This is a genomic window from Streptomyces sp. NBC_00988 (assembly GCF_045162645.1).
Taxonomy (GTDB): Bacteria; Actinomycetota; Actinomycetes; order Streptomycetales; family Streptomycetaceae; genus Streptomyces.
Genome location: NZ_CP108730.1, coordinates 5,100,029 through 5,154,684 on the forward strand (window position 1 = coordinate 5,100,029; position 54,656 = coordinate 5,154,684).

Here is a 54,656-nt window from a genome sequence, read left to right on the forward strand (position 1 = left end):
TCGATGTCGAGCAGGCCCACGAGATTCGCGGCGCCCGCACCGAGCACCCGCGCCGCCTCATCGACATCACCACGCGCTACGGCGGCCAGGCACAGGGCCTCGATACAGCCCCGGTTCCCGCAGTCGCAGGGCGGCCCGTCCAGCTGGATCACCTGATGCCCGAACTCCCCCGCCCCGGTCCGCGCCCCCCGGTGCACGCCCCCGCCGATCACCAGCCCTGCACCGAGCCCGGTCCCGAGATGCAGATAGGCGAACGCCCCGCCCTCCCCACCGACGGCCAGCCCTAGCGCGGCGGCGTTCGTGTCCTTGTCCACGACCACAGGCACCCCAAGCCGCCGAGCAAGCGCGTCCCGCAACGGAAACCCGTCCCACTCGGGGAACCCGGTGACCCGGTGCAGGATGCCGTGGGCGTGATCGAGGGGTCCGGGTAGGGCTACGCCGACGCCGAGGAGGTGGGCGGTGACGGGGGTGTGCTGCGCTGCGGATGCTGGGTGCGCGGGACGCGCGGGGTCGGCAGGACGCGTGGGGTCGGCGAGGCACGCGGCGTCAGCGAGGCGCGCGGATGCCAGGTTCACGGAACGCACCGGGTCAGCGGGACGCGCGGCATCAGCGACACGCGCAGGGTCAGCAAGGCTTCCGGAACCGGCGGGACGCCCGGACGTCGGGTTCGCGGGACGCGCGGCGTCAGCGAGGCGCGCAGGATCGGCGAGGTGCGCGGCGTCAGCGGAACGGGCAGGGTCGACGAGGCACCCGGAACCCGCAGGACGCCCGGAGTCGGCGACGCCGCGCTCGACACCCGCGCCCTCCGCACCGGCAGCCCCGGTACCGGCAGCCTCCGATCCAACATCGGCACCAACACCGGCACCCGCACTCAAACCCGCACCGCCCCACTCACCCCCTCCCCCCACCAACCCCTCAACCTCCCGAGCCACCGCCTCCACGACAACCCCGGCCCCCGCCCCCAGATCCAGCGAAGCCCCCCGCTCCCCCACCACCGCACCGGTGAGATCCACGAGCACCACCCGCAGCTCGTCCCGGTCCAGATGCACCCCCACCGCATGCCCGGCCTCCGGCACCAACCTCAGCACCGTGCGCGGTTTCCCGCCAGTGGACGCGCGCCGCCCCGCCTCCGCGACCAGGCCGGAGTCCCGCAACCGGGCGGTGATCTTGCTGACGGCCTGCGGGGTGAGCCCGGTACGGTCGGCGAGTTCGAGCCGGCTGATCCCGTCCGCGCCGGCCGTCCGCAGCAGGTCGAGGACCAGCGCGGCGTTGTGACTGCGCACGGCAAGCAGATTCGCCCCCACCGGACCGACCCCCGACCTGCCCCCTGCCGCGCTCGCCGAACCGATCCCCGCCCCGACCCTTGCCTCGCTCGCCGAACCGATCCCCACTCCGGCCCCGTCCGCACTCGCCGAACCGATCCCCGCCCCGACTCCAACCCCCGACCCAGCCTCAGCCCTCGCCCCCGCCGCCGTCCCGCCCCGCGCACTGTTGTCCACACCCCCATTGTCCCCACCACTTGCACTTTGGCAACAGCGTTGCGAAAGTGGAGGGCATGACTGGACGCACGACTCGCACACCCCTCCGCGTCGGCCTCGTCGGCTACGGCCTCGCCGGCTCCGTCTTCCACGCGCCGCTGATCGCCGCCACCGAGGGCCTCGCCCTCGACACGGTCGTCACCTCGAACCCGGAGCGGCAGGAACAGGCCCGCGCAGAGTTCCCGGACGTCCGCACGGCCGCGACCGCCGAGGAACTGTTCGCCCGCGCCGACGACCTGGACCTGATCGTCATCGCGTCCCCGAACAAGACGCACGTCGCCCTCGCGACCACCGCCCTCAAGGCCGGCCTCCCGGTCGTCGTGGACAAGCCGATCGCCGGCACGGCAGCCGAGGCCCGCGAGCTGGCGGCCCTCGCCGAGGAACACTCCCTCCTCCTCTCCGTCTTCCAGAACCGCCGCTGGGACAACGACTTCCTGACCCTCCGCAAGCTGCTGGCCGAGGGCGAGCTGGGCGACGTCTGGCGCTTCGAGTCGCGTTTCGAGCGCTGGCGCCCGCAGCCCAAGGGCGGCTGGCGCGAGTCCGGCGACCCGGCAGAGATCGGAGGTCTCCTCTACGACCTCGGCAGCCACGTCGTGGACCAGGCGCTGGCCCTCTTCGGCCCCGTCGCCTCCGTGTACGCCGAGTCGGACATCCGCCGCCCGGGCGCGGAGACGGACGACGACACGTTCTTCGCCCTGACCCACACGAACGGCGTCCGCTCACACCTGTACGTCTCCGCGACGACCGCTCAACTGGGCCCGCGTTTCCGGGTGTTGGGCTCCCAGGCGGGCTATGTGAAGTACGGCCTCGACCCCCAGGAGGCCGACCTGCGCGACGGCAAGCGCCCGGGCACCGAGAAGAACTGGGGCCAGGAACCCGAGTCCCTCTACGGCCGTGTCGGCGCCGGAGAGTCCCCGCTCACCGGCGGTGGCCGCCCCGAGCCGACCGTCCCCGGCGACTACCCCGCGTACTACACGGCCGTCGCCGCCGCCCTCCGTGACGGCGCCCCCAACCCGGTGACCGCCCTGGAGGCGGCCGCCACCCTCGACGTACTGGAAGCCGCGCGCCGCAGCGCCCGCGACGGAGTGACGGTGACCCTGTGACCCAGAACAAGCCCGCGATCACCCAGCGGATCGCCCCCGAGATCACCCCGACGGTGGAGGAACTCGAAGCACAGGAACGGCACTTGGTCTTCCAGCGCTTCACCTACGACGACGCGTGGGCACTGGGTTCGCTCCTCGTGGAACGGGCCCGCGAGAGCCAGGCCCCGGTCGCCATCGACATCCGGCGCGCCGGCCAGCAGCTCTTCCACGCGGCACTCCCGGGCTCCTCCCCCGACAACGACGCGTGGATCGACCGCAAGCGCAGGGTGGTCGAGCGCTTCGGCGCCGCCTCCTACCTGGTCGGCACCCGCTTCCGCGCCAAGGGCAGCACCTTCGAGGACTCCTCCCGCCTCGACCCGGACGAGTACGCGGCCCACGGCGGCTCGTTCCCCATCAGGGTCGAGGGCGTGGGCGTGATCGGCACGGTGACGGTGAGCGGGTTGCCGCAGTTGCAGGATCACCGGTTCGTGGTGGCGGCACTGGAGCAGTTCCTGGACGACGAACGACGGGATTGAACGACGGGATTAAGCGGGGCCCGACTCCGGTTGGCACTGTCCACAGGGCTCACAGGTCCAGGTCCGACAGCGGAGGGAACAGCAGCGATGAGCAGCGATACGCCGAAGAAGCTGAGGGAAACGGTCGGGCGGTACGGCATCTGGAGTGTGGGCCTGCGCACCGAGGATCCGGCCCGGCGGAGTGAACTCGCCGACGCGGCGGCCGAGTTGGAGCAACTCGGTTACGGCGCCGTCTGGTTGGGCGGCAGCAGCGCCGCGCAACACGCCGTACCGCTCGTCGAGGCGACCTCGACGCTCGCCGTCGGCACCAGCATCCAGAGCATCTGGCAGTACGACGCTGCCGAAAGCGCCGCGGGCTTCGCGGAGTTGGAGGCGGCCCACCCCGGCCGCTTCCTGCTCGGCCTCGGGGTGAGCCACGCCAAGCTGGCGGACCAGTACCGCCGCCCGTACTCGGCACTCGTGAGCTACCTGGACGCCCTGGACGCCGCCGGAGTCCCCGCCGACCGCCGCCTCCTGGCCGCCCTCGGCCCGAAGACCCTGGAGCTGGCCCGCGACCGCTCGGCCGGCTCGATCCCGTACCTGGTCACCCCCGACCACACGGCCAAGGCCCGCGCCATCCTCGGCGAAACCCCGCTGCTGGCCCCGGAGTTGAAGGTGGTCCTGGAAACGGACCCGACCCGGGCCCGCACCCTGGCCCGCGACTACCTGGCCATGTACCTGACCCTCCCCAACTACACCAACAACTTCCTCCGCAACGGCTTCACCGAGTCCGACCTCGCGGACGGCGGCAGCGACCGCTTGGTGGACGCGGTGTTCGCATGGGGCGACGACACCCGGATCCGCGCCCGCATCGACGACTTCGTGGCGGCAGGCGCGGACCACGTGGCCCTCCAGATCGTGGACGGCAACGCGCGCGAAGACCTCCCCCGAGAGGCATGGCGCAGGCTCGCCTCTCTACTGAAGTGAGTCTTCTTCAGGGGCGCGGGGCTGTATCGATTTGCGGCTCCACCGCGTGGGCGCGACCAGCCACAACGGCCGCGCACCCGCAGATCAACGAGCAGCCCCACCCCTCAGGCGTCCTTGAACTCCTGCCGCTGCTTGCCCAACCCCGCGATCTCCAGCTCAACGACATCCCCGGCCCGCAAGAACGGCTTCGGCTCAGGCTGCCCAAGAGCAACCCCCGCCGGCGTACCGGTATTGATGACATCCCCGGGGTACAAGGTCATGAACTGGCTGACATACCGCACCACTTCAGCCACCGGGAAGATCTGCTCGGCCGTCGTCCCGTCCTGCTTCAACTCCCCGTTCACCCACAGCCGCAGCGACAAGGCCTGCGGATCCGGAACCTCGTCCGCCGTCACCAGCCACGGCCCGAGCGGGTTGAACGTCTCGCAGTTCTTCCCCTTGTCCCAGGTCCCGCCCCGCTCGATCTGGAACTCCCGCTCGGACACGTCATGCGCGACCGCATACCCCGCGACATGCGCGAGCGCCTCCTCGTGGGACTCCAGATAACGGGCCGTACGCCCGATGACGACGGCGAGTTCGACCTCCCAGTCCGTCTTCACCGACCTGCGAGGGACCAGCACCGTGTCGTACGGCCCGACGACCGTGTCCGCCGCCTTGAAGAAGATGACCGGCTCGGCGGGCGGCTCGGCGCCGGTCTCGCGGGCGTGGTCGTGGTAGTTCAGCCCGATGCACACGACCTTGCCGATCCGTGCCAGCGGCGGCCCGACCCGCAGCCCGTCGGCGTCCAGCGCCGGCAGCTCCCCGGCGTCGGCCGCGGCCCGGATCCGGCCCAGCGCGGCGGTGTCGGCGAGCAGCGGCCCGTCGATGTCCGGGACGATGCCGGACAGGTCCCGCAGGGTCCCCTCGGCGTCGAGCAGCGCGGGCCGCTCCGCCCCCGCCGTACCGACTCGCAGCAGCTTCATGTTCACCATCTCCATCGATCGCGGACGGTCGACCGATGGGTGCAGCCATCGGAGGACTGGTCGATCCTCCAAGCTCACGGTCCAGTCCGCAATACCTGGTTCACGGACTGGACCGTAACCACGAGCCGTCAGGCTGCCGTCACGTGTAGAGAACCGCCCGTTCCACGGCGCTCCAGGCCGCGCTGGTCACCACGTACAGCGCGACGGCGAGCGGCACGACAGCGACGGTGATCAGCGTGCCGTAGGAGAGGAGGGGCAGCACCTTGCCGAGGGCGCCGGTGCCGGTGCCGGTCGGGGTGACGGCGGCCGCGCGCCGGGTGCGGACGTAGGTGAAGGTCGCGACCGCGGCGACGACGAGGAACAGCCCGACGTAGACGAGTCCGGCCGGTCCGAACATCCCGTCCCCGGCGAGCGCGTCGGCCCAGCGGCCGCCGAGCGGTGCGGCGAACAGCTGGTGGGAGAGCAGGCCGTCGCCGCCGCCGGAGAACAGGCGGTAGAGGAGGAAGAACGCCGGTAGTTGGAGCAGGCTCGGCAGGATCCCGGAGAGCGGGGACACTTTCTCCTCGGCGTGCAGTTCGAGTACGGCCTTCTGCAGCTTCTCGGGCTGCTTCGCGTACCGCTTCCGCAACTCGGCGACCCGCGGCTGGAGTTGGGCCCGCGCCTGCTGCCCGCGCGCCGCGGCCCGCGACAGGGGATGCACGAGGAGTCGTACGAGAGCGGTGAACAGGACGATCGCGGCGGCGGCCGCGGCCGTGCCGAACAACGGGTGGAGCAGGTCGGCGAGTTGGTCGACCAGGGCGGCGAAAACGGACATGGGTGAGCCCTCCGTGGGTCTCGTCGTGCCGGGAGTGGGCATGGCGACGGGACGACCCCGCGCGGAGGCAGGAAAAGGCTTCTGGGAATGCCTACGCGGTGGTCGTCCGGAGGGGGTGTCCGGGGGCTCGGGGGCGTGGGCGGCCCGAGGCGTCGGGGTCGCGCTGGGGCAGGAACGCCGTGCGGCGGGCGCGGTCGCGGATGGCCGTACGGACCCGGGTGGGCGGGACGGCGGGCGCGCTGCGCGCGGTGAGGAGGGCGCAGACGGCGAGGGCGGTACCGGTCGCGGCGAGCGCGACGGCGGCCGGCAGGCTGCCGGTGTCCACCAGCACGATCGGGAGCAGGAAGAGGAGCAGCAGGGCGCTCGCCCGGCGCTGGTTCATGGTCCGCCCCCTCCCTCAACTGCCGTTCTCGTACCGGTCGTTCCGGTCGTTATACCGGATCCGGCTCGATCGGCTGGAGCAGTCGCCTCGGTTTGAGGAGCGCCCGGCTGACCGGATCCGACGGGTCCTGATCGAGACCGGGACCCGGGTCCATGATGACATCCCCGACGGGGACGACGACGGCGCAGGTGGGGCACTCGCCGTAGGAGCCGAGTTCGGTGCCGCAGTCCGCGTGCCGGAAGTAGCGCAGCTGCGTCTCGGCGTACTGCTCGCGCTGCCACCGGCCGAGCGAGCGCAGCACCGGCCACAGGGCGATCCCGCGCTCGGTGATGACGTACTCGTCGCGCGGCGGTGACTCCTGGTAGCGGCGTTTTTCGAGGATGCCCTCGGCGGTGAGCGCCTGGAGGCGGGCGGCGAGGACCGCGCGCGGGGTGCCGAGGTGGACGAGGAAGTCGTTGTAGCGCCGTACGCCGTAGAGGGCGTCCCGGACGATGAGCAGCGTCCAGCGCTCCCCGACCACCTCCAGCGCCCGGGCCATCGAGCAGTCCTGTCCCGCGTAGTCCTTGCCTAGTGACATGCGGTCCACTGTAGCCACTTTCCGACAGTAAGTTCAATGAACGAACCTTAGGTGCTACGGTGCTCCACATGACTAGGTTCAGTGAACGAACCCTCGCCGGGGTTCCCGACACAGCCGCCAGGACCCCCGAGACATCCCGGGTCCCCGAGCCGAGCGTGCCGCATCCCCGCGCCACCCTCGCCCTGACCAGCGCGGCCACCGCCGTGGCGCTGATGACGTACACCGCGCCGATGGTCACGCTCCCCGACATCGCCGCCGCTCTGCACACCCCGCTCTCCGCCCAGGCCTGGCTCCTGAACGGCACCCCGCTGGGCCTCGCCGCGCTGCTCCTGGTCGCCGGCAGCCTCGCCGACGACTACGGCCGCCGCCGGATCTTCCTCGCCGGCACCTTCGCGCTGGGCATCACCACGGCCCTGTCCGCACTCACGTCCTCGACCTGGCTGTTCACGCTGACCCGGATCGCGCAGGGCGCGTCCAGCGCGGCCCTGCTGGCCAGCAGCCTGGGCCTGATCGTGCACGCCTTCCCGACCCCGCGCGGCCGCCTGCACGCGACCGGCGTGTGGGGCGCGTTCGTCAGCGGCGGCATAGCCGTCGGCCCGCTGGTCGCGGGCGCGATGCCGGACTGGCGGCTGATCTACGTCGTGCTCGGCGCGGCGGCGATGGTCGTGGCGGCCCTCGGCGTCCGTACGCTGTCCGAGTCCCGCGCGCCGCGCGGCGGACGCCCCGACCTCGCCGGGGCGGTCACCTTCGGTCTGGCCCTGGTCGCCCTCGTCGCCGCCCTCACCCTGGGCCGCGACGGCTGGCTGCGGGCGCCGGTGGGCCTGCTGGCGCTGGCGGCCGTGGTGCTCGTCGGCGTCTTCGCGCTGGTGGAGCGCCGGGTCGCGACCCCGATGATCGACCTGAGCCTGCTGCGCCACCGCCTCTTCCTGGCCTCCTCGGCGGGCGGCCTGTTCACGGGCTTCGCGGTGATCGGCCTGTTCAGCTTCCTGCCGGCGCTGCTGCAGCAGACGCTGGGCCTGTCCGCGATGGACACGGCCTGGCTGTTCCTCCTCTGGTCGGGCCTGTCCTTCACGGTCGCCCTCCAGGCCCGCCGCCTCGCCGGCCGCGTCTCGCCCCGGCACCAACTCGCCCTGGGTTTCCTGCTCCACGCGGCCGGCGTCCTGACGATGCTGGGGGCGCTGGACTCCGGTTCCTGGCTACGGCTGCTGCCGGGACTGGTGATCGCGGGCGTGGGCAGCGGCCTGCTGAACGCCGCGCTGCCCCTGCTGTCCGTGGAGTCCGTACCGGCGGCCCGGGCCGCGATGGGTTCCGGCGCGCAGCAGACGTTCCGGTACATCGGTTCCTGCGCGGGGGTCGCTCTGACGATCGCGATCGCCACGTCGGCGGGCGGCGGTCTCGCCCGCGGTGCGGACATCGCGATGGTGGTGTCGGCGGGGCTCGCCGTGGTGGCTGCGGTGAGCGTGGCGGTGTTGCGGGAGCGGGCGTGAACTCCCCTTGGGGGCACGGGTCTTATGGGGTTTCGCGTCCCGCCGGGGGCGGGCGTCTCACCGGAGTCGCGTGGAGGTGAGCGTGCCCCACACCACCATGCGGTACCTGGACGTGAACTCCGGGGTGCAGGTGGTGAGGGTGACGTAGTACCCGGGTCGGCTGTAGCCGTAGGCGGGCTTGACGGTCGAGCGCGGGACGGGCCGGATGACACCCGAGTCCGCGGCGGAGGTCTGCGGCAGGATCTTGTCGACCGTGTACGTGAAGACCGTCGTGCGCGTCTCGACCTGGACGGTGTCCTTGAGGCGCAGTCGCGGAAGATACCGGAACGGCTCGCCGTGCGTGTTGCGGTGCCCGGCGAGCGCGAAGTTCCCTGCCTGGCCCGGCTGTTGGGTGCCGGGGTAGTGGCCGACGTACCCCTTGTTGAGCACGTTCTGCTTGCTGACGCCTTCCGCGATGGGGACGCGGAGGTGGAGGCGGGGGATGGTGAGGATGGCGTAGGCCTGGGAGCGGTGGGGGGTGGCGGCGGAACCGGGGACCGTGGTCGAGCCATCGACCGAGGTGCTCCGGCGCGGTGAACTGCCGCCTGCCAGACCGGAGTTGGCCGACGGGGTGTCGCCACTCACCGCACCCGGTGTCGCCCATTGCCGTTCCAGGGCCTGTACTTGATGCTCGGCGCCCTGACGGGCCTCCCGGTTGGTCCACCACAGCTCGTGGACGACGAGGAGCAACAGGACGACCCCGGCGGTGACGAGGAACTCCCCACCGGTCCACAGGGCGCGTCGGCGCAGCGCACGGCGTCGACGGCTGCGGTGCTGCACGACGGGAACCCGCATGGGCCGCACGATAAGGGCCGGTTCCCGAACTCACCAGACTCATGGCCCGGTTGGCCGTATCGGCGGCTGTTCGATCCTTCGTACACGGGTTTTAGAAAGGGGTGTCACAACCCTCGACAACCTCACGCACCACACCCGATGCTTCCTGATGGCACGAGCCGGGGGGATGGCCGACGCCGGTGGGACGACCGGCGGTTGAGCGAATCGGGAGTAGAGATGATCCGACGCAGAACCCTGCTGGCCGCAGCGGGCGGTGGGCTCCTCGGCACCGCCCTGGCGACCGGCACCGCACGGGCCGACGCGACGATCGCGGTCAACCCGGCGACGACGTACGGCACGTGGGAGGGCTGGGGCACCTCGCTTGCCTGGTGGGCGAACGTCTTCGGCGCCCGGGACGACTTCGCCGACATCTTCTTCACCACCAAGTCGACGACGTACAACGGCACTTCGCTGCCGGGCCTGGGCCTGAACATCGCCCGTTACAACCTCGGCGCGTGCAGCTGGAACTCGGTGAACGGCGAGTCGATGGTGGCCTCCGCCAACATCCCCGCGTTCAAGCAGATCGAGGGCTACTGGCAGGACTGGAACAACGAGGACCCCACGTCCTCGGCCTGGGACTGGACGGCGGACGCGACCCAGCGGGCGATGCTGGTGAAGGCGACCTCGCGGGGCGCGACCACCGAACTCTTCGCCAACTCCCCCATGTGGTGGATGTGTTCGAACCACAACCCGTCGGGCGCGTCCGGCGGCGGCAACAACCTCCAGACCTGGAACTACCGCCAGCACGCCTCCCACCTCGCGTCCGTCGCCCTCTACGCGAAGAACAACTGGGGAGTGAACTTCGCGACGGTCGAGGCCTTCAACGAACCCTCGTCGAGCTGGTGGACGGCGACGGGTACGCAGGAAGGCTGCCACATGGACTCGACAGTCCAGGCGGCCGTACTCCCTTACGTCCGAAGCGAGTTGGACAGCCGCGGCCTGACGAGCACGAAGATCTCGGCGTCCGACGAGACGAGCTACGACCTCGCGCGCACGACCTGGAGCGCCTTCAGCTCGACGACGAAGGGGTACGTGAACCGCGTCAACGTCCACGGCTACCAGGGCTCGGGCGGCCGTAGAGACCTGCTCTACACGGACGTGGTGACGACGTCGGGCAAGGCCCTCTGGAACTCCGAGACCGGCGACAGCGACTCCACGGGCCTGACGATGGCCGGCAACCTTCTCTACGACTTCCGCTGGCTGCACCCCACCGCTTGGACCTACTGGCAGGTCATGGACCCGTCGTCCGGCTGGGCGATGATCGCGTACGACCAGAGCACGCTCGCGGCCGGCGCGGTGCAGACGAAGTACTACGTGATGGCCCAGTTCAGCCGCCACATCCGCCCCGGCATGACCATCCTGGACACGGGCGTGAGTTACGCGGCGGCGGGCTACGACGCGTCGGCGAAGCGGTTGGTGATCGTCGCCGCCAACACAGGCTCGTCGTCGACGAAGTTGACCTTCGACCTGTCCAAGTTCACGACGGTGGCGGGTGGTTCGAGCGGTCTGGTCCCGCGCTGGAACACGGTGACGGGTGGTGGAGGCGACCTGTACGCCTCCCACTCGGACACGTACGTGAGCGGCAAGACGGTGAGCGCGACGTTCGCGGCGGGGGCGGTGCAGACGCTGCAGATCGACGGGGTGGTGATCTGACCCCGGGCCTCCAACTCGGTTACGGCGGCGGCCGGTTCGGCCTGTTCGCCCTGGCGCTCGGCGGTTTCGGAATCGGCCTGACCGAGTTCGTGATCGCCGGGCTGCTCCCGCAGGTGAGCGGGAGCCTGAACGTGTCCACGGCCGCCGCGGGCTGGCTGATCTCCGGCTACGCGCTGACGGTCGCGGTGGGCGCGATAGCGGTGACGGCGGCGACGGCGGGGCTGCCCCAAAAGCCGGTCCTGGTGGGCTTGGTGGCGCTGTTCGTCGTAGGCAACCTGCTGTCGGCGCTGGCCCCGACGTACGGGGTGATGCTGCTGGGCCGAATCGTCGCGGCCCTCTGCCACGGCACGTTCTTCGGCATCGGCTCCCTCGTCGCCCGCCGCCTGGTCCCTCCCGAACGGGCCTCGCGGGCAGTGGCGTTGATGTTCACCGGCCTGACGGTGGCGAACGTGCTGGGCGTCCCGTTCGGCGCGCTCGTCGGCGAACGATGGGGCTGGCGGGCGACGTTCTGGGCGATCACGGTGATCGGGGCGGTTGCGCTGATCGCCATCGCCGCACTGGTACCGGCGTGGGCGGGAGGGATGGGAGAGACTGAGGGAAGGGCCGACCTTCGATCGCAACTGCACGCCTTCCGCTCCACCCAGGTATGGCTGACGCTGACGGCCACGGCCCTCGGCTACGGCGGCATGTTCGGCGCGTTCAGCTACCTCGCGTACACCTTCACGCGGGTCGCGGGTTTCTCGACGACTGACGTGGCCTGGCTGTTGGTGGTCTACGGCACGGGGCTGGTCGTCGGCAACATCGCGGGCGGGAGGGGTGCGGACCACAACCGGGACGTGACGCTGCTGGTGTCCCTGGCGGGCCTGGCGATCACGTTGACGTTGTTCGGGCTGCTGGCGAGCAGCCGCCCGGCCTCGGCGATCCTGGTGTTCCTGCTGGGTGTGTTCGGGTTCGCGACGGTGCCGGGGATGATCACGCGGGTGACGGACGCGGCAGGGGGTGTGCCGTTGGCGGCGAGCGCGAATGTGTCGGCTTCGAATGTGGGGAACGCGGTGGGGGCTTGGGCGGGGGGTCTGGTGATCAGTGCGGGGTTCGGTTATGCGGCTCCGTTGTTCGTGGGGGCGGGGATTGTGGCGGTCGGGTTGGGCGTCATGGGGGTTGCGGCGAGGGGTTCTGTGGGCGGCGGGAGAGGGACGGGGACGGGTGGGGAAACGGGAGGTGAAGGTCGTAGAGGCACAGGGGTCGTAGAAACGATGCGGCCGTAAAACTGGCGGAAACCGGGAAGCCACCCGGTGTTCCCCGCGGGGCGGTCCCCGCCGGCCCCCTCACCGCTCCCCCACGCCACTCTCACCTGCCGACCTGGGCATATCTCTCCCCTTGCCTCCATCTGTGTCGGCATCGGCAGTACCGTGTCGTTCATGCGCCCCGACACGCCCGCCGAGAACGTCGACCACTCCGCCGAAGCGGCCCGCCTCGAACGGACCGCCGCCCGCTACCCCGAGGACGCCGAAGCCCTGCTCCTCCAGGCCGCGGCCCACCTGGAACTGGCCGGCGACCGCCCCGCCGCCACCGCGCTCTACGACCGCCTGCTGTCATCGGCGGACGCCCTCGAAACCCCCCATCTGGTACGGGCCCTCAAGGCCTCGAACCTCTGGGAGTACGGCCACGAGGCCGAGGCCAGGGCCATCATCGACGGGGTGCGGACAGCGTCTCCCCGCGACCCCGCCCCCTGGGTGATCGTCGCGGAGTCCCTGGAGTCCCACGACGAGTTGGAGGCGGCGCAGGAGACGTTCACGGAGGGCGTGACCCTGCTCTTGACGGATGTCTCCGAACCCCCCTACTCCACCCACCCGTTGCTGTTCGGTCGACACCGGGTGCGGCGGATGCTGGGCGTGTCGCACGACGAGTGGGACACGCTGGCGGACACGTTGCATTCGGCCCACGCGTCCTCCTCGACCTCCTCGTCTCCCTCATCCTCCTCGTCGCCGGTATCCCTGGACGAGCTGCATGATCCGAAGCGGGTGTGGTCACTGGGGTCGGACAACCCGGCGGAGCTGGAGGCCGAGATCTCCCGGCTGCGAGCGGAGCTGGGCGCGTTCCGGGAGGCGTTGTCGCGGCCGTTCCCGGTGGCTGTACTGCATTGGCCCGAGGGAGAGTTGGCCGAGCTGGTGGGGGCGTACGAGTCCCTCGCGGTGGAGTACCCCTCGCACGAGGAGCACCTCGCGACGATAGAGGGGTCGCTGCGGGAGCTTGCGGCTAGCGGGACGCCGAACCTTGGGATCGTCACGGGGACGGTGCCTTCTTATGAGGCGTTCGCTGCGTCCGAGGGGGCTTCGCCGGGGGATGCGGACTTGTTGCCGCAGTATGCGACGACTCTCGCGGCGCGGGGGCGGGCTGTGGTTTGGCCGCCGCAGCGGGGGGCTTCTTGTTGGTGTGGGTCGGGAGAGGCGTATGGGGAGTGCCACGGGCAACCACGTTGATCCAACGGGCGCTCCGCGGCCGCCAAGCCCTATACCTCCTTGGCGGCCGTGCGGCGGGAGGAATCTCTACGATCCCTGGCCGCGGGTCTCTTGCTTCTCCCACCACTCACGGTGGTAGCGCAGGTAGTCCGGATGCACTCGATGCGAACGCTTGGCCTTGAGCTTCGGCAACATAGGCGTTCCGAAGATGGCTGCGCGCACGATGATCGACCAGTTCTCGTCCACAACAACAGCACCAACGTCCAGCCGGACATGGCAGTTGGGGCAGACACAGAGAATGTTCGGCTCCACATCGGGTCCGTTGTGAGGCCTACCCAAGGGCCTGATGTGCGCACCTTGGCTATGCGGCTCGCCATCCGGCCCGAGCAAGCGAAGGCCACAGAGTTGGCACTGCCCGTCGTACAGCTTCTTGACGCGACGTGACGTTGCAACGCTCCGCATGAGGCGCTGAATCTCCACGGTCCGCGCCTCCGGGTATCTCTCCTCGCCCGGCTCTTCAAGGACTTGCTCTACCGCTTCGAGCGCTTCGGCAACTCGACTCCCCAAGGCCGAGAGTGCTTGCTCCGAGTCAGGCAGTCGCTCCAGATCAAACTGGCAGATATCGATCTTGGAACCATCGGGAGCAGGCCACTGAGAAGTGGCCGTGCGAATGGCCGTAACCCTGAACAGGCCATCGAATCGATAGCCCTTGGGCGGCGAGTAACGCTTATCGCCCTCAAAGCCACGTATGACACGGATCGGGCGCTCGCGTTCATAGCTTCGCTTGAGGGCGGCATTGTCGTCGTACTCCCACGACTGACTACGCAGAAGTCGGCCAGTAGTGGAGTCCCGATCCTTCCCCTTCGACGCTCCCGTGTACCTCATGGACGTCCACTGATCGTCATCATCCACGTACCCACCGTTGAGAACGATGGCATCGGCGATCCACTGGCCATCCTTCTCATCCTTGAGGCGGGAGATGCCCCTCTGGTTGGCCTGATGAAGCTTGGCGCCCAGTACGTCGAGCCGGCTACCGAAGAGGTCCCCTACGACGACGCCATCGATGTTCCCGGACACCCGTTTGATTTCCACAGCCCATACTGGACCGACTTCGATCGGCCATGTCAAACCAGTAATCGATATTGATCATTTGCGATCTATGAACCGACCGCTCCCATGCCTCATGTGTCGGTGTCAGTGCCCTCTGTTAGACATGGGACATCTGTCAGAGCGAGCGGGGGATGCCGACGTGACCAAGCCAGGAGTGCCTTCGGAGCCCCCAGCAGGCCTCTACGAAGAGCTCATCACGCTGCGCTTCGAGCAGCAGTTGAAGGAGCTAGGCAGCCTCGGCTGGCATCCCGTGACCGATGCGGTGGGGCCGGAGTCAGTGCCACATGTACTGGCCCGGCATGTCGCTGGGACCGTGCGACGCGTGCTGCAAAGCCTTCCGAGCGTGGAGCGGGTACACGCGGCCAACCACATCCTGGAATCCATCAGTACTCTCGAAGGCGCCCAAGAGTGGGTGGACCTAGCCTCGATCTTTCGTGAGGGTCCGCTGACGGAGTTGGTGGACCCTTTCCCTTTCCGGAGCTGGTGGTGGGCAGGCCGGTGGCCCGGTTGTCGCGTCGGGTGGGCGCCGGGTTCCACTGCCCGGGATCGGGTGGTGCTGTCGTCGGAACGCTGGAGGTTGCTGGTCAGCCAGGGGTGGGCAGGAGCGTGAGTCGTTGGAGGGCGGCGGTGATCTCGCTGGTCCAGGGCCAGTGCTGGGTGAGGCGGAGAATCCTGCGTCGGCCAGTGGTGACGAGCTGAGCGGCCGCGGAGAAGAGGCGGAATCGCAGACGGCGGGGTTCCCAGAGCCGGGCCTTGCCGGTGAGAGCGAGCATGGGCATCCAGGCCAGCAGGTCGAGGGCGATCTGGACGATCTCGAGCCAGATCTTGTTCTGGGCTGCCCGGTGCAGGGGTAGGTTGCGAAGGCCGGTGGCCCGGGCGGCCCTGATGCGGTCCTCGGCCCGGGCCCGCAGCCGGTGACGGAGTTCAAGGGCGGCGATCGGCCGGTCAGGGGTGTTGGTCGCGAAGCATGTGATTCGCATGCCGTCCGCGTCCGTGATTCTCAACTGGGCGCCGGGATGGGGCCGTTCCTTTCGGACGATCAGCCGCATGCCCTTGGGCCAGCCGTCCAGGAGCTTGCCGGTGAGCTCGGCGACCCAGGCCCCGTCACGGGCCTCTCCGTTGGTCTCGACGGCCGGGGTCCAGGCTGAGGCGGGGATCTTCAGCACGTGTTCGTGGATCGCTTCGGTGACCGTCATGCCGACCGAGTAGGACAGCCATCGGCCTCGTTTCGCGAGCCAGGCGACGAAGTCGTGGGTGCCGCCCGCGGAGTCGGTGCGGATCAGGGTCTGGCACCCTCGCCGGTAGTGCTTGGGCAGCTGGGCCAGGGCGAGTTGGGCGGTGGTGATGTGGTCGGCGGCCGTGTTGGAGCCGGCGTTCCCGGGCCTGAGGAGGGCGGCGACGGGCTCTCCGGTTCCGCCCGGGCCGTGGTCGACGAAGGCCGTCAGGGGGTGGTGGCCGTAGGTCTTTTTCCACGTCGCGGCCGCCTCTTCCTTGTCGGAGTGGGCGATCACGAGGACGCCGTCGAGGTCGACGGTGACCTGTCCGTCGGCGTCCGGGGCGTTCTTGCCCGCCAACGACCAGGCACGATGGCGGACTTCGGAGCGTGCGGAGCGGATGGCCTGCAGGGCCTTCGCGCCGGAGGCGGCGAGGGTGTCGATCAGTCGGGAGATGGTGGGGTCGGAGGCGACCGGGCCGAAGACGGCCGGCTCACACCGCAGCATCGCGACGTCCGCGAGGCAGTCCCCGCCCAGTGCGACCGCCAAGGCGACGTCCAGGAGGGCCTTGCCGGGATCGTGGACGGCCCGCGGTTTGCGCCACGGAGCCAGAGCCTGGGATATGGCCTGGTCAAGACCGGTCTTGCGGACCGTTTCGACGAGCAGGACCGCCCCGGCCTGGGAGACGACCTGGCGGCCATCGTCCTGAACACGGACGCGGGGATAGGACCCGATAGAGTGCTTCACCTGGGAAGTGCCTCCGACGGTGGCAGGAACAAGGACCTAGACAATCCTCATTCTTGCTGGTCAGAGGCACTTTCTGCTTTCCTGACCGCCTGCCGGACAACCCGCTTCATGAAAGCGCGAGGCTAGTGGCTGACGGCCCTCGTCAACTCCTCGCGCTGACACGGCAGGAGGCACCCGGCGTCTTCGCCGTGCGCCCCGGCATCCCTCTCTCCGACACCGCCCTCATCACCAACGCACCCGAGGACCCAAGCCTCGGCTTCGAACTACGCGCCGAGCTCGCCACCGCCGACCACGTCGACCTGCTCTGCGCCTTCGTGAAGTGGCACGGGCTGCGCATCATCGAGCAGTCCCTTCAAGCGGCCCACAACCGTGGCGTGCCGATACGTGTCATCACGACGACCTACATCGGCGCCACCGAACGGCGCGCGCTGGACCGGTTGGTGCGGGAGTTCAACGCCGAGGTCAAGGTCAACTACGAGACCCGATCGACGCGACTGCACGCGAAGGCATGGCTGTTCCGTCGCAAGAGCGGCTACGACACTGCGTACGTCGGCAGTTCCAACCTCTCCAAGGCCGCCCTCCTCGACGGCTTGGAGTGGAACGTCCGGCTGTCCTCGATCGCCACGCCAGACGTCTTGCGTAAGTTCGAGGCGACCTTCGAGGCGTACTGGAACGATCTGTCCTTCGAAACGTACGACCCCGACGCCGATGGAGAACGACTCCAGGAAGCCTTGGCCATCGCGGGAGGCACCTCTTCAACAGCCGCTAAAGACCGCGGGATTACTCTGTCCGGCCTTGAGGTACGACCGTATCCGCATCAACGCGACATGTTGGAGCGGCTGGACGTCGAGCGGGACGTGCATGGCGTACACCGGAATCTGCTGGTCGCGGCGACAGGCACCGGCAAGACGGTGATGGCTGCACTCGACTACAGACAGCTGCGGAAGAAGCACGGCCGCGACTTGCGGCTGCTGTTCGTCGCGCACCGCAAGGAGATCCTGCAGCAGTCCCTGCGGACCTACCAAGACGTCTTGATGGACGCGAACTTCGGAGAGTCACTTCACAGCGGTGAGATCCCGGAGCGCTGGACGCATGTGTTCGCCAGCGTCCAGTCGCTGAACGCACGAACGCTCGACCGTCTCGCCCGTGATCACTTCGACGTGATCGTGATCGACGAGTTCCACCACGGGACCTCACCGACGTACCGGAAGATCCTGGACCATTTCCAGCCGGTCGAGTTGCTCGGGCTCACTGCGACGCCCGAGCGCATGGACGGCAAGAACATCCAGGACGAGTTCTTCGACGGTCGTATCGCCGCCGAGATGCGGCTCTGGGAAGCACTTGAGAACGAACTCCTCAGCCCTTTCCACTACTTCGGAATCACCGACACCACCGACTTGAGCACGGTGGAGTGGAAGCGTGGGGCGTATGACGCGGGCGCTTTGAGCAACGTGCTGACGGGGAACGTGGCACGAGCGCGGCTGGTCGTGAAGGCTGTAAGGGACAAGGTCACCGACCCTGGGACCATGCGGGCGCTGGGTTTCTGTGTCTCGGTTGCACACGCGCACTTCATGGCCGAGTCCTTCCGAACGGCCGGCCTCAACGCCGTTGCCCTGTCCGGGGAGTCATCCAGCCAAGAGCGCGCGCAGTCCCTGGCAGACCTCAGGTCGGGTGCAGTGCAGGTGATCTTCTCGGTCGACCTCTTCAACGAAGGGCTCGACATCCCTGACGTGGATACGTTGCTTCTTCTGCGCCCTACCTCCAGCGCCACCGTCTTCCTTCAGCAGCTCGGCCGCGGCCTTCGCCGCACCGAAGACAAGGCCGTGCTGACCGTGCTGGACTTCATTGGGCAGCACCGCAAGGAGTTCCGCTTCGAGAACCAGTTCCGCGCGCTCACGAACCTCACCCGCAAGCGGCTTCTGGACAACATCGAGCATGACTTCCCGCAGCTGCCGTCCGGCTGCCAGATCATCCTTGAGGAGAAGGCGAAGAAAACCATCATCGCCAACATCAAGGACCAGATCGGCGTCAACGTCACGGCGCTGGCACGTGAGGTCGCCGACTACGCCGAGCCGAGGCTGAGCCGGTACCTGCACGAAAGCGGTCGCGAGCTGAAGGAGCTCTACCGAGGCAACGGCAACTCCTGGACAGGCCTGCTGCGCCGCTCCGGACTTCTACAGGGTGAGCCGCCGGAAGGTGAAGCCGCCCTCCTCAAGCGCGTGTCCGCCTTTCTCCACGTAGACGACCCGCTACGGGTAGCCGCATACACGCGGATGCTGACGGACGACGCTCCCGCCTACGGCGAACTCGACGAGCAGGGTCAGGCCTACGCCCGCATGCTGTTCTTCCAGCTGTGGCCGCTTGGCGGCGCCACTCGCAAGGGCTTCGCGGACTACGACGCCGGATTCACAACTCTGTTTGAGCAGCACGTAGTTCGCAGTGAGCTGCGCCAGATGCTGGACTACAACCTCGCCCACACGGAACACGTCCCGATCCCGCTTCTGGGCGTGCGCGGACAGAGCGGCATTCCACTGACCGTGCATGCTTCGTACAGCCGCGAAGAAATCCTCCCTGCCCTTGGCCAGTCCTCCATTGGTGGCTTCATGCCGGGCGACTTCCGCGAGGGCGTGAAGTGGTGTGAGTCGATCAAGACCGACGCGCTCCTCATCACTCTGGAGAAGGACGAGAAGGACTTCTCCCCTCAAACTCGTTACCACGACTACGCGTTGAGCGAGACCCTCTTCCACTGGGAGTCCCAGAACCAGACGTCGGCAACGTCTCCCACCGGTCTGCGCTACCAGAACCACGTAGCCGAAGGCAGCCACGTCCTCCTCTTCGTGCGCCGCTACAAAAGCACGGATATCGGGGGCGCCCAACCATGGATGCTGCTCGGCCCTGCCGAGTTCGACGGCTCCACCGGGAGCAAGCCGATGGCGATCAAGTGGAAGTTGAAGCACACGCTCCCCGCGGATGTTTGGACGTACTCCGCGATTGCTGCCGGGTAACGCTGCCCAACTAGTCGCCCACGAGACCGAGTTCAGCCTCGAAACGCATCTGAGCTCGGTCCAGGGCTTCCTCCGGGTCATGTCCGTGCACCCGAAGCCAGTGCAGAAGATCGGAGATGGCATCGATAGCCGCCGCCTCCGTGGTTGCCGCCTCCAGCCGGCTTGCTCGACGGCTGCTACTGCTGTGCCCGTCGGGCGGGTGCAGACCAGTGGCGAACTCGCACCACGTCACCTTTCGATCGGCGAGGAGCTGAACACCCCAGCGGGCAGTGGTAGCCGTCACGAGAGCCATACCCCGCCCTGCTTCAGCATCATCGGTAGCGTCCACGAGCGTGGGTAGGGCACGCGTGTCGGGGTCATGGACTTCGATGCGCAGGCGGGTGCCGTTCATCGAGACAGCGAGGGTGGTCGGGGTACCTGGACCCACGTGAGTGATCACGTTGGAGACGAGCTCGCTGACACAGAGTTGGACCGCGCTGGTCAGTTCATGCAGGCCCCAGATCCTCAGATGGATCCGTAACACCCGCCGTAGAGCAGCCACTTCCTCAGGCTCGGCCAGAAACGGGAGTTCCCACGCCGTCCTCGGCGTGCACGTAGTGCAGTCCATGCCCCAACCCCTCCACCTGCACGGCAGGTTGCGATGCGTAACTACCTTCACACCAAGGGTTGCACTGGAACTCTCAAAATGGAACTCTCATTTTGTGCGAGAAGGAGCGCACATCAACATCGCGCGCCCCCGGCGCGCACTGTCTTGCCGCCAGACTCGAACAACCCGCACGATCTGATGGATCGACATGAAGGGCTGGAAGCATGCCAGTTGGACCCACCACACGAAGGCGCCAGCTGGGCGCCGACCTGCGCCGACTCCGCGAAGCCAAAGGCTTAACGCTGGAGGAAGCAGGTGCACGAGTCGGCATCTCAAAGGCAACACTGAGTCGCTACGAGACGAAGGAGGGAACGGTCAAGTGGCCGGCCGTTGACGCCCTTTGCCGCGAATACGGAGCCTCTGACGCAGAACGTCTCGCCCTCGTCGAACTGGCCAAGGGCGCGAAGATCCAAGGCTGGTGGCGATCGCTCGCCGACCCCATCCCTGAATCCATGAACCTCATGCTCACGCTTGAGGACGAGGTCGTACGCGAAGACCACTACGCGTGCATGTACATCCCTGGACTACTCCAAACTCGCGCCTACGCCGAGGCAGTTCACCGAGCCTCGGAGGTGCAGTGCCCGGAGCGCGAAGTGCAGCACATGGTCGACATCCGCATGAAGCGTCAGGAACTCCTTGACCGCGACGACCCACCGCGCATCTGGTGCGTGATCGATGAGGCGGCGCTCCGTCGCCAGGTCGGAGGCCGCGAGGTCATGCGAGAACAACTCGGGCACCTACTCGCCCTGGCCGAGCGCCCGCACGTCACCGTTCAAGTACTCCCCTTCTCAAAGGGCGCACACGCAGCGGCAGTTGGCAGCTTCGCCATCCTGCGAGGCCCGACTCCGGACCTGGACGTGGCGTACGTAGACCTGCTCAGCGGTGGCCTCTTCATGGAGAAGCCGCAGGAACTGGCGCGTTATAGGTTGGCGTTCGAGTACCTCAGCGCACAGGCACTCGATCTTGAGTCCTCCACGGACATCGTCCACCGCATAAGCAAGGAGTCCTGATGTCGGCGCCCTCGACGCACCAGTGGTTCAAGTCCTCGTACAGCGGGGGTAGTGGGACGGAGTGTGTCGAGTGCGCGCGTACGCAAGATGGGGCTCTGATACGGGACTCGAAGAACCAGGGCGGTTCTTCGCTCACTATCCGGAGACAAGCTTGGCGTGCATTCACGAACGCCTTGCAGGACAGGCGGATTTCGCAGCCCTGAGGGACCTGACGTCAAACCAGTCGGAGACACCAACCGACCGGTAGTCCTGGCTCGGGCCAACGCAACGCTTCCAGCCCCTCGACCAACTCCCACTCAGGCGTGCCGCCCCCACTGCCCCCGATGAACGACGTCCTCCACGCCCCGCCGCCGCTCCGCGACCCGACCACTCTGCTCAGGAACATCCTCAGCCCGGTACCCCACCGTGATCCCACCGATCGGGTCGTACTCCTCCGGCACCCCGAACTCCGCCCGGAACGGCTTCAGATGCTCCGGCATGATCCCGAAGAAGCAGGCGCCGAGCCCCTCGTCGACCGCGGTCAGGAGCATCAGCAGGGAGGCCATCCCCGTGTCGATGTACCAGTACGGCGCGGGCCAGCGTGCCTCGGCGCGGTCCTCCCAGCCCTTGTCGGGTTCGGCGTAGCGCGCCAGGTAAGCCGCCTTGTGGGCCAGGGGTACTACGACCAGCGGGGCGTCCTGCATGGTCGGGGTGTTCTCGACCCGGGTGGGGACGAACGGCCAGAAGCGGGCGCGGTCTGCCGGGTCGGTCAAGGCCAGGAACGCCCAGCCCTGGGAGAAGCCGGCCGAGGGGGCTCGTAGGGCGGAGGCCAGGATTCGCTCGGTCACCTCCGGGGTCAGGGGCTTGTCGGAGTAGTGACGGATCATGCGTCGTCGACGGACCACTTCGGAGAATTCCATGCCGGCAGATCCTGCCACCAACTCATCGTTCATTGGGGGCTGTTGCTCGGCTGGTTTCACCTCGGTCATCCAGTCCTGCATCGAGGGATCACGGCGTCCCGCTGACGCACTGGCCGAACCGTTGGACCGGCCCCATGACCTGATGTCCTGGCGCCCACATGCAGAGCCGATGCCTCGGCGCCCTCAAAAACATCAGGGCAACAAGATCAAGTACCCCACTACCGGAATATCTCCGTGGCGTCATAGACGCAGGTCGGCCAGCCGCCCTAGCGTCAAGCCCGAGGTAGGGAGTGGCCTTGCCTGGCGTGAAGGGGGAACGATGGCGCGTGAAGAACTGACCCGACTGACCGGCAACGGGAACGGGAACGGCGAGTGTGGGGGCGATGACTGCCCCAACGTCTACCGAACCGCGTCGGGGTCATTCGTGATCCAGGGGGATCCGTCGAGCGCGTTCGACCCGCCTGCAGGGGAAGCGCTCGTGGAGATCCCGGAGGCGGTTCTGAAGGAGGCTGTCCGTGCTCTTGGCTGGTGACGACTGGCGGCGGACGTTCGACGGCATGGAGCAGGAGGCGTGGCGCCTGGAGACTCTGCCCGTCTACCGCGTGCCGCAAGAGGAAGAGGCGATAAGCCGGTTCCTGGCCGGGGAGTCGGTCACCCGCGATACCACGCAGCCTTGGTTTGACCGGGTCAAGGCATACGTGGCCGGCGGTCGCAGTGTGGGGCGGGTACACATCGTGACTCAGCCCCTCTCGGACTATCTCCGCTTCGAGTTCGAGCACTACCGGCACAACGTCGAAGCCGGGGAGGCCGTCCGCATCCTTGACGTGACCAACCGCACCAACCCCCTGGCCGGAGTCCAGGACTTCTGGATGTTCGACCGTTCACAGATCGTGCTCATGCACTATGAGCAGGACGGGACTCAGATCAGCCGGGAGGTGTACGAGGGCGCGCCGGAGCCATTCCGGGAGTATCAGGGCATCGCCCTCGCGGAGTCGGTGCCCTTTGAGGAGTACGTGAAGGGCTTTGACTCTTGATCCACAGCAGCTGGGGCAATCCAAAGCAGACCTGGCTGAGACGCTGAGAACGCTACGCAAGCGAGCTGGACTGTCCCAAGTCCGGCTCGCCTCGCGTTGCAATGTGTCTCAATCCAAAATCAGCAAGATCGAAACGGCCGAGATCACACCTGGTCTGATCGACGTCGAACTCATCCTGCGGGCTCTCAATGCCCCCGAACAACTGGTTGCCGAAGTCACGGCACTTGCTCGTCTGGCAAACACCGAATGGCAACCCATCCGCTCGTCGTGGCGGCGCGGCCTGGAGAAGCGTCAGGCAGAGTTGGCCGGCCTGGAAGCTGAGGCCAAGGAACTCCGCTACTTCCTTCCCGCAATGATTACAGGCTTGTTGGCGACACCCGAGTACATTCGATCCAGCCTCGAATACTCGCCCGGAGATGTATCGAAGGCGGTGGCACGGAAGTTGGGGCGGCAGGCGGTGCTCTACGACACCGAGAAGCGCTTCACGTTCCTGCTCACAGAGCAGGCCGTCAGATGGGCAGTGCTTCCCCCAACCGCCATGGCCGTACAGATCGACCGCCTGGCTTCTCTGTCCCACCTGCCCAACATACGAATGGGTCTCATACCCATGGGCACGACCATAAGCCGTGGCCCTATGAACACGTTCACGGTCTACGACGAGAGGCTGGCCACGGTCGAGACATTCACGGGGCGAACCGTCTTCCGTGACTCCCGAGACATTGCCGAACATCTGGACGTGTTCAAGCAGTATGAGCAGAAGGCCCAGTTCGGGGAGCCAGCCAGAGCCTTCCTTCAGGAATGGGCAGATCTCTACCGTTGATCTTTAGTAGACAACGGGAATAAAGCTCGTCCACATCCGTTGACCGGTGGAAGATGATTGAGTCATAAGCCGGGGAGGATGAATGACGGGCGTGCATAAGCCTCAGGGTCACGGGATTTCGAATATCCCTACGGAACCTAGAGCGGTGCCAACATGCAGCGAGTGTCTGGCTATCTGCCTAGGTCGATGGAATGCCCGTTCCGGAGGCGATTACAGTGCGGTGTCTGACGCAAACGTGAATCTGCGTCGACACCAGGCAGAGGCGCACCCTTCGTGAGCACTGCAGAGAAATCCGGCCCCCGTGCTGACCCTCCATTGATGACTATGCGCATCTCTCGTGATTCCGGACGGAGTTGGGAACCCGAGCGAGCCGTCTTCGCAACGGACGACCTAGCCCCCTTGATCACCGCGGAATGGCCTCCGTGCAGGTGCCAGGGGTGCATGCGACGCAATGGCACGTCCACCTTCTGAAGCGCATGCCTCCAACCCATGAACTCCCGCCCCACAAGGGCGGCGGCGGTCAAGTGTGGCCGCGGCAGTTGAGCAGGAAGGTGCAGTGATGCTGGACGGAAGCGATCTGTACGAGCTGGCCATCGACGGGGCGTCCTTCGCGAAGGCATGTGGAGGACCCTGCACAGAAGGGTGCGTGACCCTTGCCCGGATCGGCAACAACGCCTGGGCCCTCGGCGACAGCAAGCGGCCAGGTGCAGAACCCCTGCGATTCACGACGGAGGAACTGGCCGTAGCCGGAATCGACCCGACGCGATTCGGATTGCCTGTCTGACCCTCCCCTCGCCAGCCGGCCCGGCCCGTTCGATCCCTGGGATCCGGGCCGGCTGGTCCCACCTGCTTCGAGCCCCAACGAGGATGAGCGGTGCACCATCACGGCTATCTGTGGGTCGGCCCGAAGGGGCGCTTCGACAATGAAGCCCTACGACGGCCACCGCATCCTGAGCCACCTCCTGCCGGAAGCAGGCAGGAGCTGATCCAGCGGTATCGCGAGGTGGCCGCGGAGTTCCCCGTCACAGATCTTCCACCTCTGGAAACGGCGTACTGGCTCGTCAAGCCGCGATCTCTGATTCACGGCACGTGGGTTGAGGCCAAGGGAGCGGCGGCCTGGATCGGGGAGCGGCTGGCTGAGTACGCGCCTCGGTTCGCCTGCGCGAGGGATCGCGACGCCGACGCTCTGTCACGCCTCGTCAACTCAGCCGCCGAAAGGCTGGATTCGAGCGCTGATGTATCGCTCGGCTTCTATCTCGAACGGCCCGCCTACCTGTCACTGGCGGTGGTGACGTGCACTCCGAATCATTCGATGCCTGAACTCGTGTGCCCTGTCCCCTCGTTTGAGGAACGGAAATGACCCAGTCGAGCAACGAGCGTGGCCTGGGCGACATCGATCTCGCCTCACCTTCGCCCATCACGACACCCTGCTCACCGGTCGAATTGCACTGTCTGATCCCTGAGCAACTGGGCTACTTCACACCGCCTTTGGAAGATTTGACGGTTAGGTTCTTCCACACACCCGACAGGAGAGACACCGTGACCAGTTCGACCCCATGGCAACAGCGCCTGTCCACCGGCACGGAAGACATCCAGGACGAGGTGATCGGCTGGTATCAGCAGACTCGGCACGGCAAGGCATACGTCCCCAACATGATCTGGGGCACGGTCCAGACCGAGGCCTACGCGACCGTGGTCCTGAGCCGCGTCGTCGACTTTCTCGGAGTTCCGGACGACGTACCGGCGGGGGTGGCCAAGCGTATGGAGCGGCAGCAGGTTCTGTACGACGGTGAGCACCGCTATGACGTGGTCCTCGGCGAGCAGGCCCTGTACACGAACGTTGGGGGCAGTCTGGTCATGTGCGAGCAGTTGGAGCGTCTCCTTCGCGAGATGGACCTCCCCTCGCTCGGCCTTGGAATCCTCCCTGCCGACGCCGAGTTCGGCATCGTCCCCATGCCCGGATTCAACATGGGTGAGGACCGCGCCCACTACGAACTCGTCTCCTGCGGCGTGGACATCACCGACGTCGATGAACTGGCCCTCCACCACAAGGCATTCGACGCCCTCAGCGGTGCGGCACGCTACGGAGACTCGGCAAGGAGCCTGATCAACAAGGCCCTTGCCTTCTGGAGTAACACCTGAGCATCAACGGCACTGGCACCACCGGCGCCGGCTAGTGGTCCGTCGAGGCCTGGTCGATACCAACTCCCAAGCCCCACTGGCCCGTTACGCACTTATTGCACAAGAGATCTTCACCATTTCCGAACTTAGTCCATATCATGCGGAGATCAACAGGCCTGGCCAAGGGGAGACTTGGGCGGGCCTCTCAGGTTCCTGTGGGGGTTTCATGCGTATACGCGTTGCGGCTGCCGTTGTCTCCGGTGCCGTCGTTCTGTCCGCGCTCGCTCTTCCGGTGGCCGCCCAGGCGGCGGAGAAGCGTACGGGTGCGGCGGTGAAGCTAAGTTCCTTCGCCTCGACGTCCGTTCAGCCCAGAGACTCCTTGGGCAACACCAAGTTCTCGCACGCCGTGATCAACAGCGGGAAGGACATCGTCCTCGGCACCACCGGCACGAAGTCCGTCACCGTCACGTACACCGCCACGGACGCCAGCGGTGTCGCCCTCACTGAGGCGTTCCTGTGGCAGGGGACCGACAGTTCGACCACGGACGGCATCACCGGTGGGCTGGGGACGGACGACGACCCCAACTGCACGGAGACGGCGACCCAGGGCACGTACACCTGCAAGGCCGTCTTCAACATTCACCCCGCCACCGATATGAAGGACAACGGCGTGGCCGGGACCTGGAAGCTGTTCCTGGGGGCCTGGGACCTGTACGCGAACGCCAGTTACAACGACGACGTCGCCACCGCCTCGATCAAGAAGGCCTCCACGCTGACCGCCAACGCCACGCCCGAGCCGGTCAAGAAGGGCAAGACCATCACGGTCACGGGCAAGCTGGCGCGCGCGAACTGGTCGACGGGCAAGTACGCGGGCTATGTGTCCCAGCCCGTGAAGCTGCAGTTCCGGAAGAAGAGCAGCAGCACCTACACCACCCTCAAGACGGTCAAGACCAACAGCACCGGCGTCCTGAAGACCACCACCAAGGCCACGGTCGACGGTTACTACCGCTACGTCTTCGCCGGCACCGCCACCACCGCCGCGGCGACAGCGCCCGGCGACTTCGTCGACGTACGGTAAGCGGCGGTTCGGCAGCACCACGACACATCAGCACCACACATCAGCACCACACGTCAGTACTCCGGTGCCGGGCCGCCTCCATCACGGCGCCCGGCACCCCCTCTCTTTTTCCGAACCGACCGGTCAGAGTTCCGGAGCCAGCAGCGTCAGTCGCAGCAGCGCCGCGACCGCCAGGCCCGCCGGAACCGCGTACCACCACCTGCGAACCCATCCCGCCTTGACGAACACCCGACTCAGCCCCGCTACAACCGCCGTGAGCGCCAGGGCAGTGCCCGCCGCGAAGTTCGAGTGGGCGACCGTCTCGCTGTCCCAGGGGCCCGAGGGGTCCGCCGCGTAGGCCAGGAGCGTCAGGTAGGCCGTCACCAGGTGGCCCAGGGTGAGGACGAGGGCGCAGAGCGCGGACGCGATGCGGGTGCGCGAGGGGCGGGGCGCCCGCACGTCCGCGTGAGGGGTCGAGGGGCGGACAGGGCTGGTCACTTCAGGGCCTCCTTGGCGTCGTCCAGCTTGCGGTCGAAACCGCGACCGTAGGCCTGGGCAGCGGGGTCCTCATAGTAGGGACCGCCGTTGTAGCGAGCGGCCAGCTCCTGCAGCTGGGCTCGGGTCATCCGGTCCGGCGGGACATCCGCGAAGCCGCTCTCCGCCTTGAGCTGGGCCAGGTACTCCGAGGAGATGAAGATGTTCCTGGCCGGGTCCTTGATCGAGTCCACCACGACGTCCCGCTGCATGTCGGTCAGGTGGTTCGGGTCGTAGCCGAGGACCTCGGCGGCACGGCGGACCTGGATGGACATGGGGCCCATCGAGGTGCGGTCGGGGTCCTCGCTGAAGGGGAGGACCTTGCGGCCCTCGTAGGCCAGGTCGTCGAGGACGCCCGGATCGCCCTCGACCTCCTGCCAGGCGATGCCGGCGACCATCTCGGGCGGCAGGCCCGCGTCCTGGGCGGCGGCCTTGATGACGGCGCTGTTGGCCGAGATGTACTGGCGGCGGCTCTCGTCGGAGTTCGACGGCAGCCAGTAGTTGTTGCCCTCGGCGCCCGGCAGTCCGTCGATGCGGGTCTGGATGCGTGACAGCGTCTCGTTGACCACGACGTTCCCGCCCATGGTGGGGATCGAGTCCACCTTCGGCCCGGCGCCCGGGAGTTGGGCGTACGGGTTGTCGCTCGCCTGGCGCGCCTCGGCCTGCAACGGGCCGAGGTTCCTGAGGAACTGACCCGGGTCCGCGATGGGGCTCTGGAAGTCGGGAAGGGAACGGTTGGCGGCCTTGATGTCCGCGACGCACGTCTCGCGCGCCTCCGACTCCACGCGCAGGGCGTCGCCGTAGTGGCCACTGGTCTGGTTGTAGTAGCGCTCGGCGTCCTCGCGGATCGCGTCGACGTCGACCGTCAGTTCCGCGAACCAGTCCATGACGCCCGTGGTGGCCCGGAGGTCCTCCCACTGCCTCATGGGCTCCGCTGCGCGGGCGGTCGGGGTGACGGCGGTGGCCTCCCGGGACATCACCTCGGACAGTTTGCCTTCGCTGGCTTTGCCGCTCTTGTAGTGGCTCTTGGCCGTGGTGACCGCGTCCGCATACGTCGTGAGGGCGTTCCCCACTCTGCGGAAGGCTTCCGACAGGGCGTCGGTGAGACCCTTGGCCTCGCTCAGCCGCTTCGCGTACAGCTCGCGGGCGTCGCTCCGCCAGTCAACCTTCACCGCCTTCCGGAAGGCGTCGTCGGTGGTGTCGATCAACTTGTGCAAACGCATGAACTCGGCGGCGCTACGGCCGATGAGCGCCGGGTTCGCGTCCTCCAGGAACTCGACGTCCTCGCGGTGGGCCACGGGATCACCGGTTCCCTGGTTCGGTGTAACGACCCGCCACCAGAACGGAGTTCAGCTGCCCGCGTACGTCACCGTCGTACTGCGTGTACGCGTTGTTCGCGGACTTCAGCCTGCCCGACAGTGCCGCCAGCAGGACGACCGCGTCCGTGTACTGGTCCTGGGCGAACCGGGCGAACGCCTCGACGTTCGAGGCCACGTCCGGGTGGGACCGGGGCACCCGGGCCATCGTGGCGTTCTCCCCGTCCATGCGTCCCTCGTACAGGACTCCCGCGATCTCGATGAGCAGATGCGAACTCCCGTCGACCGAGCCCGCGTTGACAGAGAACCCGTCCGCGCCACCGCCGGCCGGCCCGGTGGACGAACCGCCCGGATCGGCCGGCAACTGGTTCAACCGCATCCCCGCCGACGGCTGTTGCCGCGCCAGCGCGTCCGCTTTGAGCTGTGCCCATTCCTCGTCCCACGACATGATCCCCGTCCCCCGTTCAGCCGTGACATCGCGCGAGCACACACATCTCGCCCCTCCAAGTCTGCCACGAACAGGTCAAGGACGATCAAGAGTTGACCAAAAGAGGTCGGCGCCGGGTCGTGAAGTAAGAGATCTACGTGAACCGCCGAGGCCCCCTCCCGACACCCCCGCCCCTCTGTGTACCGTCCTCCCGTGTGTCGATCGGTGATCACTCAACTACCGTTCTACGCGCGAAGATTCACCGCAGTCAGTGACATCCGCAGCACCCGTAACGCCCGCGACACCCACCGCACCCGCACCCCTGTTCATTCCACCCCCACTGATGGAATCCCCCCACTCACGGAGGTTCACCGGATGCTCAGTCTTGGCAAGTCCATGACACTCGCCTACGCGTCACGCCGTAGGTTCACCACCGCCCTCACCGTCCTCGGCATGCTCGCCACGGGCGCTGCCGTGCAGGCGGCCACCGTCACGCCCGCGCACGCCGCCACCACGCACCGCGTGCTGTTCGACGACGGGCACGCCGAGGAGGCGGGCAACGCCGACTGGATCATCTCCACGAGCAAGCCCGACCCGCTGTCCCAGGACTCCTCCCCCTCCTCCGACAAGGACTGGACCGGGGCGCTCTCGTCGTGGGGCATCGCCCTGCAGAAGACCGGCGACTACAGCCTCAAGACCGCGACCAGCGCGCTCACTTACGGGGGTTCCTCGGCCACCGACCTGTCGAACTTCGACACGCTCGTGCTGCCCGAGCCGAACATCAAGTTCACGACCGCCGAGAAGACCGCCATCATGAACTTCGTGAAGGCGGGCGGCGGGCTGTTCATGATCTCCGACCACACCGGGTCCGACCGCAACAACGACGGCTACGACGCGGTCCAGATCCTCAACGACCTGATGACGAACAACAGCGTCGACTCGACCGACCCGTTCGGCCTCTCGATCGACTCGCTGAACATCAGCTCCGGCTACCCGGCCGCCATCAGCGACAGCAGCAACCCGGTGCTGCACGGCTCCTTCGGCACCGTCACCAAGAGCCTGATCGCCAACGGCACCACGGCCACGATCAAGCCGGCCGACAACTCCGCCGCCAAGGGGCTTCTGTACCGCAGCGGTTACTCCGGGAACACCGGCGCCTTCTTCGCCACCAGCACCTTCGGAAGCGGCAAGGTCGCGTTCTGGGGCGACAGTTCGCCGGTCGACGACGGCACCGGCCAGTCCGGCAACACGCTCTACGACGGCTGGAACGACACCGGTGCCACCAACGCCGCCCTCGCCCTCAACGCCACGGAGTGGCTCTCCTCGTGAGCCGTAGGTCGTAGGGCACAGAGTGGTGCGGACTCGGGGCGGGGTGCCCCAACCCCGGGTCCGCACACCCGGTCCGCACACCGGGATGGTCAAGCTCCGGATCGGATCGGACCGCTCCGGATCGGACCGGGGGACCTGACAGCCGTCGAAATGGGCCGCACGTTAGCCTCGGTGGCGACAGCAGGTCAGCTCGGTTCCATCCGTTCCGTCAGCTCCAGGAGGCACGTCATGGCCAAGGTCCCCAGCGTTCCCAGCGCGGTGATCGCCGCGAGCGGGCTCGTCGGTGGGTACGGCGTGGCCCGCTGGACCAGGAAGCGGCAGCTCGGCGGGGTCGTCCTCGCCGCTGCCGGGGCCACCGCCGCGCAGCAGTGGCGGCAACAGGCCGGCGGCAAGGCGGCCGGGGCCCTCACCGTCGCCTACGTCGCCGCGTTCGCCGGCTCCCACCCCCTGGCCAAGAAGGTCGGCGCCTGGCCCGCGGTCTTCGGGGTCGCCGGCGCCGTAGCCCTCGCATCCTGGGCGATCGCCGACCGGAACGCGTGACTCCGTCGGTCACCGGCGCATCCGACTCACCCGGCACCGGCGCGCCCTGCCCAACTGGGCGTCGGCGCGCCTGACTTGCTCGGCACCGGTGCGCCTGACTCATCCAGCCCAGCCCGCCGACTCACCCACCGACCGGCACACCTGAGCAACTGGGCGCCGGCGCAGCTGACTTACGCAACCCGGTACGCCCGCCCCACCCGGCGTCCGCGTAGCCGACTCGGCTCGGCAACCGGCGCACCGAGTCCATTCGGCGCCGTCCCGCCCCACCCCGCCCGGCGCGCCGACGCCCCCAACTCACCTGTCCGCAACGCCCCGTTGATGCCCAAGCACATTCACCACCCGCCCACCGGGATCCCGCACAAAGAACCGCCGTACCCCCCACGCCTCGTCCCGCAGCTCCCGTACGATCTCCGCGCCCGAGGCCACCACCTCGGCCCAGACCGCGTCGACGTCCTCGACCTCCACGCTCAGGTCGGGGACGACGGGGGCGGTGCGTTCCTCCGTGAGGAAGCTGATCTGGGCGGTGGGGTTGGAGGGGGAGGCCAGGGTCATGACCCAGCCTTGGTGCATGACTTCCTCGAAGCCCAGCAGGCCGTAGAAGTGTGCGTTCGTCGCCATCGAGTCCTCACCCCCTTCCGCCACTTGGAAGTCGGGGACGATCCTGCGGATGGTCATCGGGTACGGCTCCTCACGGTCGGTGGGCGGCGGCGCACAGCACACCGTCGGTCGAGTCCTCCGCGCCGCGCGGCCTGAAGCAGCGTCCCACCGTCGCCGCGACCAGCGCGCCCGCCGCGATCACCAGCGTCGCGAACGCCCATGCCAGCGGTTGTTCCGACTCGAAGGACAGGTACATCTGCACCGCGGGCGGCACCGCCACCAGCAGCAACGGCCAGGCCAGGTCGTCCCTGCGGCCGAAGTAGCCCGCCAGGAGCAGAAGGATCACCGCGAGCGCCAACCCGCCGCCACCGGGCGCCTCATCCGATGCCGGCACAGGTACCGGTACCGATCCCGACGGGACGCAGACGACGTACGCCGTCGTCGCGAGGACGGCGCCGAGTGTGCGGGTCAGCCACCGTTCCGGCCAGGGGCGCGTCCGCAGGGGGCTCAGCAGCTTCTCGGTCATACGTACGAGGGTCATCCGCGGGGCGGGGCCGCGACAGAGTACGAGTACTCAGATCCGGCGGGTCTGCCGGATCCACCGGACCCGGCACCCTTACACCGACCCCGCCGACCCCGCTGACCCCGCCGCACCGACCGAAGGCGACTTCACCGTCAACAGCGTGGCCACGTCCTCCAGCGACCGCCCCTCCGCCCGCCCGCCCCGCCAGCGCCGCCGCCACCAGCCCCGCCGCGATACCGGTGACCTGGCCGGAGCTGATCGGCAGCCCGCCGCCGCTCCCGGCCGGGGTGCCGGCACTCGCACTCGCACTGGCACTGGCCATCGAGGTCCCTCCTCGTCGAGCGAACCCCCTCCAGGTGCCCCCGGGAATCGGCCCCTACACCCGCGCCTGCACCCGCTCCTACACCCCCACCAGCCGTGTCACCGTATAGATCAACAACCCCACCAACGACCCCACCACCGTGCCATTGATCCGGATGAACTGCAGGTCACGCCCGATGTTCGCCTCGATCTTCCGGGTCGTGTGCTCGGCGTCCCAGCCCGCCACCGTGTCGGTGATCAGCGAGGTGATCTCCTTGCGGTACGTCGTCACGACGTACACCGCCGCGCCCTCGACCCAGCCGTCGACCTTCGCCTGGAGCTTCGGTTCTACGGCCATCCGCGCGCCCAGCGACAGCAGCGAGGCCCGCACCCGCAGCCGTAGCTCACTGCGCTCGTCCTCGGCGGCGGACACGATCATCGAGCGGACGGACGTCCACGCGCTGGCGATCAGGTCCTGGACCTCGCCGCGGCCGAGGACCTCGCCCTTGAGGCGCTCCACACGCGCGCGGGTCTCCGTGTCGGACTGGAGGTCGGCCGCGAAGTCGCCGAGGAAGCGGTCCAGGGCGCCGCGAGCCGGGTGGGAGGGCATGTCGCGCATCTCGGTGACGAAGCGGAGCAGCTCCTTGTAGACGCGCTCGCCGATGCGCTTGTCGACGAATCTCGGGGTCCAGCCGGGCGCGCCGCCCTCGACCGCGTCCATGACCTGCTCGTCGTGCAGGACGAGCCAGTCGTGCGCGCGGGCCACGATCAGGTCGACGACCCGCTTGTGACCGCCGTCGGCGACGATCTTCTCCAGCGTCTTCCCTATCCCGGGCGCGATCTCCTGGGCGTCGGCCCGGCGGGTGATCGCCTCGCCGACGATCGCCTGGACGTCGGAGTCCCGCAGGACGGTGAGGGCACCCCGGAGCGCTGCCGACAGCTCGGCCGTCACGCGGTCCGCGTGGTCCGGTACGGCGAGCCAGGCGCCGAGGCGGCTGCCGATGCCGACCGCGCGCAGGCGTTGCCGTACGACCTCCTCGGAGAGGAAGTTCTCGCCGACGAACTCGCCCAGGGAGACGCCCAGTTGGTCCTTCTTGGTGGGGATGATCGCGGTGTGCGGGATGGGCAGGCCCAGCGGGTGGCGGAAGAGGGCCGTGACCGCGAACCAGTCGGCCATCGCGCCGACCATGCCCGCCTCGGCCGCCGCGGCGACATAGCCCGTCCAGGGACCGGCGCCCGAGTGCGACGCCCATTTCGCGAGCACGTAGACGACGGCCACGAAGAGCAACAGGGCGAGCGCCGTCAGTTTCATCCGGCGGACGCCGCGCTGCCGCTCCTGGTCGGCCGCGCTGAAGGTGGTCATCGTGCGGCGGGACCCGTCACTCTCGGTCGCCGCCCCAGCCCTGGCTCCCGCCCCCGCTTCTGTCCGTTCCATCCGCTCCACCCGTTCGCCGGTACCGTACATATTGTCCCTTCCTGACCGACTCCCGGAACGGAACAGGAGTTCCCGTACTCACCCGATCGGGCAAAATGGCAGGACCCTGCCACTCACCCGAGGAGATCCGTACCCGTGACCAAGCGTCGTGACGGGGGTCTGGGGGTGTCCCCCACCAAGCAGCGTGCCCTGCTGGCCGCGATCATCACCTTGATCGTGGTCCTTTCCGCCTGCATATACGTCGGGGCCTCCGCCGGCGACGGAAGCCGGGGCGACGACGGGAAGAACTCCGCCGGCTCCCGCTCCGGCGGCAGCTCCGCCGCCCCCGCCTCCGCAGGCACCTGGGTGGGCGCCTGGGCCGCCGCCCCGGTGCGCGCCGAGACCGGCACGGAGGAGACCGGCATGGCGGGCCGCTCGGTACGCAACATCGTCCACACGAGCGCCGGTGGCGCGGGCGCCCGGATCACCCTCTCCAACCTCTACGGCCGGGCCCCCCTCAGCATCACGCACGCCTCGATCGCCGTCGCCGCCACCCGCAACAGCTCCGCGGCGGCCGCGGGCACCATGCGGCGGCTCACCTTCGGCGGCGCGACCTCGGTCACCATCCCGGCCGGGCGGCAGACCCTCAGCGACGCCGTGCGCCTCCAAGTCCCGGCGGGCGCCGACCTGTTGGTCACCACCTACTCCCCCACCGCGTCGGGACCGGTCACCTACCACCCGTACGCGCGGCAGATCTCCTATCTCGCCGACGGCGACCACGCCGAGGACGCGACCGGCACGCCGTACCTCGAACGCACCGCGATCTGGCGGTACTTGACCGCGGTGGACGTGCTGAGCGACCAGGCGAACGGGACGGTCGTCGCGTTCGGCGACTCGATCACCGACGGGTCCACCTCGACGGAGAGCGCCAACCGCCGCTGGCCGGACGCCTTTTCGCAGCGGCTGCACGCGGCCGTCGCGGCCGGGCGGGACGTGCCGCGCTACAGCGTCGTCAACGAGGGCATCAGCGGCAACCAGATACTGACGAGCCTCGCCGGCCGGCCCGCCGAGAACCAGAGCGGTCTCGTCCGCTTCGGCCGTGACGTGCTGGGCCGCCCGAACGTCAAGGTCGTCGTCATCGACCTCGGCGTCAACGACGTCCTGCACGGCGCCACCGCCGACCGGGTCCTCACCGGCCTGCGCACCCTGGTCCGCCAGGCCCACGCCCGCGGCATCAAGGTCATCGGCGCGACCCTGATGCCCTTCGGCGGCCACCCGCGCTACTCGGCGGGCCGGAACGCGGTACGCCAACAGGTCAACACGGCGATCAGGAGCGGCACGGTCTACGACGCCGTCGTCGACTTCGACAAGGCGCTCCGCGACCCGTACGACCCGCGCCGGTTCGCCTCCGAGTACGACTCGGGCGACCATCTCCACCCCAGCGACCGGGGCTACCGGAAGATGGCCGCCACGATCGACCTGGCGGACCTCAAGGGCGCGGTCCCCGCCCAGTTGTAAGTCCCAGTCGTAAGTCCCAGTCGTAAGTCCCCGTGGTGAGGCGGCGGCTCGGCGCCCTCCCGGAAACCTCAGGAACTCAGTCCCAGTCCCGGTGCCTGCGCTCCCGCCGGTCCCGGTGCCGCTCGCGGCGCTCCTCGTGCCGTTCCCTGCGCTCCTCGTGCCGGCGCCGGATCGCCTCGCGGTGCTCGTCCATGGCCTCGCGGTGGGCGTCGTGCAGGCCGGACAGGGCGTCGCGGTGGGAGCCGTAGAGCTGCTTGGCGGACGAGCCGCGCTCCAGTTTCTCCTGGCGCCGCTCCTCCTTGAGGCGCTGGCGTTCCGCGCGGGTCACCTTGCGTTCCACGCCGACGCCGCCCCAGAAGGCGAAGCCGGTGATGATCACGCGCGGGGCGCCCGGGTCGCCCGGAACGCCCTCCTGGCTGTGGTCGAAGCCGCCCATGATGCCGATGCCGCGGACGACGACCTCGACGCCCGGCGGCACGATGATCTGCGCGCCGCCCATGATCGCGACGCAGTTGATCTCGACCTCGCGGTCCGCGAAGTTCGCCTCGCGCAGGTCGATCTCGCCGCCGCCCCAGAAGGCGACGGCGGTGAACCGCTTCGGGACCGTCCAGCGTCCCTTGCGCTGGAACCCGGACATGATGGCCACGGCGGCGGTCGAGGACCCCTCGCCGCCGACGATCCGCCGGGCCCAACTCCCGCTGTCCACCGGCTCCTTGACCATGTTCACCGGCGGCGGGGTGACCCCGGCGACCGGCAGGTCCTGGGTGATGGGCGTGAGTTCGCCGTACGTCCGCGCCTTGTAGGTCGCCTCCAGACGCTCCTCGAACTCCTCCATGTCGAGGCGGCCTTCGGCGACGGCGTCGCGCAGAACCTCGGCGACCCGCTCACGGTCGGCGTCGGATGCGCGGAGTTCCGGGACTGCGTCGTCGGTCATACAGAGCAGCCTACGAGGTGACTCCGCGCAGGGCTACGAGGGACCGCGAGACCGCCTTCCCCTCCTGTCACATGGCCGCTTTCTCGGCCTGCTCCGCGTACATTTTCGCGATCACCGCCTCGATGTCCGGCTCCCGTACCGACAGGTCCACCATCGGGTACTCCGCCGCGATCCGCGCGACCAGCGGAGCCGCCGACTCCGACGCCGGGAAGGCCAGCCACTGCCGGGGGCCCTCCACCTTCACGACCCGCGCGTCCGGCACCTCGATCGGGGGCAACTCCCGTTCCAGGTCCACCACCAGCGTCCGCTCGCTCTCCCCGGCCTCGTGCAGCCCGGCGAGCGGACCGTCGTACATCAGGCGCCCGTGGTCGATGACCATCACGCGCGAGCAGAGCTGCTCGATGTCCTGGAGGTCGTGGGTGGTGAGGAGGACCGTGGTGCCCTGCTCGGCGTTCAAGTCCCGCAGGAACTCCCGGACTTTGGCCTTGGAGATGACGTCCAGGCCGATGGTCGGCTCGTCGAGGTAGAGCACCTCGGGGTCGTGCAGCAGGGCCGCCGCGATGTCGCCGCGCATCCGCTGGCCCAGGGAGAGCTGCCGTACGGGGACGTCCAACAGGGCGCCCAGTTCGAGGAGTTCGACACAGCGGTCGAGGTTCGCGGCGTAACGGGCGTCCGGGATGCGGTACATGCGGTGCATCAGCTTGTACGAGTCGATCAGCGGGAGGTCCCACCACAGGGTCGTCCGCTGGCCGAAGACCACGCCGATGCGGTGCGCGAGCCGGGTGCGCTCGCGGGACGGGTCGATGCCGGCGACCCGCAGCCGGCCCCCGGACGGGGTGAGGATGCCGGTCAGCATCTTGATGGTGGTCGACTTCCCGGCGCCGTTCGGACCGATGTAGCCGACCATCTCGCCGCGTGCCACGGTGAAGGAGATCGAGTCGACGGCCCGCACCTGCCGCCGCTCCCGCTTCATGAACCCGGTCTTCTTGCGCACGTCGAAGACCTTCTCGACGCGGTCGAGTTGGATGAAGTGCTCGTCTTGAATGCGGTGCTCGTCCACAGTCCTCAACTTCCCGTACTTCGGTACGACTTGAGCCCCGCCCGCCACGCCAGCCCGGCCAGCGCGCAGCAGGCGAGTGCCACCAGCGGCGACGCGAACTGCACGCCCGGCGGCAGATCCAGCGGGTACGGCCGCCCCAGCACATAGGAGGCGGGCACCCAGTTGACGAAGGCGAGCGGCAGCATGAAGGTCACGCCCCGCACGAAGTCCTTGCCGAACACCACCGGCGGATACGACAGCAGGGTGTTGCCGCCGTAGGTGAACGCGTTCTGCACCTCGGCCGCGTCCTGCGCCAGGATCTGGAAGGCCGCGCCCGCCACGAACAACGCCCCGAAGATCGCCGCCCCGCAGACCAGCATCACCGGCACCAACAGCAGCTTCCCGACAGTCCAGTCGACGTCGATGTGGAGCAGCGCGTACCCGAGCACCAGGCCGCCCTGGGTGATCCGGCCGAGGCGGCGCAGCGCGAACCGGTCGGCGCCGATCTGGGCCAGCACCGGCGCGGGGCGCACGAGGAGCGTGTCGAAGGAGCCGTCGCGGATGCGGGCGCCGAGCACGTCCATCGAGCCGAGGACGAGGTCGGAGATGCCGAACGCGGTCGCCGACAGGCCGTACAGGAAGGCGACTTCGGGCAGTGACCAGCCGCCCAGCGAGTGGACCTGCGAGAACATCAGCAGGATCGTGGCGAAGTCGAGGCCGGTCACCAGGAGGTTGCCGACCACGGTGATGACGAAGGACGTGCGATAGGCCATGCTCGACCGGATCCACATCCCGGCGATCATCCCGTAGGCACGCAACCCCTCGCGCCAGCGCGGGAGTTCACCGTCACCCGGGTACCGGAGGGTCGTCCCCTCACTCGTTCGGGTCGTCTCAGCCACCCTGCACCACCACTCTCCGCGTAGCCGCCGACTGCATCAGCCGCCCCGCCGCGAGCAGCGCCACCGCCCAGGCCGCCTGGAAGGCGTACGCGTGGAGCGGATCGGTCTTCCCCATCAGCACATCCGCGGGCAGCTGGATCTGCGCCGCCCACGGCAGCGCGCGGACGACGTCGCCGAGCGCGCCCGGGAACGCGTTCAGCGGGAGCACCATGCCCGAGCAGAAGATCCCCAGGATCATCATGGCCTGGTTGATGCCCGTGCCGTCCATCAGCCAGAACACGCTCAGGGCCGCGAGGTAGCGGATGCCGAAGCTGACGAGGATCGCGAGCAGCAGGGCCACCAGGAGGGCCGCCCAGGACAGGACGTCCGTGGGCAGCGCCATCGGGAAGAACAGCGCGCCGAAGGTGAACGGGATCACGCCCCGGCCCACCAGTTGGAACAGGGAGCGTCCGAAGTCGCTTGCCAGCCACCAGAGTTGGAGGTCGGCGGGCCGGTACAGGTCGACGGCGATGTCGCCCGTGCGGATCCGTTCCATCAGGTCCTTCTCGAACCCGCCGCCCTGGATCGCCAGCGTCGCGTACAGACACTGCCCCAGCCACACGTACGTCACCGCCTGCGCCTGGTCGTACCCCCCGAGATGCGGCCGCTGGTCCCACAGCGCCAGATACGTGTAGACGAGGACCACACCGAAGACCGTGTTGGTGAACACCCCGGCGAGCGTCGCCGCCCGGTACGTCGCGTACCGCCTGAAACCCCCCGCCGCGACGGCCGCGTACAACCGCCCAGCGCCCACAGAAACCACCCTCCACCACGTCTTGACACCGAAGCGCAGGAGCCTAGTCCGCAGGTGGTGACGCACGCCACGCATTTTCCGGGCAAGTGCGTGCCGATCGGCGGGAACGGAACGCATGGTGCGAGAGTCTTCGTCTGGGGGCGCAGAAGCGCACAAGGCCGTACAGGAACGTACGAGGCAGTGCGGGCCGGTACGACGCGAAACAGGAGTCCGTGCACGACATGAGCGACCAGCCGCAGCCGCAGCAGCCGAACCAGGGCTGGGCACCGAGAGAGCCGGAAGCGGCCGCCGCACCCGAGGCGCCCGGCGCGCCCGGCGGCGAGAAGCCCAAGAAGGCCAAGCGGCCCAAGCGCACCGGATGGCGGCGGGCGATCCCGACCTGGCGGATGACGCTCGGCGGGCTCGTCGTGCTCGTGGCGCTGCTGATCGGCGCGTTCTTCCTCGGCTACTCGCTGGTCAAGATCCCGCCCGCCAACGCCCTCGCGATGAAGCAGTCCAACGTGTACCTCTATGCGGACGGCTCCCAACTCGCCCGCGACGGCGAGGTCAACCGGGAGAACGTGGGCCTCGACCAGATCTCCGCGAACGCCCAGCACGCCGTACTGGCCGCCGAGGACCGGGACTTCTTCACCGAGTCCGCCGTCGACCCCAAGGCGATGGTCCGCGCCGCGTGGAACACCGCGACCGGCAAGGGCACCCAGTCCGGCTCGACGATCACCCAGCAGTACGTCAAGAACTACTACCTGGGCCAGGAGCAGACCGTCACCCGCAAGGTGAAGGAGTTCTTCATCTCGATCAAGCTGGACCGCGAGGAGTCCAAGTCCGAGATCCTGGAGGGCTACCTCAACACCAGCTACTTCGGCCGCAACGCCTACGGCATCCAGGCCGCCGCCCAGGCCTACTACGGCAAGGACGCCACCGAACTCGACGCCGGCCGCGGCGCCTACCTCGCCGCGCTGCTGAACGCGCCGAGCGAGTACGACGTCGTGGCGCATCCGGAGAACAAGGCCGCTGCGGTGGCCCGTTGGAACTACGTCCTCGACGGCATGGTCAAGAAGGGCTGGCTCACCCAGTCCGCGCGCACCGGCATGAAGTTCCCCATGCCGAAGGAGGCGACGGCCTCAACGAGCATGTCCGGACAGCGCGGTTACATCGTCGGCGCGATCAAGGACTACCTCACCACCAACAAGATCATCGACGCGGACACCCTCGAAGCCGGCGGCTACCGCATCACCACCACGCTCCAGAAGAGCAAGCAGGACGCCTTCGTGAAGGCCGTCAACGACCAAGTCATGTCCAAGCTCGACAAGAAGAGCCGTAAGGTCGACAACTACGTGCGCGCGGGCGGGGCTTCGGTCGATCCCAAGACCGGCAACATCGTCGCGATGTACGGCGGCGTCGACTACGTGAAGCAGTACACGAACGGCGCGACCCGCGGCGACTTCCAAGTGGGCTCCACCTTCAAGCCGTTCGTCCTCGCCTCGGCCATCCAGAACGACTCGCAGACCCAGGACGGCCAGACCATCACGCCCAACACCTACTACGACGGCACCAACAAGCGCCCCGTGGAAGGCTGGAACGGCGGCTCGTACGCCCCGGAGAACGAGGACGAGGTCTCCTACGGCGACATCACCGTCCGCACGGCGACCGACAAGTCCGTCAACTCGGTGTACGCGCAGATGGCAGTCGACGTAGGCCCGGACAAGGTGAAGCAGACGGCGATCGCCCTCGGCATCCCGTCCGACACCCCGGACCTGACCGCGACCCCGTCCATCGCGCTCGGCCCGTCCACCGCGAGCGTCCTCGACATGGCGGAGGCGTACGCCACGATCGCCAACCACGGTCAGCGGCACACGTACACGATGATCTCGAAGATCACCAAGGACGGCACGAACGACATCAAGCTGCCGTCCGACAAGACGACCCGCGCGGTGAGCCGCGAGTCCGCCGACACCACCACCTCGGTCCTGCAGAGCGTCGTCGACAACGGCACGGCCACCGCGGCCCAGGCCGCCGACCGCCCGGCGGCCGGCAAGACCGGCACGGCGGAGGAGGACACGGCGGCCTGGTTCGCGGGCTACACCCCCGACCTGGCGACGGTCGTCTCCGTCATGGGCCAGGACCCGACGACCGCCGCCCACAAGTCGCTCTACGGCGCGATGGGCCTCGAACGCGTCAACGGCGGCGGGGCGCCCGCGGAGATCTGGGCCCAGTACACCAAGTCCGCCCTCAAGGGCACCGAGGCGAGCGACTTCGACCTCCAGCTCCAGGACGGCGCCGAGACGGTAGCGCCCCCGAGCCTGCAGCCCAGCCAGCCGGCGACGACGGGCGACCAGGACAACGGCGGTACGACCACCACCGGCGGCCAGGGCGACCAGGGTCAGACGCAGGGCCAGACGAACGGCGGCACGACGACCACCGGCGGCGACACCACGACGACCGGCGGCACGACGGGCACCACGACGGACGGCACCACGACCACGGGCGGCACGACGACCGACGGCGGAACCACGACCACCGGCGGCACGACGGGCACGACCACGGACGGCACGACGACCGGCGGCACCACAGGAACCACGACCGACGGCACCACCGACGGCACGACGACCGGAGGAACGACCGCCGGCCCCCAGAGCACCGGCCGCAAGAAGGAGTGACCGGTCCTGCCGGCGCCTAGTGACCGGAGGTGGCCTTCAGCCCCACGACGGCGACCAGCAGCAGAGACACGAAGAAGATCCGGGCGGCGGTGACAGGCTCACCCAGCACCACCATGCCGAGCACCGCCGCCCCCGCCGCGCCGATCCCGACCCAGACGCCGTAGGCGGTACCGATGGGCAGCGACTTCGCGGCGTACGACAACAGCAGCATGCTGGCGACGATGCCGGCGCCGGTGAACACGCTGGGGACGAGCCGCGTGAAGCCGTCCGTGTACTTCATCCCGATCGACCAGCCGACTTCGAGCAGACCGGCGACGACGAGCAGAACCCACGCCATGACAGGCACCTCCGAGACGTACGTACTGAACGGGGGTGCGTCGTCTTTCCGTGTCGCTGTCCCGGTACGGCGCGTCTCGTCGGGTTCCTTTCCAACGTAGCAAAGAGACGGCAAAAGGGGCTGGTGACGATGGTCACCAGCCCCTTAGAGGCTTGCTGCTTACAACAGGTACGCGTCCTACAGATACAGGCCGGTCGAGTCCTCGGATCCCTCGAACCGGTCGGCGGCGACGGCGTGCAGGTCCCGCTCGCGCATGAGGACGTAGGCGACCCCGCGCACCTCGACCTCGGCGCGGTCCTCAGGGTCGTAGAGAACCCGGTCGCCGGGCTCCACGGTCCGCACGTTCTGTCCTACGGCGACGACGTCGGCCCAGGCCAGTCGGCGCCCCACGGCCGCCGTCGCGGGGATCAGGATCCCGCCACCCGAACGCCGCTCGCCCTCGCTCTTGTCCTGCCGCACGAGCACACGGTCGTGCAGCATCCGGATGGGCAGCTTGTCGTGCTGGGTGCTCTGCTCGTCTCTCTTGGCGCTCACGCCCACGAACCTACCTGCCCAGGACCCGTCCGTACGCGGCCGGGTGTCCCACGGTTTCAGCCCTTACGGCCACTGCGACGCCGGGACCCGAGGACGAACAGCCCCACCACGCCGACGGCGACGAGAGCGACGGGAACGATCCGCTCGACGCGCGGCGCGCCCTCTTCGTCCACGAACTGACCCTTGACGTCACTGACGACCCGGTTGACGCCGACGTACGCCCTGCCGAGGGTGTGATCGATGCTCGACGCGACCTTGGCCTTCGCGTCGCCCACGATGGTCTTCGGGTGCACCCGCACCCCGATCTCGTCGAGCGTGTCGGCGAGGACATCGCGGCGGTGCTTGATGTCCGCCTCGATCTGCGCCGGGGTTCTGGTGTCCGGCGTGTTCGACGTGTCCGTCACCGTACGGCCTCCGAAGTCTGCTGGTACTTGTGCCGGACAGTCTGTCAGCTCTCGCGCGGAGTGCACTGTCAGCACCCCCGGTTACGCTAGCGCGATGAGTGAACGACTCCAGCCCGGGGACGTTGCCCCCGCCTTCACGCTCCCCGACGCCGACGGCACCAAGGTGTCCCTCGCCGACCACAAGGGCCGCAAGGTCATCGTCTACTTCTACCCGGCGGCCCTGACCCCCGGCTGCACCAAGCAGGCCTGCGACTTCACGGACAACCTGGACCTGCTGACGGGCGCCGGCTACGACGTCATCGGCATCTCCCCCGACAAGCCGGAGAAGCTCGCCAAGTTCCGCGAGAAGGAGAACCTCAAGGTCACCCTCCTCGCGGACCCCGACAAGAAGGTCCTCGACGCCTACGCGGCCTTCGGCGAGAAGAAGAACTACGGCAAGACCTACATGGGCGTGATCCGCTCCACGATCATCGTGGACGAGTCCGGCAAGGTCGAACACGCGCTGTACAACGTGCGGGCGACGGGCCACGTGGCGAAGATCATCAAGGACCTGGGCGTCTGAGCCTCCAGGACTCTAGGCCTCTACCGCCTTTCCGTACCTGAACGAGATCCACACATCGGGAGGCAGGCCGACCCGCCCGGGCACCGGCCTGCGCTCCTCGCCCCACTCCCCCGGGGCGAGCTCCTCACCGACCCGCCGCCAGAACGCCACGGCCCCCGGATTGGCGTCCTGAAACGCGACCTCCCAGTCCCCCGGATACCGCGCGACGACATCCCGCACGGCCCGCATCCCGACCCCACCCCGCCGGACCCCGCGCACGACGAAGAAGCTGTTGAGGATCCGGGTGGGCGAGCCGATCCCCCGCACGAAGGCGAACCCGACGGGCCGCTCCCCGCTCCAGAAGAGGTACGGCGCCCAGTCCCCATCCCTGCCGTCGAACGCCGCGTCCATCCGCTCACTGCGGAACGTGCCGTCGGGATTGGGCAGTTGGAGCTGCCCTCCGACGGCGAACTCGGACAGGTCATGCCGAAACATCAGCCAGAGCCGCTCGACGGCGGGGCGGTCGGCGGGGGTGGCTGGTCGTACGAGTACATGTGGTACCGCCATGAAAGAGGTCATGAAAAAAGCCTCCCGGGCGGACAAGAGTCCGTTCCTGGAAGGCTTCAGAGAAGCACAGCATAGCCTTCGTTCAAGGCGGCAGGCGACTCCCGGTACGATGACAGACAGCTAGCGGCGGTGGTGCAATGGCGACACAGCAGACTTAGGATCTGTGGCCCTTGATCGGGCTTGAGGGTTCGAATCCCTTCCGCCGCACATGAACGGCCTGCGAATCAGAGAATTGGTTCGCAGGCCGTTTTCGTATCTCACTCAACCCAACAACTCCCGAACCACCGGCACCAACGCCCGGAACGCCTTCCCCCGATGGCTGATCGCGTTCTTCTCGTCCGCCGTGAGTTCCGCGCAGGTTCGTGTCTCGCCCTCCGGCTGGAGGATGGGGTCGTAGCCGAAGCCGTTCGTGCCGACCGGGGTGTGGCGGAGCAGCCCCCGCAGCTGGCCCTCGACCACCCGTTCCGTGCCGTCCGGCAGAGCAAGGGCCGCCGCGCAGGCGAAGTGGGCGCCCCTGTGTTCGTCCGCGATGTCCGAGAGCTGGGCCAGGAGGAGGTTCAAGTTGGCCTGGTCGTCGCCGTGTTGGCCGGACCAGCGGGCCGAGAAGATGCCGGGGGCGCCGTTCAGGACGTCCACGCACAGGCCCGAGTCGTCCGCCACCGCCGGGAGGCCCGTTGCCTGGGCCAGGGCGTGGGCCTTCAGGAGGGCGTTCTCCGCGAAGGTCACGCCCGTTTCCTTGACGTCGGGGATGTCGGGGTAGGACTCCGCGCCGACGAGGTCGTGGGGCAGGTCCGCGGCGGTGAGGATCGACCTCAGCTCGGTGATTTTGCCGGCGTTGCGGGTGGCGAGGATCAGGCGTGTCATGCCGGTCAGTATTCCAACCTCCGCCGTACGACTACGACGTGCAGACCTTCGTCAGCTCGCCCGCCGCGTCCGTGACCGGGCTGATGTCAGGCGTGTCGTCGCCGTTCTTGACCGCCGTACGGACGTTGTCCACGGCCTTGCTGAGGTTGTCCACCGCCTTGTTGACGTCCGCGTTGTCGGTCTTGTCGCCGATCTTGTCGAGGTCCTTCTCGATGGAGTTGAGGGACTGGTCGGTCTGGGTGGGGTCGTTGGCCGCGTTCTCCACCGCCTGCTGGAGGCCGGTGACGCTGTCGGCGATGGTGTCGGCGGTCTGGACGCAGTCGATGGCCTTGTCGACGGCGTCGCAGCCGGTGGCGAGGCCGGCGGTGAGGCCTATCGCCGCGACGGTGGCGGCTATGGCGATACGGCGGCGACTGCTGCGGCTTCGTCGGCTTGCGGCGGCCATGGTTCGGTGTCCTCCCCCTGGGTGGGCCTGGGCGGCCGTCCCCGTTTCCGTTCCGTATGCGTAGGGACGCGGGGGCGGGCCGCCGGGTTGACCCCGCAGCCCGCCTCTCTTGGTATGACCTTGGTGCGCCCTTTACCTGACCGTCCCAGCCTCTTACTTCTCCAGCGCGGCCTCAAGTGCCTTTCGCTGTACGGCGGTCAGCTCGTCGCAGCCGGCGACGGCGAGGTCGAGGAGGGCGTTGAGTTCGTCGCGCGCGAAGGGCTCCGCCTCGGCCGTGCCCTGGACCTCGACGAAGCGGCCGTCGCCGGTGCAGACGACGTTCATGTCGGTCTCGGCGCGGACGTCCTCCTCGTAGCAGAGGTCCAGGAGCGGGACTCCGCCCACGATGCCGACCGAGACCGCGGAGACCGTGCCGGTGAGCGGCTGGCGGCCGGCCTTGATGAGCTTCTTGCCCTGGGCCCAGGTCACCGCGTCCGCCAGCGCGACGTACGCGCCGGTGATGGCCGCCGTACGGGTGCCGCCGTCGGCCTGGAGGACGTCGCAGTCGAGGACGATGGTGTTCTCGCCGAGGGCCTTGTAGTCGATGACCGCGCGGAGCGAGCGGCCGATGAGGCGGCTGATCTCGTGGGTGCGGCCGCCGATCTTGCCGCGGACGGACTCGCGGTCGCCGCGGGTGTTGGTGGCGCGGGGCAGCATGGAGTACTCCGCGGTGACCCAGCCCTCGCCGCTGCCCTTGCGCCAGCGGGGGACGCCTTCGGTGACGGAGGCGGTGCAGAAGACCTTCGTGTCGCCGAAGGAGACGAGGACGGAGCCCTCGGCGTGCTTGCTCCAGCCACGTTCGATGGTGACGGGGCGGAGCTGTTCGGGGGTGCGGCCGTCGATTCGAGACATGGCGAAGAGCCTAGTCGTACATGAGGAAGGGGCTCCTCCCGCGGTGGGAAGAGCCCCTCAGCGCGTGACGCCGTAGGTGAAGTCGGGGTCGACGCTCGGGTCAAAGCCGGGGATGATCCCCGCGCTTCACATCATGTCTTCGATGTCCGCCGCGATCGGGTCCGCGTCCGTGCCGATGACGACCTGGACGGCCGTGCCCATCTTGACGACGCCGTGGGCGCCGGCGGCCTTCAGGGCGGCGTCGTCGACGAGGGCCGGGTCCTTGACCTCGGTGCGCAGGCGGGTGATGCAGCCCTCGACCTCTTCGATGTTGTCGATGCCGCCCAGCCCGGCAACGATCTTCTCAGCCTTGGTGGCCATGTTGTTCTCTCCCTGATCCGAACCGCTTTGTCGCAGTAACCCACAGTTGGCCCAGCTTCGCGAGCGGTCATGTCGTGCGTGCCGAATGATGGTGACGATCACGTCGCCAACTGGTCTACACCACATTACCGAGGGGCGTCCATGAGTGCCGACAGTGCCGCCGCCCGTCCTGGGCGGACCCTTTGGGGCAGCCTGTTCCAGGGGCTGCAGAAGATGGGCCGCAGTCTCCAACTCCCCATCGCCGTACTGCCGGCCGCCGGCATCCTCAACCGGCTCGGGCAGCCGGACGTGTTCGGGGACGACGGCCTGGGGTGGACCAATGTCTCGAAGGTGATGGCGGGCGCGGGCGGGGCGCTGCTCGACGGGCAGCTCGGGCTGCCGCTGCTGTTCTGTGTGGGTGTCTCGATCGGCATGGCGAAGAAGTCGGACGGGTCGACGGCGCTGGCCGGGCTCGTCGGCTTCCTCGTCTACTACAACGTGCTGCGCCAGTTCCCGAAGGACTGCACGGGCGGCACGAACGTGGTGCCCGGTATCGGGTGCCAGGCCGCCGATCACTCGGTCTCGGTGTTCACGTACCAGAATCCCGGAGTGTTCGGCGGGATCGTGCTGGGGCTGCTGACCGCGTTCTTCTGGGTGCGGTTCCACCGTACGAAGCTGGTGGACTGGCTCGGCTTCTTCAACGGGCGGCGGCTGGTGCCGATCATCATGTCGTTCGTGGCGATCGCGGTCGCGGCGGTGGCGCTGTGGGTCTGGCCGCCGATCGGCACCGGCCTTGAGCACTTCAGCGACTGGCTGAGCGCCCGGGGTGCGCTGGGCGCGGGGGTGTTCGGTCTCGCCAACCGGGCGCTGCTGGTCGTGGGGCTGCATCAGTTCCTGAACGTGCCCATCTGGTTCCAGTTCGGCAGCTACACGAAGCCGGACGGGACGGTGGTGCACGGTGACATCAACATGTTCCTGGCGGGCGACCCGCACGCGGGGCAGTTCACCTCGGGGTTCTTCCCGATCATGATGTTCGCGCTGCCGGCGGCGGCGCTCGCGATCGCACACTGCGCGAAGCCGAGCCGCCGCAAGGAGGTGAGCGGCCTGATGCTCTCGGTCGCGCTGACCTCCTTCGTCACCGGCATCACCGAGCCGATCGAGTACTCGTTCCTGTTCATCGCGCCCGTCCTCTACGCCGTCCACGCGGTGCTGACCGGTGTGTCGATGGCGGTGACCTGGGGGCTCGGGGTGCACGACGGGTTCAGCTTCTCGGCGGGGCTGATCGACTACGCGATCAACTGGAACCTGGCGACGAAACCGTGGGCGATCATTCCGATCGGGCTGTGCTTCGCGGCGGTGTACTACGTCGTCTTCCGTTTCGCGATCACGAAGTTCGACCTGAAGACGCCGGGGCGCGAGCCGGAGGACGAGCGCGAGGACGTCACCAAAGCCTGACGGCGTAAGGGAGTTGGGCCCTCGGACCATCGGTCCGGGGGCCTTTTGGCGTGCGGACGGCCGTGTACGTGGCGTAGCGATTCGGTCGCAGATTCAGCGGGTTCCTTTATGCGGACTTCATCTGCTACAACAGGTCTACACCACTGAGTGGTGTAGACCACCACCCGATGGAGGAAGTCCATGAGCACTGCCACCGCGCCAACGGCGGCACCCACGAAGAAGTGGGGATCCGGCCTGTTCCAGGGCCTGCAGAAGATCGGTCGCAGCCTACAGCTGCCGATCGCTGTGCTTCCGGCGGCGGGCATCCTGCTCCGGTTCGGTCAGGCCGACATCCACGACAAGCTGCACCTGCCGGACAAGGTGACGGCTGTCTTCGCCACCGCCGGTGGCGCGATCTTCGACAACCTGCCGCTCCTGTTCTGTATAGGTGTCGCGATCGGCTTCGCCAAGAAGTCCGACGGCTCCACCGCCCTCGCGGCGCTTGTCGGCTTCCTCGTCTACAGCAATGTGCTCAAGGCCTTCCCGGTCACCGACGCGCAGATCCTCAAGGGCGCGGACGTACCCGCGACCTACAACAACCCCGGTGTCCTCGGCGGCATCATCATGGGTCTGCTCTCCGCGGTGCTGTGGCAGAAGTTCCACCGGACCAAGCTGGTCGACTGGCTCGGCTTCTTCAACGGCCGCCGTCTCGTCCCGATCATCATGGCGTTCGTCGGCACGATCATGGGTGTCTTCTTCGGCCTGATCTGGAAGCCGATCGGCGAGGGCATCTCGAACTTCGGCGAGTGGATCACCGGTCTCGGCGCCTTCGGTGCCGGTCTGTTCGGTCTGATCAACCGCGGTCTGATCCCGGTCGGCATGCACCAGTTCGTCAACTCCGTGGCCTGGTTCCAGATCGGCGACTACAAGAACTCCGCCGGTACGGTCGTCCACGGCGACCTGACCCGCTTCTTCGCCGGTGACCCGACCGCCGGACAGTTCATGTCGGGCTTCTTCCCCATCATGATGTTCGGCCTCCCGGCCGCCGCGCTCGCCATGGCGCACACCGCCCGCCCCGAGCGCCGCAAGGCCGTGCTGGGCATGATGATCTCGCTCGCGCTGACCTCGTTCGTGACCGGCGTGACCGAGCCGATCGAGTTCTCGTTCATGTTCATCGCCCCGGTGCTGTACGCGATCCACGCGGTGCTGACCGCCCTGTCCATGGCGATCACCTGGGCGCTCGGCGTCCACGCGGGCTTCACCTTCTCCGCGGGCTTCATCGACTACGCGCTCAACTGGAACCTGGCCACCAAGCCCTGGCTGATCATCCCGATCGGTCTGGTCTTCGGAGCGATCTACTACTTCGTCTTCCGCTTCGCGATCATCAAGTGGAACCTCCCCACCCCGGGCCGCGAGCCCGAGGAGGAGGTCGAGGACCTCACGAAGGCGTGAGCCCGTCCAACGCCTGATGCCCGGCCCGGAGTTCGCTTCCGGGCCGGGCATCGTCGTAGGTCCGCCCGTTCAGACCGTGAGCACGATCTTCCCCCGCACCGACCTGTCCTCACTCCTGCGATGCGCCTCCGCCGCCTCGGTCAGCGGCAGGGTCAGACCGACGCGGGTCCTCTTCTTCCCGTCGGCGACATCGGCGAGGATCCGGCCCAGCAGCGCGCCGTCGGACCGCGCGCTGACCCGGCGTACGTCGACGCCGCGCTCCGGTGCGGGATCCGGCACGACCGCGATGACGACGAAGACACCGCCGTCGCGCACGGCGTGGATCAGGTCACCGCCGATACCGGCGGGGTCCACGACGACGTCGACCCCGCCGGGCACCGACTTCCGTACGGCGGCGGCGAGTTCGCCGGCGTCACGCGCCCGGCCGAGGACGATGTCGGCGCCGAGTTCCTCGACGTACTTCTCGTCGCCGTCCGACGCCACGGCGACGACCTTGGCGCCGCGGCCCGCCGCGTGCTGGACCGCCCATCCGCCGATGGCGCCGCTCGCCCCGGTGACCAGCACGGTCTGCCCGGCTTCGAGCCCGCCCAGGTCGAGGGCCTGCCACGCGGTCTCGGCGGTGATGGGCACGGACGCCGCCGTGATGTCGTCGACCCCGGCCGGGATCTCCGCGAGGTGGGCGGGGTCGATGGAGACGACCTCCGCGTACGTGCCCTCCTGGTCGACGAACCAGGGCGCGAGCCCGGCGACCCGGGTACCGGGGGCGAACGGTCCGTCGCCGTCGACGACCGTGCCCGCGAGGTCCGCGCCGAGGATGAACGGCGGTGCCAGGTCGGGCAGCACCTGGCGCAGCCATCCCGCGCGGGCCGCGAGGTCCGCCGGGTTCACGGAGGTCGCCGCCACCCGGACCCGGACCCGTCCGGCGCGCGGCGCGGGTTCGGGGATCTCGGTGACGGTGAGCACCTCGGGCCCGCCGAAGTCGTACTGCTGAATCGCCTTCATCACAGCCTCTTCCCTGCGAGATCCGGGTCCTCGCACGATCTGCTCAGACTTGCTTGCGGAAGCAATATTATGGCTATCAACTTGCCCCCGCAAGCAGTACGAGGAAAAGGGGGCGGTCACTCAGAAGCCGACGCCACCGAGCGCCTCCAGGAAGACCTTCGGGTTCCAGTACTCCCGGTAGTTGACGACGAGTCCGTCGCGGAAGGTCACGAAGGTCGCGTAACTCATGTTGTAGGGATTGCCGTTGGACACCACGCTGCCGACCACGCTCCACTCCGCGATCGCCACGTTCTCGTCGGCGGTCGGATAGACGCGCACCGAGGGGATCTCGCGGATGTCGATGAGGTCCGGGTAGCCGCGCAGGTAGTCGTAGAGCGCCTCGCGCCCCTCGATCCGGGCCGGCGATCCTTCCGGGGCGAACGGGAATTCGGCTACGACGTCCTCGGCGCACAGGTCCGTCCAGGCCTTCATGTCCTTGGCGAGGAAGGTGTCGAGGGTGCGCCGCAGCAGGTCGACGGCCGAGGGGGTGCCGCTCATCGTGTGCTCCTGTCATGGGTGGTGTCCGCCAGGAGTGGCGGACGCTCCGACACTAGCACTGTGTAAGCGACACAGCGACACTTATCTTCGGGTGGCGCCACAGACCACCCGTCGGGCGGTCACCATTCGAGCGGCATCGTGAAGTTCCCGAGGCGGGCGACCTCGTCGGCGATCTCCGCGATCGTGGTGTGGTCCAGCTCCGCCTCGAACGCCTCGCGCGCACGGGTCAGCGCGGGCTGGAGACCGCCCACGATGTTGCTGCCGACCGCGCAGTCCGGCGGCGGCGGACTGCGGTGCAGGGTGAACAGCCGGGTGTCCTCCACCGCCCGGTACACCTCCAGCAGCCCGATCTCCTCGGCCGGCCTGGCCAGCAACGCGCCGCCTCCCGCGCCGAGTTGGGACCTGGTGAGCCCGGCGGCGCTCAGCCGGGACAGCAGGCCGCGGATCACCACGGGGCTCGTGGCGGCCGAGTGTGCGAGGTCCTCGGAGCGCAGGGGTTTGTCGCCGCTGACCGCGAGGGCGACCAGGGCGTGGACGGCGACGACGAAGCGGCTGCTGGTGGGCATTGCGGTCCCTGGGCGTGTAAGGGCGACGGTTACACGTCCCACTATGCCGCAGCGATGACTTGCCGTGCGATCGTGGACTGATGCACAATTTGCTTGCTTGAGCAATGAATGCTCAGGATGCGAGGACTGCCCTCGACGCTGCGACGCAGGAGATGAGAACCATGGCTGATGTCCCGACGGCACGGGTCGCGGTGGTGACCGGCGGAGCCGGCGCGATCGGCGGTGCGATCGCCCGTGAACTCGCTCGGCTGGGCCACCGGGTCGTCGTCCTGGACCGGACCGGTGACGTCGGGTGCGATCTCGCCTCGGAGGCGGACGTACGGCGGGCCGCCGCCGAGATCCTGGAGCGGTACGGCCGGGTCGACGTGCTCGTCCACTCGGCCGCCGCGGTCGACCCGCAGGAGCTGGAGACCGTCGACCTCGCCACCTGGCGGCGGATCCAGTCCGTCAACGTCGAGTCGGTCCTGCTGCTCGCCCAGGCCTTCACGCCCGGGATGCGGGAGCGCGGGTTCGGCCGAATCGTACTGATCACCTCGGACACCGTCTGGAAGCCGCCGAGCCCCGACCTGCTCGGCTACATCACCAGCAAGGGGGCGCTCACCGCTTTCGGCCGCACGCTGGCCGCCGCGCTGGGCAGGGACGGAATCGCCGTGACGTCCGTGGCACCCGGGCTGACCCGCACCCCGTCGACCGCGTACCAGCCCGACGAGGCGTTCGACGCGGCCCTGGCCGGCCAGGCACTCCCCCGCCCCCTCGTCCCCGAGGACGTCGCGGCGACCGTGGGCTTCCTGGCCGGCGACGCCGCGGAGGCGCTGACCGGCCAGGTCCTGACGGTGGACGGCGGCAGCCTGCTGCGGTGAGCCCCCGGACACGGCGGGGCCCCCGGCACCTTTCGGTACCGGGGGCCCCGCGCACGTACGGCTAGATCTCGTACGACGCTCTCGGCGCCGCCAGTTCCACCGGGCCGTCGAAGACCTCGCGCGCGTCGGCCAGGTTGGCCTGGGGGTCCGTCCACGGGGGGATGTGGGTGAGGACCAGGCGGCGGACGCCGGCGCGGGTGGCCGTCTCGCCGGCCTCACGGCCGTTGAGGTGGAGGTCCGGGATGTTCTCCTTGCCGTGAGTGAACGCGGCCTCGCACAGGAACAGGTCGGTGTCCCGGGCGAGTTCGTCGAGGGACTCGCTGACACCCGTGTCGCCGGAGTACGTCAGGGACCGCCCGCCGTGCTCGACGCGGATGCCGTACGCCTCGACGGGGTGGCGGACCCGCTCGGTGTGCACGGTGAAGGGGCCGACGTCGAACGTGGACGGCTTCACCGTGTGGAAGTCGAAGACCTCGCTCATGGAGGAGGCGGTGGGGGTGTCGGCGTAGGCCGTGGTCAGACGGTGTTCGGTGCCTTCGGGGCCGTAGACCGGGATGGGGTCGCAGCGGCCGCCGTCGTGGCGGTAGTAGCGCGCGACGAAGTACGCGCACATGTCGATGCAGTGGTCGGCGTGCAGATGGCTGAGGAAGATCGCGTCGAGGTCGTAGAGACCGCAGTGGCGCTGCAGCTCGCCAAGGGCGCCGTTGCCCATGTCGAGGAGCAGCCGGAAGCCGTCGGCCTCTACGAGGTAGCTCGAACAGGCCGATTCCGCGGACGGGAACGACCCCGAGCAGCCGACGACGGTGAGCTTCATAAAGCAGAAACCTCCGCTGGCGGGTAACTTCTGGAGTTGGGTGACGGGGGTCGTGCGGTCCGTCGAGCGTAAGGCGCAAAAGGGCCGGTCGCTCCTCCGCCAAGGGCTGTTGTGGGGGAACTCACCTGTGGTGTCACCGGTTCGGCTGGAACCGGGGCGCATGGGGTCTGCAAGAGGGCGCGCGGCGTTGTTTGCGCGCCGGTACGGTCGTTCGCATGAACACGTACTGGTGGCTCGGGCTCGCGGCTGTGGTGTTGCTGGCGCTGGTCGCCACCCTCGTCGACGGGTGGGGGCGGGGGTCGTCCCGACGGGTTCGGGCGGATCGGCCTCGGCCCGCGGAGATCTGGTGGGCGAACGTGCCCTACGAGGACCAACCCGGGGCTGCGAAGGACCGGCCTTGTCTGGTGCTTGCGGTGCGGGGGCGGAAGGTCACCGTCGCGAAGATCACCAGCAAGTATCACGATGGGCGGGGCGGGGTGATTCCGTTGCCGCCGGGGGCCGTTGGGGATGCGCGGGGGCGGGCCAGCTATCTGGAGACCGACGAGTTGCGGAAGGTGCCGGTGTCCGGGTTCCGGCGGCGGGTCGGGGTGGTGGACCCGGTCCTGTGGGATCAGGTCCGTCACCTCACCGGCTGACGGTCGTACGTCGGGTGCGGGTGGGCGGGGGCTGGGCGCGCCCCGCGGCGGAGCCGCGAATCGACACAGCCCCGCGCCCCTGAAACCTCACCTCACGCCCAGAGTTGGCCCTGAAGCGTTGCGATCGCCTCTTCTGTCGTCGCCGCCGTGTACACGCCCGTCGACAGGTACTTCCAGCCGCCGTCCGCCACCACGAAGGCGATGTCGGCGGTCTCCCCCGCCGCTACGGCCTTCTTGCCGACGCCGATCGCCGCGTGGAGGGCCGCGCCGGAGGAGACACCGGCGAAGATGCCCTCCTGTTGGAGGAGTTCGCGGGTTCGGGTGACCGCGTCGGCCGAGCCGACCGAGAAGCGGGTGGTCAGGACCGAGGCGTCGTAGAGCTCGGGGACGAAGCCCTCGTCGAGGTTGCGGAGGCCGTAGACCAGGTCGTCGTAGCGGGGTTCCGCGGCGACGATCTTGACGTCCGGCTTGTGCTCGCGCAGGTAGCGGCCTACACCCATCAGCGTGCCCGTGGTGCCGAGGCCCGCCACGAAGTGGGTGATCGACGGGAGGTCGGTGAGGATCTCCGGGCCCGTCGTCGCGTAGTGGGCGCCCGCGTTGTCCGGGTTGCCGTACTGGTAGA

At 68.4% G+C, this 54,656-nt stretch carries 57 protein-coding genes, 1 tRNA gene, 4 pseudogenes and 1 riboswitch (2 of these 63 running past the window's edge); of the genes and pseudogenes, 28 read left to right on the forward strand and 34 right to left on the reverse strand.

Translation table 11 applies throughout. The features are described from left to right. On the reverse strand, nt 1–908 hold the 5' portion of the coding sequence (locus OG496_RS23165) for an ROK family protein (RefSeq protein ID WP_405976687.1). 208 nt of this gene lie to the left of the window's left edge; only the first 908 of its 1,116 coding nucleotides appear in the window; it begins with the start codon at nt 906–908; its stop codon lies beyond the left edge, outside the window. Nucleotides 909–1,178: 270 nt separating this feature from the next. Then, nucleotides 1,179–1,580: pseudogene (locus OG496_RS23170) on the reverse strand (hypothetical protein); the annotation flags it as partial. Between OG496_RS23170 and OG496_RS23175 the strand changes: the two are divergent. The 3 genes from OG496_RS23175 (at nt 1,556) to OG496_RS23185 (ending at nt 4,122) form a co-directional block, all read left to right on the forward strand. Next, entirely contained in the window at nt 1,556–2,641 is a 1,086-nt protein-coding gene (locus tag OG496_RS23175; protein WP_405972256.1) for a Gfo/Idh/MocA family oxidoreductase, read from the forward strand. The pseudogene OG496_RS23170 and the gene OG496_RS23175 sit on opposite strands and share 25 nt — an antisense overlap. After that, nucleotides 2,638–3,156 carry a heme-degrading domain-containing protein gene (locus OG496_RS23180; RefSeq protein WP_405972257.1) on the forward strand — a complete coding sequence of 173 codons (519 nt, stop codon included), beginning with the start codon at nt 2,638–2,640 and terminating at the stop codon, nt 3,154–3,156. The genes OG496_RS23175 and OG496_RS23180 overlap by 4 nt, the downstream gene beginning before the upstream one ends. An 87-nt stretch (nt 3,157–3,243) precedes the next feature. Then, entirely contained in the window at nt 3,244–4,122 is an 879-nt protein-coding gene (locus tag OG496_RS23185; RefSeq protein ID WP_405972258.1) for an LLM class F420-dependent oxidoreductase, read from the forward strand. A gap of 104 nt (nt 4,123–4,226) precedes the next feature. On the opposite strand, the gene OG496_RS23190 is transcribed toward OG496_RS23185, so the two are convergent. The 4 genes from OG496_RS23190 to OG496_RS23205 form a co-directional block, all read right to left on the reverse strand. Then, a complete protein-coding gene (locus OG496_RS23190; protein WP_399392018.1) occupies nt 4,227–5,084 on the reverse strand; it encodes a fumarylacetoacetate hydrolase family protein in 858 nt (285 codons plus the stop codon). 139 nt (nt 5,085–5,223) lie between these two features. Continuing rightward, nucleotides 5,224–5,898, reverse strand: a complete 675-nt coding sequence (locus OG496_RS23195; protein ID WP_405972259.1) for a YidC/Oxa1 family membrane protein insertase — start codon at nt 5,896–5,898, stop codon at nt 5,224–5,226. Nucleotides 5,899–5,989: 91 nt separating this feature from the next. Next, nucleotides 5,990–6,280 (reverse strand): DUF6412 domain-containing protein, encoded by a 291-nt coding sequence (locus tag OG496_RS23200; protein WP_405972260.1) that lies wholly within the window; start codon nt 6,278–6,280, stop codon nt 5,990–5,992. A gap of 49 nt (nt 6,281–6,329) precedes the next feature. After that, entirely contained in the window at nt 6,330–6,857 is a 528-nt protein-coding gene (locus OG496_RS23205) for a winged helix-turn-helix transcriptional regulator (protein WP_405972261.1), read from the reverse strand. A 68-nt stretch (nt 6,858–6,925) separates the two neighbouring features. Between OG496_RS23205 and OG496_RS23210 the strand changes: the two genes are divergently transcribed. Next, a complete protein-coding gene (locus OG496_RS23210) occupies nt 6,926–8,344 on the forward strand; it encodes an MFS transporter (RefSeq protein ID WP_405972262.1) in 1,419 nt (472 codons plus the stop codon). 57 nt (nt 8,345–8,401) lie between these two features. Here the strand turns inward: OG496_RS23210 and OG496_RS23215 are convergent, their stop codons facing one another. Then, nucleotides 8,402–9,178: a class E sortase gene (locus OG496_RS23215; RefSeq protein ID WP_405972263.1), complete on the reverse strand. Its 777-nt coding sequence runs from the start codon at nt 9,176–9,178 to the stop codon at nt 8,402–8,404. 216 nt (nt 9,179–9,394) lie between these two features. Here OG496_RS23215 and OG496_RS23220 point away from each other — a divergent pair, with 216 nt between their 5' ends. From OG496_RS23220 to OG496_RS23230, 3 genes are all read left to right on the forward strand, one after another. Further along, the gene (locus OG496_RS23220) at nt 9,395–10,870 is read left to right on the forward strand and encodes a beta-1,6-galactanase (protein WP_405972264.1); all 1,476 of its coding nucleotides are present in this window, start codon (nt 9,395–9,397) and stop codon (nt 10,868–10,870) included. Nucleotides 10,871–10,911: 41 nt separating this feature from the next. After that, nucleotides 10,912–12,135, forward strand: coding sequence for an MFS transporter (locus OG496_RS23225; RefSeq protein WP_405976688.1), 1,224 nt, complete (start codon nt 10,912–10,914; stop codon nt 12,133–12,135). Nucleotides 12,136–12,288: 153 nt separating this feature from the next. Next, a complete protein-coding gene (locus OG496_RS23230) occupies nt 12,289–13,350 on the forward strand; it encodes an SEC-C domain-containing protein (protein WP_405972265.1) in 1,062 nt (353 codons plus the stop codon). A 66-nt stretch (nt 13,351–13,416) separates the two neighbouring features. Here the strand turns inward: OG496_RS23230 and OG496_RS23235 are convergent, their stop codons facing one another. After that, nucleotides 13,417–14,421, reverse strand: coding sequence for a YDG/SRA domain-containing protein (locus OG496_RS23235; RefSeq protein ID WP_405972266.1), 1,005 nt, complete (start codon nt 14,419–14,421; stop codon nt 13,417–13,419). A gap of 121 nt (nt 14,422–14,542) precedes the next feature. Between OG496_RS23235 and OG496_RS23240 the strand changes: the two are divergent. Further along, a pseudogene (locus tag OG496_RS23240) lies at nt 14,543–14,884 on the forward strand (hypothetical protein); the annotation flags it as partial. A 139-nt stretch (nt 14,885–15,023) separates the two neighbouring features. On the opposite strand, the gene OG496_RS23245 reads toward OG496_RS23240, so the two are convergent. Beyond that, the gene (locus OG496_RS23245) at nt 15,024–16,400 is read right to left on the reverse strand and encodes an IS1380 family transposase (RefSeq protein ID WP_405971750.1); all 1,377 of its coding nucleotides are present in this window, start codon (nt 16,398–16,400) and stop codon (nt 15,024–15,026) included. 122 nt (nt 16,401–16,522) lie between these two features. Between OG496_RS23245 and OG496_RS23250 the strand changes: the two are divergent. Next, nucleotides 16,523–19,405: pseudogene (locus OG496_RS23250) on the forward strand (DUF3427 domain-containing protein); the annotation flags it as partial. Nucleotides 19,406–19,415: 10 nt separating this feature from the next. On the opposite strand, the gene OG496_RS23255 reads toward OG496_RS23250, so the two are convergent. Continuing rightward, entirely contained in the window at nt 19,416–20,012 is a 597-nt protein-coding gene (locus OG496_RS23255; protein WP_405972267.1) for an ATP-binding protein, read from the reverse strand. A 203-nt stretch (nt 20,013–20,215) separates the two neighbouring features. Between OG496_RS23255 and OG496_RS23260 the strand changes: the two genes are divergently transcribed. Both OG496_RS23260 and OG496_RS23265 read left to right on the forward strand, forming a co-directional pair. After that, the gene (locus OG496_RS23260) at nt 20,216–21,061 is read left to right on the forward strand and encodes a helix-turn-helix domain-containing protein (RefSeq protein WP_405972268.1); all 846 of its coding nucleotides are present in this window, start codon (nt 20,216–20,218) and stop codon (nt 21,059–21,061) included. Continuing rightward, nucleotides 21,061–21,264, forward strand: a complete 204-nt coding sequence (locus OG496_RS23265; RefSeq protein ID WP_405972269.1) for a DUF397 domain-containing protein — start codon at nt 21,061–21,063, stop codon at nt 21,262–21,264. Before OG496_RS23260 ends, OG496_RS23265 begins: the two co-directional genes overlap by 1 nt. A 93-nt stretch (nt 21,265–21,357) precedes the next feature. Here OG496_RS23265 and OG496_RS23270 read toward each other — a convergent pair whose 3' ends face one another. Further along, the gene (locus tag OG496_RS23270) at nt 21,358–21,960 is read right to left on the reverse strand and encodes a nitroreductase family protein (protein ID WP_405972270.1); all 603 of its coding nucleotides are present in this window, start codon (nt 21,958–21,960) and stop codon (nt 21,358–21,360) included. A gap of 319 nt (nt 21,961–22,279) precedes the next feature. Here OG496_RS23270 and OG496_RS23275 point away from each other — a divergent pair, with 319 nt between their 5' ends. The 7 genes from OG496_RS23275 to OG496_RS23305 all read left to right on the forward strand — a co-directional run bounded on the left by OG496_RS23275 (nt 22,280) and on the right by OG496_RS23305 (nt 27,013). Beyond that, nucleotides 22,280–22,492, forward strand: coding sequence for a hypothetical protein (locus OG496_RS23275; RefSeq protein WP_405972271.1), 213 nt, complete (start codon nt 22,280–22,282; stop codon nt 22,490–22,492). Then, entirely contained in the window at nt 22,476–22,994 is a 519-nt protein-coding gene (locus OG496_RS23280) for a DUF6879 family protein (RefSeq protein WP_405972272.1), read from the forward strand. Before OG496_RS23275 ends, OG496_RS23280 begins: the two co-directional genes overlap by 17 nt. After that, nucleotides 22,984–23,814, forward strand: a complete 831-nt coding sequence (locus tag OG496_RS23285) for a helix-turn-helix domain-containing protein (RefSeq protein WP_405972273.1) — start codon at nt 22,984–22,986, stop codon at nt 23,812–23,814. Before OG496_RS23280 ends, OG496_RS23285 begins: the two co-directional genes overlap by 11 nt. Before the next feature lie 559 nt (nt 23,815–24,373). Continuing rightward, nucleotides 24,374–24,598 carry a DUF397 domain-containing protein gene (locus OG496_RS23290; RefSeq protein ID WP_405972274.1) on the forward strand — a complete coding sequence of 75 codons (225 nt, stop codon included), beginning with the start codon at nt 24,374–24,376 and terminating at the stop codon, nt 24,596–24,598. Between the two features lie 90 nt (nt 24,599–24,688). Continuing rightward, entirely contained in the window at nt 24,689–25,174 is a 486-nt protein-coding gene (locus OG496_RS23295) for a hypothetical protein (protein ID WP_399392052.1), read from the forward strand. Nucleotides 25,175–25,353: 179 nt separating this feature from the next. Continuing rightward, entirely contained in the window at nt 25,354–25,956 is a 603-nt protein-coding gene (locus OG496_RS23300; protein ID WP_405972275.1) for a DUF5753 domain-containing protein, read from the forward strand. A gap of 205 nt (nt 25,957–26,161) precedes the next feature. Further along, nucleotides 26,162–27,013: a hypothetical protein gene (locus OG496_RS23305; RefSeq protein ID WP_405972276.1), complete on the forward strand. Its 852-nt coding sequence runs from the start codon at nt 26,162–26,164 to the stop codon at nt 27,011–27,013. A gap of 123 nt (nt 27,014–27,136) precedes the next feature. On the opposite strand, the gene OG496_RS23310 is transcribed toward OG496_RS23305, so the two are convergent. Genes OG496_RS23310 through OG496_RS23320 form a run of 3 tightly spaced genes read right to left on the reverse strand, consistent with a single transcriptional unit; the run spans nt 27,137 to nt 29,290 of the window. Next, a complete protein-coding gene (locus OG496_RS23310; RefSeq protein WP_405972277.1) occupies nt 27,137–27,490 on the reverse strand; it encodes a hypothetical protein in 354 nt (117 codons plus the stop codon). Continuing rightward, nucleotides 27,487–28,824: a hypothetical protein gene (locus OG496_RS23315; protein ID WP_405972278.1), complete on the reverse strand. Its 1,338-nt coding sequence runs from the start codon at nt 28,822–28,824 to the stop codon at nt 27,487–27,489. Before OG496_RS23315 ends, OG496_RS23310 begins: the two co-directional genes overlap by 4 nt. Nucleotides 28,825–28,828: 4 nt before the next feature. Continuing rightward, entirely contained in the window at nt 28,829–29,290 is a 462-nt protein-coding gene (locus OG496_RS23320; RefSeq protein WP_405972279.1) for a hypothetical protein, read from the reverse strand. Between the two features lie 375 nt (nt 29,291–29,665). Between OG496_RS23320 and OG496_RS23325 the strand changes: the two are divergent. Then, nucleotides 29,666–30,592, forward strand: a pseudogene (locus OG496_RS23325) (hydrolase); the annotation flags it as partial. Between the two features lie 234 nt (nt 30,593–30,826). After that, nucleotides 30,827–31,138 (forward strand): hypothetical protein, encoded by a 312-nt coding sequence (locus OG496_RS23330; RefSeq protein WP_405972280.1) that lies wholly within the window; start codon nt 30,827–30,829, stop codon nt 31,136–31,138. A 294-nt stretch (nt 31,139–31,432) separates the two neighbouring features. On the opposite strand, the gene OG496_RS23335 is transcribed toward OG496_RS23330, so the two are convergent. From OG496_RS23335 to OG496_RS23345, 3 genes are all read right to left on the reverse strand, one after another. Beyond that, complete coding sequence (locus OG496_RS23335) at nt 31,433–31,813, reverse strand: VOC family protein (RefSeq protein ID WP_405972281.1); 381 nt, start codon at nt 31,811–31,813, stop codon at nt 31,433–31,435. Nucleotides 31,814–31,826: 13 nt separating this feature from the next. After that, nucleotides 31,827–32,261 carry a hypothetical protein gene (locus tag OG496_RS23340; protein ID WP_405972282.1) on the reverse strand — a complete coding sequence of 145 codons (435 nt, stop codon included), beginning with the start codon at nt 32,259–32,261 and terminating at the stop codon, nt 31,827–31,829. 397 nt (nt 32,262–32,658) lie between these two features. Further along, a complete protein-coding gene (locus OG496_RS23345; protein ID WP_405972283.1) occupies nt 32,659–34,023 on the reverse strand; it encodes a DUF445 domain-containing protein in 1,365 nt (454 codons plus the stop codon). 105 nt (nt 34,024–34,128) lie between these two features. Here OG496_RS23345 and OG496_RS23350 point away from each other — a divergent pair, with 105 nt between their 5' ends. After that, nucleotides 34,129–35,490 (forward strand): SGNH/GDSL hydrolase family protein, encoded by a 1,362-nt coding sequence (locus tag OG496_RS23350; RefSeq protein ID WP_405972284.1) that lies wholly within the window; start codon nt 34,129–34,131, stop codon nt 35,488–35,490. A gap of 76 nt (nt 35,491–35,566) precedes the next feature. On the opposite strand, the gene OG496_RS23355 is transcribed toward OG496_RS23350, so the two are convergent. The 4 genes from OG496_RS23355 to OG496_RS23370 form a co-directional block, all read right to left on the reverse strand. After that, nucleotides 35,567–36,424, reverse strand: coding sequence for a DUF1707 domain-containing protein (locus tag OG496_RS23355; protein ID WP_405972285.1), 858 nt, complete (start codon nt 36,422–36,424; stop codon nt 35,567–35,569). 67 nt (nt 36,425–36,491) lie between these two features. After that, complete coding sequence (locus OG496_RS23360) at nt 36,492–37,484, reverse strand: ATP-binding cassette domain-containing protein (protein WP_399392072.1); 993 nt, start codon at nt 37,482–37,484, stop codon at nt 36,492–36,494. A 5-nt stretch (nt 37,485–37,489) separates the two neighbouring features. Beyond that, nucleotides 37,490–38,266, reverse strand: coding sequence for an ABC transporter permease (locus tag OG496_RS23365; protein ID WP_405976689.1), 777 nt, complete (start codon nt 38,264–38,266; stop codon nt 37,490–37,492). 88 nt (nt 38,267–38,354) lie between these two features. Further along, a complete protein-coding gene (locus OG496_RS23370; protein ID WP_366490542.1) occupies nt 38,355–39,155 on the reverse strand; it encodes an ABC-2 family transporter protein in 801 nt (266 codons plus the stop codon). 221 nt (nt 39,156–39,376) lie between these two features. Here OG496_RS23370 and OG496_RS23375 point away from each other — a divergent pair, with 221 nt between their 5' ends. Further along, nucleotides 39,377–41,812 carry a transglycosylase domain-containing protein gene (locus tag OG496_RS23375; RefSeq protein WP_405972286.1) on the forward strand — a complete coding sequence of 812 codons (2,436 nt, stop codon included), beginning with the start codon at nt 39,377–39,379 and terminating at the stop codon, nt 41,810–41,812. Nucleotides 41,813–41,828: 16 nt separating this feature from the next. On the opposite strand, the gene OG496_RS23380 is transcribed toward OG496_RS23375, so the two are convergent. The 3 genes from OG496_RS23380 to OG496_RS23390 all read right to left on the reverse strand — a co-directional run bounded on the left by OG496_RS23380 (nt 41,829) and on the right by OG496_RS23390 (nt 43,087). After that, nucleotides 41,829–42,149: a DMT family transporter gene (locus tag OG496_RS23380; protein WP_405948283.1), complete on the reverse strand. Its 321-nt coding sequence runs from the start codon at nt 42,147–42,149 to the stop codon at nt 41,829–41,831. 34 nt (nt 42,150–42,183) lie between these two features. Then, nucleotides 42,184–42,260, reverse strand: a riboswitch (guanidine-III (ykkC-III) riboswitch). Nucleotides 42,261–42,326: 66 nt separating this feature from the next. Next, nucleotides 42,327–42,683 carry a co-chaperone GroES gene (locus tag OG496_RS23385; RefSeq protein WP_026150372.1) on the reverse strand — a complete coding sequence of 119 codons (357 nt, stop codon included), beginning with the start codon at nt 42,681–42,683 and terminating at the stop codon, nt 42,327–42,329. Between the two features lie 56 nt (nt 42,684–42,739). Further along, entirely contained in the window at nt 42,740–43,087 is a 348-nt protein-coding gene (locus tag OG496_RS23390; protein WP_366490539.1) for a DUF3618 domain-containing protein, read from the reverse strand. A gap of 94 nt (nt 43,088–43,181) precedes the next feature. Here OG496_RS23390 and bcp point away from each other — a divergent pair, with 94 nt between their 5' ends. Continuing rightward, nucleotides 43,182–43,649, forward strand: coding sequence for a thioredoxin-dependent thiol peroxidase (gene bcp / locus OG496_RS23395; RefSeq protein ID WP_405972287.1), 468 nt, complete (start codon nt 43,182–43,184; stop codon nt 43,647–43,649). A 12-nt stretch (nt 43,650–43,661) separates the two neighbouring features. Here the strand turns inward: bcp and OG496_RS23400 are convergent, their stop codons facing one another. Further along, nucleotides 43,662–44,195 (reverse strand): GNAT family N-acetyltransferase, encoded by a 534-nt coding sequence (locus OG496_RS23400; RefSeq protein ID WP_405972288.1) that lies wholly within the window; start codon nt 44,193–44,195, stop codon nt 43,662–43,664. 123 nt (nt 44,196–44,318) lie between these two features. On the opposite strand from OG496_RS23400, the gene OG496_RS23405 reads away from it, so the two are divergent. Beyond that, nucleotides 44,319–44,402, forward strand: a tRNA-Leu gene (locus OG496_RS23405). Between the two features lie 54 nt (nt 44,403–44,456). Here the strand turns inward: OG496_RS23405 and rdgB are convergent. The 4 genes from rdgB to OG496_RS23425 all read right to left on the reverse strand — a co-directional run bounded on the left by rdgB (nt 44,457) and on the right by OG496_RS23425 (nt 46,881). Beyond that, nucleotides 44,457–45,059 carry an RdgB/HAM1 family non-canonical purine NTP pyrophosphatase gene (gene rdgB / locus OG496_RS23410; protein WP_405972289.1) on the reverse strand — a complete coding sequence of 201 codons (603 nt, stop codon included), beginning with the start codon at nt 45,057–45,059 and terminating at the stop codon, nt 44,457–44,459. Between the two features lie 31 nt (nt 45,060–45,090). Continuing rightward, on the reverse strand, nt 45,091–45,504 hold the full coding sequence (locus OG496_RS23415; protein ID WP_366490535.1) for a hypothetical protein: 414 nt from the start codon (nt 45,502–45,504) through the stop codon (nt 45,091–45,093). A gap of 153 nt (nt 45,505–45,657) precedes the next feature. Beyond that, nucleotides 45,658–46,395: a ribonuclease PH gene (gene rph / locus OG496_RS23420; RefSeq protein WP_019056710.1), complete on the reverse strand. Its 738-nt coding sequence runs from the start codon at nt 46,393–46,395 to the stop codon at nt 45,658–45,660. Nucleotides 46,396–46,521: 126 nt separating this feature from the next. Next, nucleotides 46,522–46,881 (reverse strand): PTS glucose/sucrose transporter subunit IIB, encoded by a 360-nt coding sequence (locus OG496_RS23425; RefSeq protein WP_318016591.1) that lies wholly within the window; start codon nt 46,879–46,881, stop codon nt 46,522–46,524. A 15-nt stretch (nt 46,882–46,896) separates the two neighbouring features. Between OG496_RS23425 and OG496_RS23430 the strand changes: the two genes are divergently transcribed. Together OG496_RS23430 and OG496_RS23435 are read left to right on the forward strand one after the other, a co-directional pair. Further along, entirely contained in the window at nt 46,897–48,189 is a 1,293-nt protein-coding gene (locus OG496_RS23430; RefSeq protein WP_366490534.1) for a PTS transporter subunit EIIC, read from the forward strand. A 180-nt stretch (nt 48,190–48,369) separates the two neighbouring features. Beyond that, nucleotides 48,370–49,620 (forward strand): PTS transporter subunit EIIC, encoded by a 1,251-nt coding sequence (locus OG496_RS23435; protein ID WP_405972290.1) that lies wholly within the window; start codon nt 48,370–48,372, stop codon nt 49,618–49,620. A 69-nt stretch (nt 49,621–49,689) separates the two neighbouring features. Here the strand turns inward: OG496_RS23435 and OG496_RS23440 are convergent, their stop codons facing one another. The 3 genes from OG496_RS23440 to OG496_RS23450 all read right to left on the reverse strand — a co-directional run bounded on the left by OG496_RS23440 (nt 49,690) and on the right by OG496_RS23450 (nt 51,725). Next, nucleotides 49,690–50,622: an NADP-dependent oxidoreductase gene (locus tag OG496_RS23440; protein WP_405972291.1), complete on the reverse strand. Its 933-nt coding sequence runs from the start codon at nt 50,620–50,622 to the stop codon at nt 49,690–49,692. Between the two features lie 120 nt (nt 50,623–50,742). Beyond that, the gene (locus tag OG496_RS23445; protein WP_366490531.1) at nt 50,743–51,159 is read right to left on the reverse strand and encodes a nuclear transport factor 2 family protein; all 417 of its coding nucleotides are present in this window, start codon (nt 51,157–51,159) and stop codon (nt 50,743–50,745) included. Between the two features lie 119 nt (nt 51,160–51,278). Further along, a complete protein-coding gene (locus tag OG496_RS23450; RefSeq protein ID WP_366490530.1) occupies nt 51,279–51,725 on the reverse strand; it encodes an Rrf2 family transcriptional regulator in 447 nt (148 codons plus the stop codon). Nucleotides 51,726–51,886: 161 nt separating this feature from the next. Between OG496_RS23450 and OG496_RS23455 the strand changes: the two genes are divergently transcribed. Further along, entirely contained in the window at nt 51,887–52,585 is a 699-nt protein-coding gene (locus OG496_RS23455) for an SDR family NAD(P)-dependent oxidoreductase (RefSeq protein WP_405972292.1), read from the forward strand. Nucleotides 52,586–52,646: 61 nt separating this feature from the next. On the opposite strand, the gene OG496_RS23460 is transcribed toward OG496_RS23455, so the two are convergent. Further along, the gene (locus OG496_RS23460; RefSeq protein WP_366490528.1) at nt 52,647–53,399 is read right to left on the reverse strand and encodes an MBL fold metallo-hydrolase; all 753 of its coding nucleotides are present in this window, start codon (nt 53,397–53,399) and stop codon (nt 52,647–52,649) included. Between the two features lie 215 nt (nt 53,400–53,614). On the opposite strand from OG496_RS23460, the gene OG496_RS23465 reads away from it, so the two are divergent. Then, nucleotides 53,615–54,034: a type II toxin-antitoxin system PemK/MazF family toxin gene (locus tag OG496_RS23465; protein WP_366490527.1), complete on the forward strand. Its 420-nt coding sequence runs from the start codon at nt 53,615–53,617 to the stop codon at nt 54,032–54,034. A 92-nt stretch (nt 54,035–54,126) separates the two neighbouring features. On the opposite strand, the gene OG496_RS23470 is transcribed toward OG496_RS23465, so the two are convergent. Further along, nucleotides 54,127–54,656 carry the 3' portion of a PLP-dependent cysteine synthase family protein gene (locus OG496_RS23470; protein WP_405972293.1) on the reverse strand. The gene runs 421 nt beyond the window's last position, so the window shows 530 of its 951 coding nt (coding positions 422–951); the start codon falls outside the window, past its right edge; it ends in the stop codon at nt 54,127–54,129.

What these genes read in the sequence shown, in the direction of transcription:
- OG496_RS23175 (WP_405972256.1), top strand. Translation starts at nt 1,556, where the DNA reads ATGACTGGACGCACGACTCGCACACCCCTCCGCGTCGGCCTCGTCGGC.
- OG496_RS23185 (WP_405972258.1), top strand. Translation starts at nt 3,244, where the DNA reads ATGAGCAGCGATACGCCGAAGAAGCTGAGGGAAACGGTCGGGCGGTAC.
- OG496_RS23190 (WP_399392018.1), bottom strand. Translation starts at nt 5,084, where the DNA reads ATGAAGCTGCTGCGAGTCGGTACGGCGGGGGCGGAGCGGCCCGCGCTG.
- OG496_RS23195 (WP_405972259.1), bottom strand. Translation starts at nt 5,898, where the DNA reads ATGTCCGTTTTCGCCGCCCTGGTCGACCAACTCGCCGACCTGCTCCAC.
- OG496_RS23200 (WP_405972260.1), bottom strand. Translation starts at nt 6,280, where the DNA reads ATGAACCAGCGCCGGGCGAGCGCCCTGCTGCTCCTCTTCCTGCTCCCG.
- OG496_RS23205 (WP_405972261.1), bottom strand. Translation starts at nt 6,857, where the DNA reads ATGTCACTAGGCAAGGACTACGCGGGACAGGACTGCTCGATGGCCCGG.
- OG496_RS23210 (WP_405972262.1), top strand. Translation starts at nt 6,926, where the DNA reads ATGACTAGGTTCAGTGAACGAACCCTCGCCGGGGTTCCCGACACAGCC.
- OG496_RS23215 (WP_405972263.1), bottom strand. Translation starts at nt 9,178, where the DNA reads ATGCGGGTTCCCGTCGTGCAGCACCGCAGCCGTCGACGCCGTGCGCTG.
- OG496_RS23220 (WP_405972264.1), top strand. Translation starts at nt 9,395, where the DNA reads ATGATCCGACGCAGAACCCTGCTGGCCGCAGCGGGCGGTGGGCTCCTC.
- OG496_RS23230 (WP_405972265.1), top strand. Translation starts at nt 12,289, where the DNA reads ATGCGCCCCGACACGCCCGCCGAGAACGTCGACCACTCCGCCGAAGCG.
- OG496_RS23255 (WP_405972267.1), bottom strand. Translation starts at nt 20,012, where the DNA reads ATGGACTGCACTACGTGCACGCCGAGGACGGCGTGGGAACTCCCGTTT.
- OG496_RS23260 (WP_405972268.1), top strand. Translation starts at nt 20,216, where the DNA reads ATGCCAGTTGGACCCACCACACGAAGGCGCCAGCTGGGCGCCGACCTG.
- OG496_RS23265 (WP_405972269.1), top strand. Translation starts at nt 21,061, where the DNA reads ATGTCGGCGCCCTCGACGCACCAGTGGTTCAAGTCCTCGTACAGCGGG.
- OG496_RS23270 (WP_405972270.1), bottom strand. Translation starts at nt 21,960, where the DNA reads ATGGAATTCTCCGAAGTGGTCCGTCGACGACGCATGATCCGTCACTAC.
- OG496_RS23275 (WP_405972271.1), top strand. Translation starts at nt 22,280, where the DNA reads ATGGCGCGTGAAGAACTGACCCGACTGACCGGCAACGGGAACGGGAAC.
- OG496_RS23290 (WP_405972274.1), top strand. Translation starts at nt 24,374, where the DNA reads ATGCTGGACGGAAGCGATCTGTACGAGCTGGCCATCGACGGGGCGTCC.
- OG496_RS23305 (WP_405972276.1), top strand. Translation starts at nt 26,162, where the DNA reads ATGCGTATACGCGTTGCGGCTGCCGTTGTCTCCGGTGCCGTCGTTCTG.
- OG496_RS23320 (WP_405972279.1), bottom strand. Translation starts at nt 29,290, where the DNA reads ATGTCGTGGGACGAGGAATGGGCACAGCTCAAAGCGGACGCGCTGGCG.
- OG496_RS23330 (WP_405972280.1), top strand. Translation starts at nt 30,827, where the DNA reads ATGGCCAAGGTCCCCAGCGTTCCCAGCGCGGTGATCGCCGCGAGCGGG.
- OG496_RS23335 (WP_405972281.1), bottom strand. Translation starts at nt 31,813, where the DNA reads ATGACCATCCGCAGGATCGTCCCCGACTTCCAAGTGGCGGAAGGGGGT.
- OG496_RS23340 (WP_405972282.1), bottom strand. Translation starts at nt 32,261, where the DNA reads ATGACCGAGAAGCTGCTGAGCCCCCTGCGGACGCGCCCCTGGCCGGAA.
- OG496_RS23345 (WP_405972283.1), bottom strand. Translation starts at nt 34,023, where the DNA reads ATGTACGGTACCGGCGAACGGGTGGAGCGGATGGAACGGACAGAAGCG.
- OG496_RS23355 (WP_405972285.1), bottom strand. Translation starts at nt 36,424, where the DNA reads ATGACCGACGACGCAGTCCCGGAACTCCGCGCATCCGACGCCGACCGT.
- OG496_RS23365 (WP_405976689.1), bottom strand. Translation starts at nt 38,266, where the DNA reads ATGATCGCCGGGATGTGGATCCGGTCGAGCATGGCCTATCGCACGTCC.
- OG496_RS23375 (WP_405972286.1), top strand. Translation starts at nt 39,377, where the DNA reads ATGAGCGACCAGCCGCAGCCGCAGCAGCCGAACCAGGGCTGGGCACCG.
- OG496_RS23380 (WP_405948283.1), bottom strand. Translation starts at nt 42,149, where the DNA reads ATGGCGTGGGTTCTGCTCGTCGTCGCCGGTCTGCTCGAAGTCGGCTGG.
- bcp (WP_405972287.1), top strand. Translation starts at nt 43,182, where the DNA reads ATGAGTGAACGACTCCAGCCCGGGGACGTTGCCCCCGCCTTCACGCTC.
- OG496_RS23400 (WP_405972288.1), bottom strand. Translation starts at nt 44,195, where the DNA reads ATGGCGGTACCACATGTACTCGTACGACCAGCCACCCCCGCCGACCGC.
- rdgB (WP_405972289.1), bottom strand. Translation starts at nt 45,059, where the DNA reads ATGACACGCCTGATCCTCGCCACCCGCAACGCCGGCAAAATCACCGAG.
- OG496_RS23415 (WP_366490535.1), bottom strand. Translation starts at nt 45,504, where the DNA reads ATGGCCGCCGCAAGCCGACGAAGCCGCAGCAGTCGCCGCCGTATCGCC.
- rph (WP_019056710.1), bottom strand. Translation starts at nt 46,395, where the DNA reads ATGTCTCGAATCGACGGCCGCACCCCCGAACAGCTCCGCCCCGTCACC.
- OG496_RS23425 (WP_318016591.1), bottom strand. Translation starts at nt 46,881, where the DNA reads ATGTGGTGTAGACCAGTTGGCGACGTGATCGTCACCATCATTCGGCAC.
- OG496_RS23430 (WP_366490534.1), top strand. Translation starts at nt 46,897, where the DNA reads ATGAGTGCCGACAGTGCCGCCGCCCGTCCTGGGCGGACCCTTTGGGGC.
- OG496_RS23435 (WP_405972290.1), top strand. Translation starts at nt 48,370, where the DNA reads ATGAGCACTGCCACCGCGCCAACGGCGGCACCCACGAAGAAGTGGGGA.
- OG496_RS23440 (WP_405972291.1), bottom strand. Translation starts at nt 50,622, where the DNA reads ATGAAGGCGATTCAGCAGTACGACTTCGGCGGGCCCGAGGTGCTCACC.
- OG496_RS23445 (WP_366490531.1), bottom strand. Translation starts at nt 51,159, where the DNA reads ATGAGCGGCACCCCCTCGGCCGTCGACCTGCTGCGGCGCACCCTCGAC.
- OG496_RS23450 (WP_366490530.1), bottom strand. Translation starts at nt 51,725, where the DNA reads ATGCCCACCAGCAGCCGCTTCGTCGTCGCCGTCCACGCCCTGGTCGCC.
- OG496_RS23455 (WP_405972292.1), top strand. Translation starts at nt 51,887, where the DNA reads ATGGCTGATGTCCCGACGGCACGGGTCGCGGTGGTGACCGGCGGAGCC.
- OG496_RS23460 (WP_366490528.1), bottom strand. Translation starts at nt 53,399, where the DNA reads ATGAAGCTCACCGTCGTCGGCTGCTCGGGGTCGTTCCCGTCCGCGGAA.
- OG496_RS23465 (WP_366490527.1), top strand. Translation starts at nt 53,615, where the DNA reads ATGAACACGTACTGGTGGCTCGGGCTCGCGGCTGTGGTGTTGCTGGCG.